The sequence below is a fragment of the Ochrobactrum sp. PL_is501 genome, from assembly GCF_055816895.1.
Genome location: NZ_JBVPGR010000035.1, coordinates 280476 through 338146 on the forward strand (window position 1 = coordinate 280476; position 57671 = coordinate 338146).

The window sequence follows — 57671 nt, forward strand, 5'->3', positions numbered from 1 at the left end:
GGCTTGCAGAAACCGACCAGCGGACAGATTTATTTCGAAGGACGTCCGATTACTGGCAAGAGCGAACCCTCGCGGCTGGAACGGGCAAAGATGGCGCAGATGGTCTTTCAAGATCCGTTTGCATCACTCAATCCACGCCAGACGGTCTATACATCACTTGCTGCACCATTGCGGTTGCATGGTGTGAACTCGCGCAGTGAAGTTGATGGCCGCGTCGAGGAAATTCTGCGTCTCGTCGGTTTGAAGCCTGAGCAGGCGAAACGTTTTCCGCATGAATTCTCCGGTGGACAGCGTCAACGTATCGGGATTGCCCGTGCCTTGCTGCTGAACCCGAAGGTCATTGTGCTCGATGAGCCTGTTTCCGCGCTTGATGTCTCGATCCGGGCGCAGATCATCAACCTGCTTCTGGAGCTGAAAGAACGACTTGGGCTTTCCTACATCATGATCAGCCATGATCTGAGTGTCGTGGAGCATATGAGCGATCGGGTCGCTGTCATGTATTTTGGCCAGATTGTTGAGAGTGGACCGTGGGATCGCATATTTTCAAATCCGACCCATCCTTATACGCGGCGACTGATTTCTGCCATTCCCGATCCGATGACGGAATTGACTGGCGGCCGTCTGATTGACGATACAAGCCCGCCTCAAGCACCGGAAGGTTTTGCGTTTTATCCAGAAAGTTTCGGTACGCATAACGTACACGAGGTGCCGCCGCCAACGCAGTTTGTTGATATCGGCGGCGACCAGCGTATTCGCGTTATTGAGAAAGCCTGACCTGAAGTGGAAGATTCATCAAAGCGCCGTCAGGCAGCGCTTTGATGAATGAATGTGGATCAGCCGCTAATGAGCTTCACTTCCATAAAGTCTTCGAGGCCCCATTTTCCACCTTCGCGACCATTACCCGATTGCTTGTAGCCTCCGAACGGGCTGCCAGGCGCGCGGGACGTTCCATTGATCTGAATCATGCCAGCGCGCAGTTTACGAGCCACACGCTTTGCGCGTTCCGGGCTGCCGGTCTGAATATAGGCGGCAAGTCCGTAAGGCGTATCGTTCGCAATGGTGATCGCCTCTTCTTCCGTATCGAACGGGATCATGGCAAGCACTGGACCGAAGATTTCCTCACGAGCAATCGTCATATTATTGTTAACATCGGCAAAGACCGTCGGCTTGACGAAATCGCCCTCGGAGAAACCATCGGGACGGCCGGTTCCGCCCGCCACAAGACGCGCCCCTTCTTCAATGCCTTTCTGAATCAGTTTTTGAACTTTCTCGAACTGGATCGAAGAAGAAAGCGGGCCGATATGATCGCCTTCCTCTGCGGGATCACCGACCTTCGTGCCTTCGGCCACTTTCTTGGCTAGCTCTACCGCCTTGTCATACACCGTGCGTTCTACAAGCATGCGCGTCGGCGCATTACAGGATTGCCCGGTATTTTCGAAACAATGAGCAAGACTGCGCGCAATGGTTTTTTCGAGGTCGGCATCGGCAAAAACGATGTTTGGTGATTTGCCGCCAAGCTCGAGCGACACCCGCTTGACGGTGGCTGCGGCAGCTCTTGAAACGGCCGTTCCAGCTCGTGTCGAACCGGTGAAAGACATCATGTCGACGTCTGGATGCTGCGATAGTGCTTCGCCAACAACAGGGCCTTCACCGTTAACGAGATTAAATACGCCCTTCGGAAAACCCGCCTGATCGACAAACTCGGCAAAGAGCATGGCCGACATAGGCGCAATTTCGGAAGGCTTCAACACGACCGTGCAGCCAACCGCCAATGCGGGAACAACTTTCAGTGCGATCTGGTTCATCGGCCAGTTCCACGGCGTTATAAGGCCGCACACACCGATTGGTTCGTGAACCACGGTCTGGTTCGGATATTTGGGGGAAAGGATTTCCTCAAATTCGAAATTCTCGAAAGCGGCAATGAAAGCCTCGGTATGCGAAAGGCCAGCTGCCGCCTGCGATTCCCGAGCGAGCGTAATTGGCGCACCCATTTCGAGTGAAATGGTCTTGGCCATTTCATCCAGACGGGCTTCGTAGATTTCGACGAGACGCCGTATATACCCGATACGCTCGGCTGCCGGTGTCTCGCTCCAGGAGGGGAAAGCCTTGCGAGCTGCTGCGACCGCCAGGTCTATGTCTTTCGCAGAGCCGGCCGAGATAACGGCGTATGGCTTTTCATTGGCAGGATTGATGACCTCAATGGATTTGGCTTCTATGGGCGCACGCCATGCCCCGTCGATATAGAAATCCGTTTTTTGGGTGAGGTTCTTCTGAAGCATCGTGCCGTCCTCCATCACGCTTGATTTTCCGGGTCAGGGAAGCCAACCCAAGTTGTTCGCAACACTAATGCTCGGACATGGCAGCGTCAAAACAGAACGGTACATGGATGTATCAATTTTTCTTATTCATTATCGTAAGCTTCGATTTCAATGCCCAAAGCCGCCAGTCCTTCCTCCAGGTAATCTCCCAGAAGTGGCGTGCCGATAAGATATTTGGCCTCCCGGCCATTGTCCCGGTCGGCCGCAGTTGAAAGAGCTTCGTCCCACTCGTCGGCGCTGAAATCACCACGCCCCACCCACATGAGCGCCAACAGCTCCTGCCGCTCGTCAATGTTGAGGGATCGAATTGCGGCAAAGAGTTCCTTGCGGGTAGGGTTTGCCAGTGAGGCGTCGAGAATGTCGATTTCATTGTCGTCACTGGCATTGGAGCCGGTTTCTTCATCCACTGCAGGAACCTGGACATCATACTCCCGGGCTTTGGCGATGATGAATTCGAGATTCTCGATATTGTTGACCAGCTCGACCACGATTGTCTCCGTCACCTTTGTTGTTGGATAAACAACGCTTGGAAAAGGCCTTGGTTCCGGCTGTCTCTCAAAGGGCTGGGTCGGCTTCGCGCAGCCTGTATCCGACGCCTGTTTCTGTCAGGATATAATGCGGCTGATCCGGAATTTTTTCAATCTTTTGCCGTAACTGCCGAACATAAATGCGAAGATATTGTACGTCTGCGGCTGGCCCCCAAACCTGGCTGAGAATGAAGTGATGCGTCAGCACTTTTCCTGCATGCTGTACCAGCAGGCGCAATATGTCGTATTCCTTGGGCGACAGCTTGATTTCCTCATTGTCGAGTTTCACAATCCGGCGCACAAGATCAACCGTCAGGCCGTCGCTTTGGAAAAGTGGTTTTTCACCCTGCTGTTGCAGCCGGTGACGCAGAGCAACGCGCAAACGTGCGGCAAGTTCTTTCATGCCAAATGGTTTGGGGACGTAATCGTCGGCCCCTTCCTCAAGCGCACGGACGATCCCGGCCTCGTCCGTACGACTTGAAAGGATGAGGATAGGCAAGGTTATCCCATTTTCTCTCCAGCGTTGCAGCAGCGTGTGCCCATCAGTATCCGGAAGCCCCAGATCGAGTAGCACGATGTCTGCTTTTTCAGCAGCAAGATACCTGTCCGCTTCGTCGCCATTTACCGCTTCGATGACGGTATAACCCTCTGTTGTCAGTCCGACCCGGAGCAGTTTGCGGATAGCTGGTTCATCATCCACGACCAGAATTTTCAATTTGGGATCGTTCATGATTTTCTGTCAGTTTCGTCAGTGAGGATGGGCAATGTGATCGTGAATATGGCACCGGCGTCGTCATGCCGATTGCCCGCCCTGATCGATCCCCCTACGGCCTCTATAAACCCTCGTGCAATTGAAAGACCAAGGCCGGTGCCTGCTTGCACGTGATCGCCCTTACGCACACGATAGAACGTATCGAATACGCGTTCCAGATCGTCAGGCGGAATACCCGGACCCCGATCGCTGATTTCCAGCGTGATACGGGACGGGCTCGCATGAGCGGCTATCACAATAGGTGTGTTCGCAGGCGCATATTTGGCTGCATTGTCGAGCAGATTGAACAAGGCCTGTTCGAACAGGACGGCATCAAGTTGAACCATGGGCAGGTTGGCGGGAACAGCAACATGCACCTGATGATGGGCCAGTATTTTGGCGGCACGGTTCAGCGCGGTTCCGACAAGATCGCCGACATAGTGAAATGATAGATTGGGCTTCATCGCTCCCGCTTCGATCCGCGTCATATCGAGGAGGTTGGCAATGAAACGGTTCAGGCGCTCGGACTGGTCAACGACTGTTGCCACCAGCTCGGAACGATCCGCATCGGGCAAAGACGCGGAATAATCGCGCAGCGTCGTTGCCGCACCCAGAATGGCTGCAAGGGGCGTTTTCAAATCGTGCGAGATCGATGTGAGCAGGGCCGAACGCAGCTTGTCAGCTTCGGCAGCGAGTTTTGCGCGCTCCACATCGCCGACGAGTTGGACGCGTTCAATGGCAATTGCCGCCTGATCGGCCAAGGCTTCAAAGAGACGTTGCTGTTCAGGTGTGAGAATAGGCCCCATGCGATCATTGTCGAGACCGATGACACCCACCGATGTTCTCGCGGTCTTGAGAGGCAGATAAAGCCGCTTGGCACCCGGCAGCGTATTGGCGCCCCGCCCAGCGGGAAGGTCGTGTTCCCAGGTCCAGTGCGCGGCAGCGATGTCGGCGTCATCCAAAGTGTCATCCGGTGGATAACCGCCCCGGACCGCGATGCTGTTTCCTTCAGGCAGGAGGATCACGACCCGCACTTTGAGCATGGACGCGATCTGGAATGCGGTTGCCCAAAGCACATCGTCAAGCGAGCCAGTTCCAGCCAGCTTTTTGCTGAACAGATACAGATCTTCCGTCATACGTGCGCGCTGGCGCGCGGCTGCGGCCTGCCGTTGGACCCGGCTCGCAAGATTGCTGGCAATGAAACTCACAAACAGGAAGAACGCCAGCGCTACGACACTTTCCGGATCGGCAATGGAAAGAGTGTAAAGTGGAGAGAGAAAAAAGAAATTATAGGCAAATGCGCTGATTACTGATGCAAAAAGCGCAGGCCAGAGACCAAGTGTAACGGCAACACCAAGCACACCGACAACAAACACCAACGCTATGCTGCGCACATCCAGAAACTGGTCGAGCAGCAGCCCGCAGACAAGTGCTGTGGCTGTTATCGCGATGCCGATTACATATGGTGCGATGTCAGGGGAGGCCTTCTGTCTGGCGGTATTGACCTTACGAGGAGTACTCGCGTTTTCATGCTCGACACCCGCTGTTATGTGGATATCAATGGCACCGGAAAGCCGCACAAGTTCCCGGGCAATGGAGCCGTCGATCATTTCACGCCAGCGTGACTTTATAGACTTTCCAGCGACGATCTGCGTGAAATTGTGGGCCGAAGCGTAGCGAACAATGTCTTCAGCAACGGACTGACCCGGAATGACGATTGTTTCTCCTCCAAGCTGTTCGGCAAGCCTTAGAGCTGTTGCAAGCCTGTCTTTTGCTTCCTCGGCAAGCCCGGCAGACCGCGCCGTTTCGATGTGGATTGCGGCCCATGGCGCACGAAGACGATCTGCAAGCCGACGCGCATAGCGAACCAGCGATATGCTGCGCGGTCGCTCATCGACTGCAACCAGTATGCGGTCGCCGGCGGCCCACGGTCCTTCAATGGCATGAGCGCGCATATGGCTGAGGAGTTGCTCATCCACGCGCTGTGCAGTGCGGCGCAGCGCCAGTTCACGCAATGCCGTGAGATTTCCCGGAGAAAAATAGTTGCGGATCGCCCGTTTGGCAGTCTTAGGGAGATAGATCTTGCCTTCATTGAGGCGCTTGATGAGATCGTTTGGCGTGAGATCGATGAGTTCGATATCGTCGGCACGGTCGATGATGCTATCGGGCACCGTTTCACGCACACGGATGCGCGTGATCTGCGCCACGACGTCATTGAGGCTTTCGACATGTTGGATATTGAGCGTTGTGTAAACGTCGATGCCGCGCGCCAGAATTTCCTCTACATCCTGATACCGTTTCGGGTGTCTGCTGCCGGGCGCATTTGTATGGGCCAGTTCGTCCACCAGAACCAGTTGCGGCTTGCGGGCGAGTATCGCATCGATATCCATTTCATCGAGAAGATGACCGCGATAAGCCACTTGCGCGCGCGGGACAATCTCAAGCCCTTCCGTCAAGGCTTCGGTTTCAGCCCGTCCGTGCGTTTCGACCATGCCGATGACGACATCTATTCCGTCGGCTTTGCGCGCACGACCCGACATCAACATTTCATAGGTTTTACCGACACCCGGAGCGGCACCGAGAAATATTTTCAGGTGGCCACGCGTTTCGCGTTCCGCCTGTTCCAGCAGGGCGTCGGGTGAGGGTCTGTTATCGCTGGGGCGAAGCGGGTCCGATGTCAAACAAGGCTCCTGGCAGGGAGGGGCGGCAAATCATGCCGCCACCAGTTATTCTACTTGCTACCGGTCCTGTCCAGAACAAGGTTCAGCTTCAAAACGTTGACCACTGGTTCACCGAGGAAACCAAGTTCGCGGGCTTCAACCTGTTGTTCGACTATCCCGCGCAAAGCGGCTTCCTCAATCCCGCGCGCTTTTGCGACGCGAGGTATTTGATAGAATGCGGCTTCTGGCGAAATATGCGGATCAAGGCCGCTTGCGGATGTTGTCACGAGGTCGACCGGCGGCGTGGAACCCTCGCTTTGCGTCAGGGCGGTGGCGTCGGTTTTGACTCGCTCAATCAGCTGTGGGTTGGTCGGCCCGAGATTGGAGCCACCGGAGCTTGCAGCGTCATAGCCGTCTTTTCCAGCGGCGGATGGGCGACCATGAAAATAGCGATCACTGGTAAAACCCTGTCCGATCAATTCGGAACCGACGATTTTGCCATTCTTTTCGATCAGGCTGCCATTGGCGCGAGCCGGAAAGATTGTCTGGGCGATACCTGTCATGCCGAGCGGATAAAGCAATCCTGTTATCATGGTGAGCGAAACAATCATGACGAGCGCTGGACGAAGCTGTTTCAGCATTTTGCAAATCCTTATGCGAGGCCAAGGGCAGTGATGGCCAGATCGATGGCCTTGATGCCGATGAAGGGAACGATGATGCCGCCCAGACCGTAGATCAGAAGATTGCGCGAAAGGAGAGCGCCTGCACCGACTGGCTTATAAGTGACGCCTTTCAAAGAAAGCGGGATCAGGGCCACAATGATCAAGGCGTTGAAGATGATGGCTGACAGGATGGCGCTCTGCGGTGTCGCAAGCCCCATGATATTGAGCGCGCCAAGCTGGGGATAGAAGGCTAGAAACATTGCCGGGATAATCGCGAAATATTTCGCAATATCATTGGCAATGGAGAAGGTCGTCAGTGCTCCCCGGGTCATCAGCAATTGCTTGCCGATTTCAACGATTTCGATGAGTTTGGTAGGATCACTGTCCAGATCGACCATATTACCCGCTTCACGCGCTGCAACCGTGCCGGTGTTCATGGCGACGCCGACGTCGGCCTGGGCAAGGGCAGGGGCGTCGTTGGTGCCGTCGCCGCACATTGCAACAAGCTTGCCCTTGGCCTGTTCCTCGCGGATCAGCGACAGCTTGTTTTCAGGCGTTGCCTGCGCAAGAAAATCGTCTACACCTGCTTCAGCAGCGATGGCCGCCGCAGTCATCGGGTTGTCGCCAGTAATCATGACCGTGCGGATGCCCATACGGCGAAGTTCCGCGAAGCGTTCACGGATACCGCCTTTGACGATGTCCTTCAGATGCACGACACCGAGAAGGCTCCCATCTTTGGCGACAGCAAGCGGTGTGCCACCCGCTTTTGCGATTGCATCAGCAGTAGATTGCAGTTCCGATACAGTTTTTTCATCGGTGTGGCTGCTCTGGCCTACATAAGTAAGCACGGCATCGACGGCCCCTTTGCGAATGACGGAACCTTCAATATCGACGCCACTCATGCGGCTTTGCGCTGTGAACGGCACAAAATGCGCGTGAAGCCCCTGCATGTCGCGGCCGCGCAAGCCATATTTTTCCTTGGCCAGAACAACGATAGAGCGGCCTTCCGGTGTTTCATCGGCAAGCGAGGCCAATTGGGCCGCATCGGCTAATGCCTGTTCCGTGACGCCGCCGACAGGGACAAAAGCAGTTGCCTGACGGTTTCCGAGCGTAATCGTGCCGGTCTTGTCGAGAAGAAGCGTGTCGACGTCACCTGCAGCCTCAACCGCACGGCCGGACATGGCAAGCACGTTGAAACGCACGAGACGGTCCATGCCTGCGATACCAATCGCAGAAAGCAGGGCGCCGATGGTGGTCGGGATCAAGGTGACGAAGAGTGCAACCAGAACCGTTACAGGAATATAGCCGCCTGCGTAGGTAGCAAAGCTCGGGATCGTCACGACGGCCAGAACGAATATCAGCGTCATACCTGCGAGCAGAATATTGAGCGCTATCTCATTTGGCGTTTTCTGACGCTCGGCACCTTCGACAAGGCTGATCATCTTGTCGATGAAGGTTGAGCCTTGCGCAGCTGTGATGCGAACCTTGATCCAGTCGGACAGAACCTGGGTTCCACCCGTAACGGCGGAGCGGTCGCCACCAGATTCGCGGATAACGGGTGCGGACTCGCCGGTAATTGCGGCTTCGTTGACGGATGCAACACCTTCGATGACCTCGCCATCCGAAGGGATGATGTCGTTGGCTTCTACCAGAACCACATCGCCGACTTTAAGGCTCATTCCCGGCACGTTTTTCCAGTTTTGTTCTTCTGGATTGTCCAAAAGTTTCGCCTGCGTTTCTGTCCGTGTTCGGCGCAATGAATCCGCTTGTGCCTTGCCCCGGCCTTCGGCGACCGCTTCGGCAAAATTTGCGAACAGAACTGTGAACCACAACCAGAGAACAATCTGGAACGAAAACCCGACATTCGGATTGCCGGCAGCAACGTCTTTCAGAAGCAGGAGAGTTGTCAGCATCGAAACAACTGCAACCACGAACATGACCGGATTGCGTGCAAGACTCTTTGGATTGAGCTTGCGAAATGCGTCGCCAATAGCGGGTAAAAGGATGCGGGCATCGAGAATGCTCGCGGATTTGGACTGGCTCATAACAGAGGCTCCAGTAAAATTACATTTCCGTTCGGAAAGCTCAGATCAACCCGGCAAGCTGAACCGCGAGAAGAAGCACGGTCGCAGCCAGAAGGATCGAGAGAATGCAGCTTGAAGGTTTGAGCATCAGAATATCTGCCCCTCAATCAGCGCGAAATGTTCGGCAACCGGTCCAAGCGCCAGCGCCGGGAAAAAGATCAGGCCCCCAACTACAAGAATGACACCGATCAGCAGGCCGACGAAAAGCGGGCCGGTTGTGGGGAACGTGCCTGCCGATTGCGGAGCTGCTTTCTTGGCCACAAGCGAACCGGCGATTGCCATGGCAGGAACGATCACGAGAAATCGGCCCATCAGCATGGCGAGACCAATGGTGATGTTGTACCAGGGCGTATTGCCTGAGAGACCGCCGAAGGCTGAACCATTGTTCGCTGTGCCCGACGTATATGCATAGAGGATTTCCGAGAAACCATGTGGCCCGGGGTTGGCGATGGAGGCCAGACCTGTCGGAAGAACCGAAGCGATGGCCGTAAAACCCAGGATTGACAGCGGAAGACACAGAACGGCGAGCATCGCCATTTTCACTTCCTTGGCTTCGATCTTCTTGCCCAGATATTCAGGCGTGCGTCCAACCATCAGTCCGGCAACGAAAATGGCAACGACGACGAACAGGACGATACCGTAGAAGCCCGCGCCGACACCGCCGATGATGATCTCACCCAGCATCATATTGATCATGGGGATCATTCCGCCGAGCGCCATCATGCTGTCATGCATAGCGATCACTGCCCCGCATGATGCCGCAGTCGTAACGACCGCAAAAAGCGCAGACATCCCAATGCCGAAGCGCGTTTCCTTGCCTTCCATGTTGCCGCCATCGATCCCAAGCGCATGGATGAGGGGATTACCCGCCGCTTCCGCCCAGTAGCAGATTGCAACACCAGCGACGAACAATATGCCCATGGCGGTAAAGATCGCCCAGCCTTGGCGCTCGTTGCCAACCATTCGTCCGAAGACGTTGGTGAGCGACGCGCCGATGGCGAAAATCGCGACCATCTGGATCATGTTGGAGATGGCATCGGGGTTTTCGAAGGGATGCGCCGAATTGGCATTGAAGAACCCGCCGCCATTGGTGCCAAGCATCTTGATCGCTAATTGCGAAGCCACCGGCCCGAGTGCGATCACCTGTCTTGCACCCTCCAGCGTCGTTGCTTCGGCATAAGAGCCAATGGTTTGCGGCACACCGAGGCTGACAAAAACGAGGGTAATGATAATACACAACGGCAAGAGAACGTAGAGCGTGCAGCGTGTAAGATCGACCCAGAAATTCCCGAGTGTCTTCATGGATTTGCGCGAGAACGCTCTAATGAGCGCGATAGCAATCGCAACGCCCGTCGCGGCTGAGACGAAATTCTGTACTGTCAGCCCCGCCATTTGGGTCAGGTAGGACATGGTGCTTTCGCCGCCATAGTTCTGCCAGTTGGTATTGGTGACGAAACTGGAAGCAGTGTTGAAGGCAAGGTCTGCCGGAACGTTGCTCATACCCATTGGATTGAACGGCAGGGAACCTTGAAACCGTTGCAGCATGTAAAGCAGCAGAAAGCCGGCCAGATTGAATAGCAGCATGGAGACGGTATAAGTCGTCCAATGCTGTTCTTCTCGTTCACTTGTGCCAGCGAGGCGATAAAGCCCTCGCTCAACCGGAACAAGGATCGGTGAAAGGAACGTCCGTTCACCGCTGAAAAGGCGCGTCATATAGCCACCGAGCGGCCTGACGAGCAAAATGATGATCCCGCAAAAAACGAGGATCTGAATCCATCCATTGAGTGTCATGATTTTTTCCGAGGCCAGAAAGGCTGCCGATTACGCGGATTGAGCCGGGTCTAAAACCGCTCCGGTCTTACAAGCGCGTAAAGGAGATAGACGGCTATGAAGGCCGCGACCAAAGCGCCAGCGATATATTCGATCATCATGGCGATGCCTCAAAGCCTTTCGCAGATGCGCAGATAGCCGAACAACATCGCGAAAAAGCCGACACCGATCGCAAGGACGGCGAAATCCATAATCATGCTTGAATTGCCCGAAAGGGCTCCCTGTTTCTTACAGGGACATTATGGCGCCGCATGGCATAGGGTTTCGAGAGCGGGCTAGGTGCCAAAAAATAAAAATCTCATATATGGAATACGGACGAGGGGAGAACAGCCTGTATGTTGCACCTCTGGCTGTTTAGGAATTAGTGCTATGTTGCCGCAACAGCCGTACGACCGGCTATGCGCCCCGAAAAAATGCAGCCGCCAAGAAATGTGCCCTCGAGCGCATTATATCCGTGATAACCGCCGCCGCCAAAGCCGGCGGCCTCGCCTGCCGCGTATAGGCCAGGCACCTTTTCGCCAGCCTCATTCAGCACTTGTGCGTCCAAATCGGTATGCAGTCCACCAAGTGTCTTGCGTGTCAGAATATGAAGTTTGACGGCAATCAGTGGGCCGTTCGAGGGTTCCAGCAGAGGATGCAGCGGCACTGCGCGCGTGAGACGATCGCCGATATAGGCCCGGGCATTATGGATCGCCATCACCTGGGCATCCTTGGAATAGCGGTTCGCCGTCTCGCGATCTCGAGCTTCGATTTGGTTGCGGATATGGTCAGTTCTGAGAAGCTTGTCTCCTGTCAATCCATTCATTTTTGCAACGAGCTCATCCAGATTCCCGGCTGTAATGAAATCTGCTCCATTGTCCAGAAATGCCTTGACGGGCGGTGGCGGCGCTTTGCCGAGACGGCTTTTCAGCAATAGCTTCCAGTTTTTGCCAGTGAGATCGGGGTTTTGCTCCGATCCTGATAGGGAGAATTCCTTGCGGATGATTTTCTCAGTCAGGATGAACCAGGAATAGTCGTAGCCGGTGGAAAGAATGTGCTTGAGCGTGCCAAGCGTGTCGAAGCCCGGGAGATAAGGAGCGGTGAGGCGGTTACCCTTGGCGTCAAACCACATCGAGGATGGTCCCGGCAAAATACGAATGCCGTGGTTGGGCCAGATGGGATTCCAGTTGCGAACTCCCTCAGTATAGTGCCACATGCGATCGGCATTGATGACATGTCCTCCAGCAGCAACGGCGATATCGATACCGCGTCCGTCGACATGCGCCGGAACTCCCAACACCATTTCTTTTGGGGGATTGCCGAGTCTCTCGCGCGGCCATGCCCTTCGAACCTTGTCGGGATTACCACCTATGCCGCCGGATGTGACGATGACGCAGCCAGCGGAATAGGCAAACTCACCGACGACGTCGCGTGATGAAGATTGTCCGCGTTCGACCGTCGAGGGGGCGAGTACTTCTCCGTACACGCCGCTGACCCGGCCACCGGTCGTTGCGATGCTGTTGACCCGATGGCGGCACTTCAGGCTTATGAGGTTCTTGCCGATGGCTTCGCGAAGCGATCGTTCGAAAGGAGCCACAACCGCCGGCCCCGTGCCCCAGGTCACGTGAAAGCGGGGCACCGAGTTGCCATGCCCGTCAGCTGCTGCCCCGCCACGTTCTGCCCAGCCAACAACAGGAAACCAGCGCATGCCGAGACCATGGAGCCAAGGCCGCATTTCGCCCGCAGCGAATTCCAGATAGGACTCCGCCCAGCGTTTCGGCCAATGATCCTCGGGGCGGTCAAATTGCGCTGACCCGAACCAATCTTGCCGCGCTAGATCAATATTGTCCTTGATTCCAACGCGGCGCTGCTCGGGACTGTCGACCATGAACAATCCACCGAGAGACCAGAACGCCTGGCCGCCAATGGAATTCTCGCCTTCCTGTTCCAGAAGAATAACTTTGCGTCCAGCAGCAGCCAGTTCATGAGCCGCGGCAAGTCCGGCCAGGCCTGCTCCAACGATGATTGCATCCGCATCCGCCATCCCCGCTTCCTCTCTCCCCAAAAAGCGCTTGATAGGTGGCATGGTGACTGAACGAATGATGCGTTGCAAGCTACCGCTGAATCTCGTCAACCGAAGAAATAAGGTACAATCCAATCTGCAATGAGCTTGATGGAAAGCCCGAACAGGGTCAGCTGCACAAGCAAGAAAAATGGGCCATCCGGCATGATCCGGGTCAGCTTTGCGCCGACAAAGGTGCCGATGATTGCAGCGGGAACAAGCCAAAGGCCGAGTGATGTATCGAGATTGGAAAATTGCTGTAACTGCCAGTAGGGGACGAGCTTGACGGCGTTGACGATGGCAAAAAGTATAGTCGAAGTGCCGGCGAAGACCAGTTTCGGCAGATGCTGCGGCAGCACATACATCTGGAAGGGTGGCGCGCCGGAATGAGAGACAAAACTGGTCAAGCCCGTGAGTATGCCCCAGAAGACACCGCCCGGAACATCTGCCTTTCGTGCCTTTTTGCGATAACGTGCGCCGAACCATGCATTGAAGCAGAAAAGGATGCCCACCAATCCGACCAGCATCCCTATGAAAGTGGGCGACAGGTGGGCGCTGAACATCCAGCCGATGCCGACGCCGAAAATTGCCGCTGGCGTCAGGATTGCCAGATTGCGTGCGGAAAAGTGATGGCGATAAAGATACAGGCCGAACATATCGCTGATGACATAGATCGGAAGCAGAAGCGCTGCTGCGGTGACTGGAGAAATGACGAGCGCCATCAAGGGAACGGCAAGCGTTCCGACCGACGGCAATCCGCCTTTCGAAAGCCCGACGAGAAATGCCGCAATCACTGCGATCGCGAGAAACAAGGGCGCGTGCTCAATCATGTGGTTGTCGGGTCGGCTCTTGGGGAGGGGAAACACATCTCCGATCCAGACCGGAGATGTGTTGCTTGGATATCAGGCGTGAGCCCATTCCCAGTATAGCGCGCGGGCGCGTTTCGTCAGAGGGCCGTACTCAATTTTACGGTCATCAAAACCGATAATCGGAACGACCTTGCTCATATTGCCAGTAGAGAAGATTTCGTCCGCTTCGCGGAAATCCTGGACCTTCAAAGTGGTCTCATGAACGCTGACGCCTGCCGTTCTCAACAGGTTGATGACGCGCTGGCGCGTAATCCCGTTGAGGAATGTGCCATTGGGAACAGGCGTGAAAACCTCGCCGCCTCGCACCATGAAAACATTGGAGGTCGCAGTCTCCGCGACGTTGCCAACCACATCGGTCACCAGCGCATTGTGGAAACCCTTTGCCTTTGCCTCACGCAGCATCCGTGCGTTGTTCGGATAAAGACAGGCTGCCTTTGCATTGACCGGCATGACTTCCAGATATGGCCGACGGAACGATGTCGTGGTGATGGTGAAACCCTTCGGCTCGACCATGGGGATCGCTTCAAGGCAGAGTGCAAAATCCGTAGAGGATGCAAGCGGTGCAACAGTGCTGGCGTCACCTTCTTCCGCCCAATACATGGGGCGGATATAAACATCTGTTCCTGGCGCGAATTTTTTCAGGCCCTCGCGCGCAAGCGCCTCTATATCATTGGCAGTAAGCGTGGGTTCCAATCCCAAGGCACGGGCTGAATCATTGGCGCGGGCTGAATGCCGGTCAAGATCTGGCGTCACGCCTTCGAACAGGCGAGCGCCATCAAATACCAGCGAACCAAGCCAGGTCGCCTGAGAGGCCGCGCCGAGGATGCGTACGTCACCTTCACGCCATTCGCCCTTGTAATAGGTCCACATCGCCCGCTTGTCGGTCATTTCCTAGTCCTTTGACAAAATATTTCTCGTGCTTCTGCCTGCGTTGGAGCGCTTTCGAACACAGATCGCTATTGGAAAATGCTCGGAGCGCGACCGGGTGCGTTGAACCAGATTGACGACCCAAGCGCTTCTGTTTGAAGTATTATTTCATCGATCCTCTACAGGCTGGCGGCATGGTAGGGGGAGGCAACGTTGGATACAAGTGCGAACTTCTCCCCGCTCGCCTTCACGATTGTTCCATTTCATCTTTCACAAGCGCCGGAGTTGGTTCCGACGTGGCAACGGCCGGGGGGCCTTCGACGCCTCTTTGCCTTTCACGAATGAAGGTAAAGAGCCCTGAAATGGTGATCAGGACGATACCAATCGTCATTGGCATGTCTATGTGATCGTGGAAGACGAAATATCCAAAAAGGATCGCCCAGATCATCTGGCTGTATTGTGGGGAAGCGATCGCACTCGCGGGCGCGCGGTGAGCTGCAAGCATGAGCAGGATATTGGCGAGCGCGGCAAGAAGCCCATAACCCGCCAGATATACCCATTGTTCCGTATTGGGCACTTCGTAGGACGGGGCCATCAGAGCGCCGCAGATGATGATAGGGCCGACGAGGCCGCTCGTATAAAGCGATATTCGTTTTTCTTGTTTGCCCATGACGCGGAAGATGATGATGCTCATCGCCCCGCCCATGCCAGCGGCAAGTGCTCCGAGGTGGCCGATCGAGAGTTCCCTGAAGCCTGGGCGGAGCACAATCAGCACACCGGCAAAGCCGATCAAAACTGCCGACCATCGTCGCCAGCCGACCTGTTCTTTCAAGAAAACGACTGAAAGTATTGTCACATAGGCCGGGAGAAGGAAAATAAGGGCGAAGGCTTCCGCCATGGAAAGATGCGTGAATGCGGTGACGCTGCCTATGGTTCCCATGGCGGCTGTCACCGTCCGCAGCAGCCACATCTTTATATTGGTGGTGCGAAACATATCGAGCCAGACATCGCCAGCCTTTTTTGTAAAGGGAACAGCAAACAGGCCAAGCACCGCGCCGAAAAACGCTACTTCGTATGGCGACAATGTGCCATCAAGAAACTTGACGCAGGCGTCGCTGACAGCGAACGCCGCATAGGACGCAAACGCGAGAAAAATACCATAAAGCATGACGATGTCCGAAAGAAACGCGGAGGAGTTCGTTCCTATCGCTCCCTTAATCGATTAGAAGGCTATTGGCAAAAGACATTTCTGAAATTCTTCATTTGGGGTCAGGGGCCCATTTCTTGATGGGAATGGAAGTCCTCACTCCAAGTTTATATGCGGGCCATTGCTTGAAGAAGAAGTAAAGTTGTCCTTTTCAAGGTTGCGAGCTCAAGCAAAAACGCATGCCTCATTTGCAATCATATCCGTGGTGGAAATTTGGGCAAACGCCTATTTAACGATCATCCAAACGAGGAGAAAGCAAATGAACATTCGTCAGAAAGTACAGCAGTTCGTATCCCGCCGTCGCGCTATTCGTGAACTCGGCGCCATGGACGACCATCTTCTTGCCGATATCGGTGTTTCGCGTTCGCAGATCCAGAGCGCTGTTTTCGGTAAGTAAAAACTTATGGCGTGTCTCCCGAAAGATCGCCCTGTAAGTGAAAATCAAATAAAATGACAAAGCGTCGGTCTCCAGTCCCGGCGCTTTTGTTTTATGTATTACTCAATTAAATCTGTGGTCCGAAGCTTGCGTTTCGTTTCGTGTAACGCGGCTTGGCAGCTGGGCATGGGCTTGAACAGGTTCACCCGTTTTCCCGTCAATAACGGCAAATGAGACATAATCCGCACCATTTTGGGACAGATTGCAATTGCGACCCTCCCAATTTTCAGCCAACTTGTGTTTGCGGGGGCAGGCGATGAAGGTGCGGTCTTTCCGTGGTAGCCGCGGATGATTTGCCGATCTTCATCGCTTTTATTTCATAGCAACGTTTATTGCCGATGCATGTTGTAAATCAAGTTATTGCAAGCAAGCATTTGGAATGCAGGAGTGCACGGGAATATCCTCTTGCGTCATCGGGCGGTCTCGGGCTTATCTGGCCGCCCGGTGATGCAAAGGAAGACTTGTGATGGACATTATCTTGCGCGGAGTCCTGATAGGAGTCGGCGCGACGGTTGCGATGGACTTATGGGCGCTTGTGCTGGCGGCGATACCGGGGCAAAGGCGTCCAGACTGGGGATTGGTGGGGCGTTGGTTTTGGCACCTGCACCGCGGACGCATCTTCCACAATGATATTTCCGATGCTGAACCTTACAGGTATGAAGTTGCACTTGGCTGGATTGGACATTACGCCGTCGGTGTTCTTTACGGCGTTATCTTCGCCATGTATGCCGGCGCGGAATGGTTTTCTGATCCGGCATTTCTGCCGGTGTGGATTTTCGGAATGCTGACCGTTGCGGCGGGGTGGTTCTTGTTGCAGCCAGGCTTGGGAATCGGTTGGGCTGCATCAAAACTGCCGAATGCACGCAATATCCGTTTACTGAATCTTGTTGCGCATACGTTTTTTGCTTTGGGCATGTATGGTACGGCGCTTCTTTTGGAAACCCCATTTCAATCAGCCGGTTAGAAAAAGTCGGCTCACGTACTCGAAGCTATCTTTTTTGAATCTGTTTCAAATATTTCCAGGCAAATGAGTGACTGGCGTCCGGTGAAAAGTCAGTCCACACTAAATCATGTCAATAAACTGGCATTCAAGCGGCGGAACTGTGCTTTTGTCCGCGATGGGTGTATGGGGAACATGTCCGTATGCAAATCTGCAGCGGCAACTAACATTATGGCAATCGCATAGATTGCTTCAATTCGAAATTTCACGAAGCGCAATAGGTTGCGCGTCGGGATTTGGCGTGAATTGAGGCACAAATTGACGGGCGCTTTGCCTTGGAGGGACGATGCTCGAAAAGCTGTTCAAATTGCAGGAACACGGCACTACGGCGAGAACGGAAATCATTGCCGGCGTGACGACCTTCCTGACCATGTCTTACATCATCTTTGTAAATCCGGATATTCTGTCCACTACGGGTATGGATCGAAACGCCGTTTTCGTCGCCACTTGCCTTGCGGCAGCTCTCGGCTCGATCATTATGGGGCTCGTCGCAAACTGGCCTATCGGCATGGCGCCGGGCATGGGCCTTAATGCCTTCTTCGCCTTCACCGTTGTTGGGGCGATGGGTTTTTCGTGGCAGCAGGCACTTGGTGCCGTCTTCATTTCGGGTATCATCTTCCTGATCTTGACCGTGACCGGGGTACGCCGCTGGTTGGTTGAGGGCATCCCACATTCGCTGCGAAGCGCGATTGCAGCCGGTATTGGCATGTTCTTGGCCCTGATCGGTCTGAAGAGCGCCGGCGTCGTCGTTGGCAACGAAGCAACGCTGGTTGGCCTCGGCGATTTGACGAAGGCAGGACCGCTTCTGGCGATTGCGGGCTTCTTCATCATCGCTGTGTTGGACGCTCTTAAGGTGCGCGGTGCGATCCTCATTGGCATTCTCATTGTCACCGTGGCGTCTATCGCTCTTGGTATCAGCCAGTTCGGCGGCGTTTTCTCCGCACCGCCAAGCCTTGCTCCGACCTTCCTTCAACTCGACGTGATGGGTGCTCTGCATACGGGTATTCTGCATGTCATTCTGGTTTTCGTTCTGGTTGAGGTTTTCGATGCTACCGGCACGTTGATCGGCGTGGCAAAGCGCGGCGGTCTGATTGAACCGGGAAAACCAAACCGTCTCGGACGCGCCCTGTTTGCCGACAGTACCGCAATTCTCGGCGGCTCGCTCCTTGGCACCTCGTCCACGACGGCTTATGTCGAAAGCGCATCAGGCGTTCAGGCTGGCGGTCGTACGGGCCTGACGGCGCTGGTTGTGGCGCTGCTGTTCCTTGCAGCCTTGTTTATTTCGCCGCTCGCAGGTTCGGTTCCGGCTTATGCTACTGCGCCGGCTCTGATCTACGTTGCCTGCTTGATGATGCGCGAACTGACCGAGATCGAATGGCACGATGTGACGGAAGCGGCACCTGCTGCACTAACGGCCTTGGCTATCCCGTTTACCTACTCGATTGCCAATGGTCTGGCCTTCGGCTTCATTAGCTATGTCATTCTCAAAGCCTTCACCGGAAAGGCCCGTGACGTGCATCTGGCTACCTGGCTCGTTGCCGCACTCTTCGTCATCCGCTTCGCATTCTTTGCGGAGTAGCAATAGCGCGCGCCGGGCCGAAACGGTCCGGCGCTGCTGCACCAAATCGGGAGGAGTGAACCCGTGCAGACAGATGAACTGAAGCTGCTTGAGAAGCTGATAGATGTTATTGGGCAGGATATTATTCCACTGACTGAGCGAGGCGTCGCGGAAGGAAACAAGGTTTTCGGTGCGGCCTTGTTACGCAAATCGGATTTGTCCCTTGTTCTGGCTGAAACCAATAACGAGACCGAAAATCCGCTCTGGCACGGTGAAGTTCACACGTTGAAGCGCTTCTACGAGATGCCTGAGAACGAGCGCCCCAATACAAGGGATATGGTCTTTCTTTCCACCCACGAGCCTTGCTCCATGTGCCTTTCGGCCATTACCTGGAGTGGTTTTGACAATTTTTACTACTTGTTCAGCCACGAGGATTCACGAGATGCTTTCTCGATTCCGCACGATTTGAAAATTCTGAAGGAAGTCTTCACGCTGGAGCCGGGTGGATATAATCGCGACAATGCGTTCTGGCACAGCCATTCAATTCCGAAGATGGTTGCATCCCTGCCCGAAACGGATCGCTTGCGTCTTGGCAAAAAGCTCGACGCCATTTTCGCCAAATATGACGAATTGTCTGGTACGTATCAGGCGAGCAAGGATGGAAACGCTATCCCGCTCAACTGAGAATTACTTAAATCCGTGAAGAGCGCTCCAGCGCGGGTCAGGCCGACAGTCCTGCGCACGTTTCCAATCTGCTGAACGGGTCGATATTCCTCAGGAGGCTACCTGAATTGGCAGCACAGGCCGCGCATTTAGCGCGGCCTGTGTTTTTTGAGGATCTATTGCTTGCGGATTTCGCCAAGCTGTTTCTGTACGGCGTCGACGACGTCCGCACCGATCTGTGACTTATATTTGTCATAGATAGGCTGGGACTTCTCAAGCATACGTGCATGCTCTTCAGGGGAAAGCGTATTGACTTCCAGACCTGCCTCCTTGATTTTTTCAAGTGACTTCTGGTTCAGTTCGCGAATGACCTTTCGTTCTACGTCGCGCCCAATGACGGCACATTCACGCAAAGCGGCCTGTTCTTCGGGTGAGTATGTGTCAAAGATCGGCTTGGAATACAGGAATAGAAACGGCGTATAAGCATGTTTCGTTTCGGTGACGTATTTCTGCACTTCATAGAACTTTGACGTATCGATTGTGACGTAGGGGTTTTCTTGGGCATCGATAGCTTTGGTTTCCAGCGCCGAGAATATTTCACCGAAAGCCATCGGCGTGGCGTTGGCGCCGAAATTCTGGAATGTGTCGAGGAAGATGTTGTTCTGCATCACGCGGACTTTCATGCCGCTGAAATCTTCCCATTTGTTGACCGGATGTTTGGAATTCGAGAGATTCCGAAAGCCATTTTCCCAATAGGCCAGATTGACGAGGCCGACGGCGGCAAGTTTTTCGTCCATCATCTTGCCGAAGGGGCCGTCGACGACAGCATCTGCCTCTTCATCGTTTGCGAAGAGAAATGGCAGGTCGAAAACGCCAAGCGCGGGAACAATCCCGACGAGTGGTGATGACGATGTGACAACGCCTTCCTGCACACCGGAACGGAGTGCCTGCGTCGCCTGCAAATCGCCTCCCAGAGCTCCACCCCAGAACGCGGTTATCTTCATCTTGCCGCCGGACTTCTCAGCCAGACATTCATTCATGGCCTTCATGCCATTGCCGACTGGATGATCCTCGTTAATGCCGTTGGAAACGCGGATGTTGCGCTCCTGAAATTCGGCGAAGGCAGGTGCAGTTAGCGCTCCCGCCATGAGGGCGGTCGTTGCCAGCATAATCAGTTTCTTCATTGAACTCTCCTCCCAGAGTTGGTGTTAAACCTAATGAAGCCAGTTCATGGGTACCAGTACGAGACTTGGAAACAGAACCAGCAGAAGCAATACGATCACCTGCGAAATCAGGAACGGATTGACGCCAGCGACCACTTTTCCGAGCGGCACCTTAGAAACGCCGCTCACAACATTCAGCACGACTCCGACCGGCGGGGTGATAAGCCCGATGCTGTTATTCATGATGAAGAGAACGCCGAAATAGGCCGGGTCTATACCCGCCTGTTTGACAATCGGCATCAGGACCGGCGTCAGGATCAGGATCGTCGGCGTAAGGTCCAGTGCGGTCCCAACGACGAGCACAAGAATCATGATCGCAAACATCAGTAGCTTCGGACTATCGATCAGGGGCGCGATATAACTGCTGATCTCGGCCGGAATATTCGCTGCCGTTATCAACCACGACGACACCAGAGCCGATGCAACGAGAAACATGATGACGGACGTTGTTTTTGCAGCCCGCAAGAAGACGCCGTAGAGATCGAAAAATCTCAGTTCGCGATAGATGAACATGCCAACAAAAAGCGCATAGGCTGCGGCCACCACGGCTGCTTCTGTCGGTGTCATGACGCCCATTCGGATGCCGCCAAGAATGATCACCGGCATGCCGAGTGCCCAGAGTGCACGCCCGGTGGCCTGCAGCCGATCTTTGCGCGACTGCTTGGGAAGCACTTTGAGATTGTCTTTTCTGACGACAATCTGCCAGGTCACGAGCAGGGCAATACCCATTAACAAGCCCGGTACAATGCCGGCCATGAAAAGCTGTGTTATGGATACATTAGCCGCAACACCGAACACGATCATGGCCATGGATGGCGGGATAACCGGTGCAATGATGCCGCCGGCTGCCATCAATCCGGCAGAGCGCGGGATGTTGTAGCCAGCTTTGGCCATCATGGGTACGAGGATTGTTGCGAGCGCCGCCGTGTCGGCAGCAGCCGACCCTGATACGCTGGCCATGATGATGGCCGCGAGAATGGCCACGACACCGAGGCCGCCGCGAATATGGCCAACGCAGGCGATGGCGAAATCAATGATACGGCGGGACAGTCCCCCGGAATTCATTAATTCACCAGCCAGAATGAAGAAAGGGATCGCCAGAAGTGTGAACGAGTCGACACCCGCGATCATGTTCTGCGCGATGATCTGCGTATTGAACATCCCCATGTACCACATGAGAACGACACCACAGAACATAAGGGAGAACGCGATCGGAACACCGATAGCCATAGCACTGAGGAGCGATCCGACAAATACTACAAGCGTCATGTCGTCTACTCCATCAGATGGTCGAGCGAGTGTTCGCCCGCAAAGGTGGCTATTTCCTCATCGGTCAGACGACCTGTAACAGCCCGCAGGAAGCGCTCGGCAGCAATGATGAACATTGCACCACCGGTAAATAGTCCGACTCCATAAACCCAGATCATGGAGAGGCCGGTGACAGGTGCGACCATGCTGGCATTGATGTCGAATTGCTTCCATGTGCCCCAGAAGAAAATTCCCGAGCATAAAAGGACGACCAGATAACTGATCGCCATGCAGGCAATGCGGCCCCGTCGCCCGAAGCGCGCAACCAGCGTTTCGATACCCAAATGGCTGTTCTCGCGAAAAGTGAGGACTGCCCCGAGAAACGCTACCCACACAAAAAAGTAACGCGCAAGTTCCTCCGACACGGTCAGCCCGGAATTTGCCGCATAGCGCAAAACCACGTTGACGAAGACCATGATAGCCATGCCTGCGAGGAGGAAGACGAGAATTGCGCCAAGTAGCTTGTAGAAGAAGTCTATGGCTTTCGTCATATGCTCGCCCTCAGACTTTATGGAGCAGATCGCGGGCTTGCAGGTTCTGGATCAGCGCCCTGATACCGAATGTCCATTCAGGACATTTGTCAGTCCTGTCGACCCAGTTGACAAGACGTCCCAGCTTCGGTGTGGATATTTCCACGCGGTCGCCGACTTCGTGGGTGAAACCCTGTCCCGCGCCACGACGGTCCTTCACGGGCGCGAACATCGTGCCGAGAAACAATACCGCTCCATCCGGATACTGATGATTGCGGTTCATCATTTGCGAGGCGAGATTTTCAGGGTCGCGGCTGATTGCTTCCATTGGGCTTTCGCCGGTCATCTCGAAGCCGTCTGCTCCGTGAACAGTCAGCGCAAGCTTGAGTTTGCGCAACACGTCCATAGTGAAATCGCCATCAAACAAGCGAATGAAAGGGCCGATAGCACAGGATGCGTTATTATCCTTCGCCTTGCCGAGCAAGAGCGCTGAACGCCCTTCGACGTCCCTGAGATTGACGTCATTGCCGAGTGTCGCCCCAACAATGCGTCCGTCAGATGCGACAACCAGTACGACTTCCGGTTCGGGATTGTTCCATTGCGAAATGGGTAGAATGCCGACTGTTGCGCCGCATCCAACGGCAGACATCGGCTGGGATTTGGTGAAGATTTCTGCGTCTGGCCCGATGCCCACTTCCAAATACTGGGACCAGAGCCCCATTTCCTGAAGGAGCGCCTTGACCTCTGCGGCTTTCTCGGAGCCAGCAACAACACCGCGCAAATTATCGCCGATGACGGGAGCAAGGCGCTCACGAATTTCACGGGCGCGGGAAGGATCGCCTTTTGCCTGCTCTTCGATCACGCGCTCGAGCATGCTGTCAGCAAAGGTAACACCTGCTGCCTTGATGGATTGCAAATCGATAGGAGCGAGCAGCTCTCCGCAATCATCGGACAGAAAATCGTCCAGAGACCCGAGGACCGGGAAGCTCTCTGCAGCCTGCAACTCGCTTAGTAGCGAATTGCGTTCCAGAAGTCCTGAAACGGTAGCAGATAAGCTGGATATGTCGTGCAGATAACCGTTTTTTACCAATACTGGACAGGGGCCATTTTCTGCCTTCGACCAAACTCGGCCTATCAAAATCGCAGAATGGCTATCTTCAGGCAGAATCGCCGATGCTGTCAGTTCACGCTTGTCTTGCACGGATATCCTCCCAATATATGGCCGTTTCCCGTTGGCCATGCGTTGTCAGGATGTCTGACAACAATAGTACTATTATTAGCAGTCTGATATTTAGTCCAGCCGTCAGGCGGCATTAACCTCAAAAATTAGATCGATCTGTTTTTCTTCGGCTGACGGTGTAGGCCTTGCTCATTTCGGGATTGAGTTCCATGCCGAGACCTGCGCCGGGGGGAACGGTAATCATGCCATTCGCCACTTCGGGCAGGGCCGTGACAAGGTCGCGATACCAGGTTTTGTAAAATGCGCGCACGCTTTCCTGAATGAGAGCATTCGGTGCGTTAAGCGACAAGTGCGTTGAAGCGCACAGAACGACAGGGCCAGTACAGTCATGCGGTGCTACCGGAAGATGCCACGCTTCTGCCATGGCTGCGATCTTGCGAGCTTCTGACAGGCCACCGCACCAACTTAAATCGAGCATCACCACACCAGCAGCGCCAGTTTCGAGAAGATCGCGAAACGCCCAACGGCTTCCCAAGGTCTCGGAGGCGCAGATCGGTGCAATACTTGCTTCCGCATAACGTTTCAGGCTACCGAGACTGTCCATCTTGATTGGGTCTTCGTGCCAGAAAGTCTTGAATGGCGCTAGTTCACGGGCGATTTGCATGGCGGGCAAGAGTTGCCACATGGAATGGAACTCAACCATGATATCCATGCGATCACCGACGGCCGCGCGAATTTTCTCGAAAGGCTGCAATGCCGCTTTGAGATCGGGTTGAGAAATATACTGTCCGCGCGTCTTCTCTGCCGCCATGTCAAACGGCCAGATTTTCATCGCCGTGATGCCCTCGTCCAGCAACGAAAGTGCAAGTTCGTCTGCCCGGTGCAGGAAGCCGTTCAGATCGTCATAACTTGCATCGGCATTCGCAAGGCCATAATTGGCAGACTGCTGGCCGGTAGCCTTCTTTATGTATTCGGTTCCGGCGCAGGTATTGTAGGTGCGGATGGATTGGCGGCTGAAACCGCCAAGAAGCTGAGCGATAGGGAGATTGGCGGCTTTGCCGTAGAGATCCCACAGGGCGATGTCGAAAGCGGAGTTACCACGCACTTCGGCGCCGGTTGAACGGAATCCGAGATAGCCCACAAGGTCGGAGGCCAGCAGATCAATCTGTAGCGGGTCGCGACCTACGACGCGTGGTGCCACATATTCGTGCAGATAGGCCTCGACCGTCTCGGCCATGAAAAAAGTTTCACCGAGCCCGGTAATCCCTTCGTCTGTATGAACTTCAACCCATAACAGATTTGGCCGTTCGGCTATGCGGATCGTTTCGACGGCTGTGATCTTCATTGCACCTCCCAATGCAATCGGAACCGGTGCGAGCTAGCTCGTCCCGCCTTGATTGAGCTTTTCGAGATGAAGGAGCAGGGCGCTATGATCTTGCTCGCCGCCACCTTCTTCTACGAAAGCGGCAAAGGCTTCGCGCACAGTCTCGGTAAGCGGCAGGCTTAAGGACAAATTGCCCGCCGTATCAAGGATCGAATTGAGATCCTTCAGCTGAATGCGCGATGTGCCGCCTGGCGCAAAATTGCGATCAATCATCCGTTTGCCGTGCAGTTCGAGAATACGGCTTTCGCAGAAACCGCCTCGAATGGCATCGCGGAATGCTGCACGTGATCCACCGCCTTTTTCGATTAGAACCATTGCCTCTGCAATGGCTCCAATGGTTACGGCTACAATCTGCTGATTGGCGAGTTTTGCAAGTTGGCCAGCACCGGATGGACCGACGCGGGTGAGGCGTCCCATTGGTTTGAATACATCGGCGAGACTAGCGATGTTTGTTTCATCACCTCCTGCCATGATGGCAAGTGTGCCTTCCTGTGCACCGATTACGCCCCCTGAAACCGGCGCGTCGATATGATTGACGCCTATCGCTTGCAAGCGCTGGGTATGCAGGCGGGCGAAATCCGGTGAATTGGAGCTCATGTCGATGACGGTGCTGCCATTTTTCAAGACGGCAGCGACGCCTTGCTCAAAGAGGACCTCCCGTACCGCCGGCCCATCGGTCAGCATGGTGATGACTATATCGGCCTGCTCCCCCGCCTTGGCAGCGGTTTGAGCGACTTTGGCACCTTTTTCAACAAGGGGGGCAGACTTGGTGCTGTTTCGGTTCCAGACAGTCACGTCGAAGCCCGCATCCAGAAGGCGTCCGGCCATGGGTGCGCCCATCAGCCCGGTTCCCAGAAAAGCGATCCTGCGTGTCAAAGTTTGCCTCCCATTTCATCCTCGATGTGAACGCGAATAATCTCATCAAAGGATGTTTCGGCGGTGAAGCCAAGAGCCTGCGCGCGTTTTGCTTCAAAACCAGGAGCCCAGCCAGCGACCATGCGCATAATCATTTCGTCCGGTTCGCGTCGGATGAGGCCGACGGCTTTTTCCCCCGCTACGCGGCGCAAGGCTTCGATCTGTTCGCCCACGGTGGCACTGAGACCCGGCATGGAAAGATTGCGACGCGCTCCCACAGCTTCCGTATCGATGGTTGCGCCATGGATCAGAAAACCGACGGCTGAGCGCGGCGAAGCATGCCAATGCCGAACATCCTCGGGAACGGGCAAAACGGCTTCCTGCCCGGATAGCGGTTCGCGAAGGATGTTGGAGAAAAAGCCGGAAGCTGCTTTGTTCGGTTTGCCGGGGCGTATGCAGATCGTCGGCAAGCGAATGCCGATACCTTCGAAGAAGCCGCGCCGGGTGTAATCCGATAACAAAAGCTCGCTTATGGCCTTTTGCGTACCGTAACTGGTCAACGGGGTCGTGTGAAATTCATCGGGGATCGGGTGGGGGAGTGGGGCGCCAAAAACGGCAATGGAAGACGTGAAAACCACGCGCGGCTTATAGCCATCAGCAATGTGCGCAAGCCTGATTGCGTCAAACAGATGCCGGGTGCCATCCAGATTGATTCGATATCCTTTATCAAAATCTATCTCCGCTTCACCGGACACGATGGCCGCAAGGTGGAAGATGACATCAGGTCGTCCTGACACGATCTTCTGAGCTGTTTCCATAGTGGATATATCTGCTGCCAGAGTATCGACTGGTCCCGCAAAACTGGTCGGAGGTTCTGCCGCCACGATATCGATAAGTGTAAGCTTTTCGACGGATTTTCCGCCAAGATGCCCGTCTTTCGAGAGGCGCTGCGTTAGTTTGCGCCCGACCATGCCGGCAGCGCCGATGATTGCGATATGCATCCAGAATCTCCTCCCTGCCTTGCAGCCAACATCGCTCAAAAGTGCAGGTGTGGCTATCGTAACAACACTTATCCAGTCTCCCACAGATTCATGTTGTAGGGTTGTCTGATAACCTTATATGTAAGCCTTGGAAACAGTTTTCTCTGTTCTGCCACAGGAGCAAATGGAAAAGCCCGCTGCATCTTAAAAACTGTCGTACTCCTGCGGCAGCGCATTGCACATCGATATAGCCAAGAGGGTATCATGCACAGTTCGGGGGACAAGACCGGAAACAAGCAGACAGATCTCGTCGCTCTTTTGGGCGATGATCTGGTTATGACCGGGCAAAACGACATGCTTGGTTATTGCCGTGACTGGCCCGGAGATGTGGAGAAAGCGGCGGTGGCGGTGATCCGTCCGCGTTCGACAGCTGATGTCTCCGCCGCGGTTAAAGCCTGCGCTTTGCTAGGATTGTCTGTCATTCCCCAAGGCGGAAATACCGGTCTCGTGCAAGGCGGTGTACCTGATGGCCAGGACAACCTCGTCATTTTGAGTCTCGAGCGGATGAACTGCATTCGGAAAATTGATCCGGACGATTTTTCAGCGGTTGTCGACGCCGGTTGCATTCTGTCCGAACTGAAAGACAAACTGGCTGCAGAAGGAATGTTTTTCCCGCTGGCGCTTGGTGCACAGGGAAGCTGCCGTATTGGTGGAAATGTCAGCACCAATGCTGGCGGTGTCAACGTGTTGCGCTATGGCATGACTCGCGAGTTGATCCTTGGGCTGGAGGTGGTTCTGCCTGACGGTACAGTCTTCAACGGTCTTTCGACGCTGAGAAAAGACAATCGCGGCATTGATCTGAAGCAGCTTTTTATCGGCGCGGAAGGCATCCTTGGAATAGTAACTGGTGTGGCGATCAAATTGATGCCTTTGCCGGACAAGATCGAAACTGCGCTGCTCGGGCTTAACTCCCTTGAGGATGCGATCGCGCTTTATCGACGGGCACGGGTGCAGTGCTGTGATCTGATGTCCGCATTCGAGTTCATGCCGCCGGTGGCCTTTACACTCGCGCAAGAGGCTATGCCGGAACTCACCGTGCCGCTTGGGCAATATCCGGCCTATGTATTGATGGAGATTTCAGGCTCGGGTCTAGTCGATATAGCATCCTTGATGGAACGGTTTCTTACACAGGCACTGGAAGATGGCCTCGTTCTTGACGGGGCCATCGCGTCATCGCGGGCACAGGGTCAAAATCTCTGGATGTTTCGGGAGGCGATGAACGAGGGGCAGGCCCTGCGCGGCAAGCACCTGCGCACAGACATATCGGTTCCCCTTTCAAAACTGGCATCATTCGTCGATGAAGCTGAAAGGGAACTGGCGAAGGTTCTTCCCGATTGTCTCGCGGTTTCCTATGGGCATGTCGGCGATGGCAATGTGCACCTCAATGTCATTCCCGAAAGTAATCTCGGTGTCGCAGCGAAAGACGTGAAGATCAAGCTTGCGAAGGAAACGATCAATGCTGTTCTGGATCGTTATGCGGGCAGCATTAGCGCCGAGCACGGCATCGGTCGTTTAAAAAGGGACGATTTCGAGAAGCGGATTGACCCTGCGCGGCGAAAGTTGCTTGAAGCTCTCAAGCAGGTCATTGATCCGGGCAACATCATGAATCCGGGCTGCCAGCTTTCGCTTGACTCTTCAAGAGGCTGACGACACATCAGTTGCACGGGCAATCAGGGAGACTTTATCATTTTGTTTGGTGAAATCAGGCGCAATGAGCAGCTCCCCGGACGCATCGCTTCCGAAATTACGCGGCAGATTGGTGAAGGTACTCTGCTGCCGGGGCAAAAGCTGCCGACAGAACATAATCTTGCTCAAAGCTTCGGCGTTAGCCGTTCGGTTGTACGCGAAGCGATTGCCCAGCTTCGCAACGAGGGCTTGATTGAAACACGTCAGGGTGTCGGTGCTTTCGTAACGGAACCCGACAGGCGGCATGCCCTCCGCATCGAACCCGAAACACTTGCCAATCGTGAAAATTTCCGCAGCCTGTTCCAGTTGCGAATGGCGCTCGAGATTGAAGCGGCAGGATTAGCGGCGGTGCATCGCAATGAACATGACATGATGCAACTGAACGAAGCGCTCGCAGAAATGAGCGGCTCAAAAAAATGGACAAATACGGGCATAGCTGCCGATCTGGCTTTTCATCGTGCACTCGCTTCTGCAACCCACAACGAGTATTTTCCGCTGGTCCTCGGTTTCATTGCCGAGCGCATCAATCAGGCAATCAACGCAGCGCGTGCAAGGGCCGTGCTTGAGCAGATCGTCGAGATCACCATTAATGAGCACACCGCGATCAGGGATGCCATTCACTCACGTGATCCATTGCGTGCGCGCGAAGTGATGCGAAATCATATCGTGCAGGCAGCAAGCCGCGTCGGTCTCAAATTGGAAACTTTCTAATGGCTTCTTCTTTCGAACTTTTCAGTCTGGAAGGGCGCATTGCCTTGGTCACCGGATCCAGTCAAGGCATTGGTTTTGCTTTGGCTCGAGGGCTTGCGGAACATGGGGCAACGGTGATCATCAATGGTCGTGACCGAAACAAAGTTGATGCTGCCGTTATCTCATTGGAAGAAGAGGGCCATACGGTCTTTGCATCTGGATTCGATGTGACGGATGCTGAAGAAGTTCGCGCAGCTATTGATGCGATAGAGGATGAAATCGGCGCGCTCGATATTCTGGTCAATAATGCGGGAATGCAGTATCGAGCGCCGCTCGAAGATTTCCCGGTCGAGAAATGGCACCAGCTCCTTGAAACCAATATTTCCAGCGCTTTTTATGCCGGACAGGCGGCTGCGCGCCATATGATTGCACGAGGACGTGGCAAGATCATAAATATTGCCTCGGTTCAAAGCGAATTGGCTCGACCTTCCATCGCGCCTTATACAGCAACGAAGGGAGCTATTCGCAACTTGACGCGTGGTATGGCCACCGATTGGGCCAGACACGGCTTGCAGATCAATGCGATTGCGCCCGGCTATTTCAAGACGCCACTGAATCAGGCATTGGTTGATGACCCTGAATTTACGGCTTGGCTGGAAAAAAGAACACCGGCGGGCCGTTGGGGAGATGTGGAGGAACTGGTTGGGGCCGCAGTGTTCCTGAGCAGCGACGCTTCCACTTTTGTAAACGGACAGGTTTTGCATGTCGATGGCGGCATGACCGCGAGCGTATGAGGAATTGATGTTGCGTATTATCGTTATGGGTGTATCGGGTTCCGGAAAATCGACGATCGGTGAGAAGATTGCCGATGCATTGGCTCTCCCGTTTCTGGAAGGCGACTCCCTTCATCCGAAGTCCAACGTCGATAAAATGTCAGCAGGCATACCTTTGCAGGATGAGGATCGCTGGCCATGGCTTGATAAAATCGGAGAACGTCTTGCTGCCTCGACTGACGGGATTGTCGTTTCCTGTTCTGCGCTGAAAAAGATATACCGTGATCGCCTCCGCTCTGCTGCGGGTGCGCCTGTCCTTTTTGTTTTTCTGGATGGCAGTTTTGAAGTCTTGCATGAGCACATGGGGCATCGCACTGGCCATTTCATGCCGGTAACGATGCTGAAAAGCCAGATTGCGACACTCGAAAGTCCGGTTGGAGAACCATTGGTCTTCCGCGCTGATATCGCCGAGAGCGTGGAAAAGATCGTATCTGATAGCCTCGAATGGATACGTTCAGTCGAGCTTTAGCACGCTATTGCAGCGGCCAGAAAAACATCAGGGTGGGAACCGTTACAATCGCGATGATGATGGATAACGGCAATCCAAGACGCGGATAATCGCTGAATTTATAGCCGCCAGGCCCCATCACCAGCGTATTGCATTGATGGCCGATCGGGGTGAGGAAATCACACCCCGCGCCGATCGCTACCGCCATCAGAAAGGCTTCTGGCTTGAAACCAAGTCCGGAAGCAAAACTTGTCGCGATGGGAGCCATCACAAGCACTGTTGCGGCATTGTTGAGAAACGGCGTAACCATCATCGCGGCCACAAGAATGAGTGCCAAGGCCCCAGCTGGTGGCAATTGATGGCCAATGGTGGCAAGTCCTTCTGCTATGAGATCCGTGCCGCCGGTTGTTCTCAACGCATCCGAAACCGGAATAAGCGCAGCTAACATGACCAGAATCGGGCCATCGATTTCATCATAAACCTCGTTGAGAGGGATCACTTTGCACAACAGCATAGCGACGGCAGCGGCAAAGAAAGCGACCGCCACCGGCACTAGGCTCAAAGCGGTTGCCCCGATGGCGGCAATCAGAATGGCGAGCGGGATCAATCCACGCCTGACGCTGCCAAGCATCAGCTTGCGGCGAGCAAGCGGCAGCAATTCGAATTCCGGCAGGAAGTTGGAAAGATTGGCCTGTCTGCCTTGCAGCACGATCACGTCCCCGAAGCGTAGAATGACCTCACTGAGACGTTCGGTGATACGCTCGCCCGGTCGGCTGACTGCCAGCAGGTTCAGGTCATAGCGTGCGAAAAGAGCAAGCCTCTGGGCGGTCAGTCCGATGAGGCGCGAATTCTTTCCGATAACGGCTTCAACGGCTTCAATGTCGGTCGAGCCGCTGGTCTCGGAGGGCTTGCGATTCTCGGACAGGGTGAGTTTTGCTGCACTTATGACAGTATCAAGCGCTTTGGGATCGCCCTCCAGAAGAACAACGTCACCTTCATTCAGAATCGTGTCGGGAAGCGGCGTCAACCGCTGATCGTTGCGTATGATGGACGTCACCATCGCTTCGCCTTCGGCCACCCTGATGAGATCAGTCACGCGCTTGCCGATCATTGTCGAGGTTTTGCTGAGGCGGGCTTCAGAAGCATAATTCTTGATCTTGATCGCTTCATTGAGCGAAACATTTTCGCGAGTGCGCTGGGGAACAAGCCAGTAAAAAAACACCAGATAGATGAGACCTACGGCTGAGAGCACAGCGCCCACTGGCGTAAAGTCGAACATGGTGAAAGGCTCTCCGACCATTTCGCCACGGATGCGGGAAACGACGATATTGGGCGAAGTGCCGACCTGGGTCATCAAGCCGCCGAGCAGCGCGCCGAATGCCATGGGCATGAGGAAAGTTGAGGGAGAAACATTGGAACGGCGCGCAAACTGAAACGCAACAGGAATCATGATTGCCAGTGCGCCGACATTTTTAACGAAGGCAGAAAGCACGGTGACGACCGCCACCAGAACGGCGAGCTGTAGCCGCACGCTGTTCATTTCCGGCAGAAAGCGCTGCACTGCCGCCTGCATAAGGCCGGAGCGCGCGACGCCCGCGCTAACCACCAGTGCACTGCCAACAATGATAACAATGTCGTCGCTGAAGCCGGAAAAAGCTTGATCGAAGGGTACAACCCCGACCGCTATGCCCAAGAGAAGCGCACAAAGCGCAACTACGTCATAACGGAATTTGCCCCAGATAAACGCCCCCATCATGAGTATGATTACCGCGAAGGAGAGTATCTGCTGATGCGTCATCTATCGGAGTTTCCTCACAGGCGGAAAAATATTCCATCTCTGTGTAGCCGATAAATTCTAAAACAGAAATCGATTATTATAGCGGGTTGCGACCGTCCGAGGACGCAACCCGCTATAATGTCAATCATTTATGCGCTGGCCATCACTGCCAAAAATATGGACATTTTTTGCGGATGCGCCAACCTTGACGGTCTGATCGATATTATGTGCCGAGCGCCCGGCGACGCGGAAGATAAGCGGCTTGCCGTCTGGCAAAGCAGCATGGATATAACTTTCTGCCCCGACGAGTTCGACGGCTTCAATGCGGACGGTCGTATTGAAGCCATCAGCATCCGGCGCGCTATCGTCGAGAATGTGGATATCTTCCGGGCGAACACCGATGGTGAAATTTCCTGCCGGTGTTTTCACCGCGCGACCGGTTGTCCAAGCTGTGCTTTCCGCGCTCTCCAGCAAGTTCATTGACGGGGAGCCGATAAACGTTGCGACGAATGTGGAGGCTGGCTGTTCATAAAGCTCGATCGGCGTGCCGACCTGCTCGATATGGCCGGCATTGAGTACCACAAGACGATCGGCCATGGTCATGGCCTCCATCTGGTCATGGGTGACATAAACACTGGTCGTGCCAAGCGAACGTTGCAGCCGCTTGATCTCGACACGCATCTGCACACGCAGTTTCGCATCGAGATTGGAAAGCGGTTCATCGAAGAGGAAGGCGGCTGGTTCGCGCACAATGGCGCGGCCCATCGCTACACGTTGGCGCTGACCGCCGGAAAGCTGACGCGGCTTGCGCTCCAGAAACTGCTCAATCTCAAGCGCCTTTGCAGCTTTCGCTATACGCCGTTCGATTTCTTCTTTCGGCGTTTTACGATTCTTCAGTCCGTAAGCAAGATTGTCGCGAACAGTCATGTGCGGATAGAGAGCATAATTCTGGAACACCATGGCGATGTCGCGCTCGGCAGGTTCCACATCGTTGACCACGCGGTCACCGATGGAAATGGTGCCGGACGTGATGCTTTCCAGACCCGCAATCATGCGAAGCAGCGTAGACTTGCCGCAACCGGACGGGCCAACAAGCACTACGAACTCGCCATCCTCAATCTCCAGCGAAACGCCTTTGATGACTTCAACATTGCCGCCATAGCTCTTGCGGACGTTATCAAGAACGATTTTGCTCATTACTTTTCCGTTTCAACGAGACCTTTGACGAACCAGCGTTGCATCAGCACCACAACGAGGATCGGCGGGATGATGGCCAGAATGGCTGTTACCATGACGTAGTTCCAGGGAGTGGAAGCGTCTGCCCAGTCGACCATGCGGCGCAGGCCGATGATGATGGTGTTCATTTTTGCATCATTGGTAACGAGCAGCGGCCAGAGATACTGGGTCCATCCGTAAATGAAGAGAATGACGAAAAGCGCTGCGATATTCGTCTTTGAAAGGGGAAGCAGGATGTCCCGCATGAAACGGAACGGCCCTGCATTATCGATACGCGCCGCCTCCACCAGTTCACCCGGAATTGTGAGGAAGAACTGACGGAACAGGAATGTTGCTGTCGCAGATGCCATCAGGGGTAGGGTCAAGCCTGCATAGGTGTCGATCATGCCAAGATCGACGATTACCTTGTATGTCGGCAGGATACGCACTTCCACGGGCAGCATCAGCGTGACGAAGATCATCCAGAAGAAGAACATGCGCAACGGAAAGCGGAAAAATACAATCGCGAACGCTGACATGAACGAGATGATGATCTTGCCGACAGCAATTGCCATGGCGACCACGAACGAGTTCCAGAGTAGTCGCTCGAGACTGACGCCAACAACGCGTTCAACGCCACCGAAGATGGCCTCCCCGTAATTTTCGACAAAATGGTCGCCGGGCAGCAGCGAGATAGGCGGACGAATAATCTGCGTCGATGTCATCGTTGAAGCGACGAACGTATAATAGATCGGAAACGCGACAATAATGATGCCCAAGATCAGGATCAGATGGCCGATAAGGTTTGAGACAGGGCGTTTTTCTATCATTATCGCCTCACTCACGAATAATGCACGCGCTTCTCAACGAAGCGGAACTGGAAAGCGGTCAAGGCAATCACGATCGCCATCAGAATAACTGACTGCGCAGAAGACGAGCCCAGGTTGAGATTGACGAAGCCGTCATTATAAACTTTGTAGACCAATGTTTCGGTGGCTTTGGCAGGTCCACCGCCAGTAACAGCGTGGATGATGCCGAACGTATCGAAAAATGCATAAACCGTGTTCACGACCAGCAGAAAGAACGACGTCGGTGCAAGCAGGGGAAATACGATAGACCAGAATCTCCGCGATCCGCGAGCGCCGTCGATAGCAGCTGCTTCGATCAACGATTTAGGAATTGCCTGTAACCCTGCAACAAAGAACAGGAAATTATAGGAAATCTGTTTCCACGCAGCCGCAACGACGACCAGACCCATGGCCTGATTGCCATCCAGCAACGGGTCCCATGCGATGCCATTGCGGCGCAATATATAAGCAAAAGTGCCCATCGCAGGGTTGAACATGAAGAGCCACAACATGCCGGCGACCGCCGGGGCCACGGCATAAGGCCAGATCAGAAGCGTACGATAAAATGTTTTTCCGCGGATAACGCGATCCGCTGCCGTTGCGAGCAGCAATGCTACGCCCATGGCAAGCAACGCGGTCAGAATGTTGAAGACGATCGTTACTTTGAATGAATGTAGATAATTGGGGTCAGCCAGAACGGTTGTAAAGTTCGCCAGTCCCACAAAGGTGGATTTTAGCCCGAATGCATCTTCTCGCATGAAGGACTGATAAATTGCCTGACTGGCTGGCCAGAAGAAAAAGACCACAGTCAAAACGATCTGTGGAGCCAGCAAAAAATAAGGCAGGATCTTATTCGGAAAGGTAACTTTCTGCACGGGGAGCTTCCTCGTGGGTTACAAGGCCGCCCACCATGAAGGCAGGCGGCTTTGTGTCAATGTGAACGATTATTGGGCCGCGGCAATCGCGTCATTGGCGCGCTTGACGCCGTTCTCAAGTGCTGTTTTCGCATCCTGCTTACCACCGAGCATGGCTTCGAACTCTTCGTTCAGAATATCGCGGACCTGCGGCAGGTTGACGAGGCGCACACCCTTTGAGTTTTCAGTGGGAGCCTTGCCCATCATTTGGAGGATAGGCGTTTCACGGCCCGGATTCTTTTCATAGAAATCCGATTTCTTGGTTTCCTCATAGGCAGCCAGTGTCACAGGCAGATAGCCGGATTTTTCATGCAGCTTGACCTGAATTTTGGTCTGCGAGAGGAAGTTGAAGAATTGTGCAACGCCCTTGTACTGCTCGTCGCTAAGACCCGCGAAAACCCACAAGGCTGCGCCGCCAGGAATCGTATTCTGCGGGCCGTGACCTTCATAATAAGGCAGCTGGCCGATGCCGTAGTTGAGGCCGGACTTCACGACGTCTCCAAGGCCGCCCGAGGATTCAGTCAGCATCGCACATTCACCTGAAGTGAAAAGCTGCTTGGCTTCCGATGTGCGACCGCCATAGCGGAACGTGCCGTCTTTCGCGAGGTCGGCAATCGACTGGAAGTGCTGAATGTAAAGCGGCGAATTGATTTCGAGCTTTACGTCGGTGCCGCCAAGGCCGTTTTCATTGGTGCCGTAAGGAACGTTGTTCCAGGCCGCGAAGTTTTCCGTCTGAATCCAGGTTAGCCATGTCGAAGTGAAGCCGCACGCTGCTGCGCCGCTGGATTTGATCTTCTTGGCCGCTTCAAAAACTTCCGGCCAGGTCTTTGGCGGATTGTTTTCATCAAGGCCGGCCTTCTTGAAGGCGTCCTTGTTGTAATAGAGGATCGGCGAGGATGAATTGTATGGGAAGGACAGCATGGTGCCGTCCGGCTTTGAATAATAAGCGACGATGCCGGGCAGATACTGCGACTTGTCGAACTTGAATCCACCCTTTTCCAGTACTTCGGCGGCTGGCACCACGGCGCCTTCAGCGGCCATCATGACGCCGCTGCCGGCGTCGAACACCTGGAGAATTGCAGGGGGCTGCTTGGAACGGAACGCGGCAATGCCAGCATTCAGCGTTTCAGGATAGGTTCCCTTATAGACGGGAACGATCTTGTATTCGCTCTGGCTTTCGTTGAATTCTTTCGAAAGCTCATTGACCATTTCGTTGTTGGCACCGGTCATGCCGTGCCACCATGCCAGTTCCGTCTGGGCATATGCCTGCGAACCGATGGTGAGGGCGAGGGCGCTTGTGAGCGCCGAGGTCGTGATCAGACGGATAAGCATGTTTCCTCCTCTAGCGTGAGATTGCGTGAACATTCGAGTCCCTCCATGAAGTCTCAAAGTCCCGACATCTGCGGTATATTCATTGCACTTATATGAATGCAATTTTTTGCAAAGGATCAACCTTCGATTCTTCCAATGGCAGAATAAATTCGAAAACGATAGCATTCAAAATGAAAAAAAACGAAAGGGAAGCGATTATCGTGGGGAGAACATGTGAATAATCAAGGGTTCGAAAATGCCTTGCAATGGCATTTTCTGCGTCGGCCGATGGCTCTGTATCCAGCGGATTGACCAATGCACAGGTCTGAACAGATTATAAGCTCTTCGAATCCGATCGGTGGTTGACTGATTTTCCACCGCAGCCCCACTGCACATTGCCCGCTTGCTGACAGGTGAATTTATGCCCAGTGACGATCGCCGGAAAAGTCGCGTTACGCTTTTGGATGTGGCCCGGCACGCAAATGTATCGCGCGCGACAGCCTCCCTGGTCATTCGCAAAAGTCCATTGGTTGGGGCGGCAACGCGCGAGAAGGTCGAAAAAGCCCTCCAGGAGCTGGGGTATGTCTACAATATGGGTGCCGCCAGTCTTCGCGCGGAAAGGTCGAATACTGTTGGCGTTATCGTACCCACCCTCGCCAATCCGTTTTACGGCGAATTGCTTTCAGGAATAGACAGTGTCGTGGGGGAAGCGGGGCTGGTTGTTCTTCTTGCAAACAGTCATGAGAGTTTTGCTAATCAGACCATTCTCATGCAGCGTATGCGCGAGCATGGCGTCGATGGCGTAATTGTGTCGCTGACGGCAGAAACAGCACCGGAATTTATTGAGCAGATCGCTGAATGGGGCTTGCCGGTGGTCCAGGTGTTGCGTCATGTGACAGAAAGAATTGACTATGCCGGCGTGGACTATGCGGGCGGCATGCGGCAGGCGGTCAATCATCTTGCCGAGTTGGGACACAGGACAATCGCCTTTGCTGTGCATGGTCCGGTCCATTCGGCATATCGTGAACGTGTCGAAGGTTTCCGCGATGCGATGCAACAACAAGGCCTCGATCCCGAGATGATTGTCCGGTTGCCCTATACCATGCCCGAAATTGCCAAAGCGGCCCCGCTACTTTTTCAGGAAGGTCGAATGCCAACAGCAGCAATCTGCTTCAATGATGTGGTAGCGCTCGGTCTTTCGGCGGGTCTTTATGATTGCGGAAGAAAAGTGGGGGAGGATTTTTCGCTGATCGGTTTCGACGATGTGAGCGATGCCGAAGCAACACGTCCGCGCCTTAGCTCAGTCTCGACTCGTCCTGTCACTGTGGGTCAAAATGCCGCCAACTTGCTTTTGTCCCGTTTGGAAAGCCCCAAAAAAGAAGCCCAGCGTATCATTAGCGAAACATATTTGCAGGTGAGGCAATCCTGCGCCCCGGCAAAAGCTTCTGCCGTCTAATCCTAATTAATGATTGACGAGTGCTACTAAACACATTTAGATCGATCTAAATTATTGCTGACGGGACGAAAAGTCGGCATAATCGGTGTACCGGGAGGTTCAGCATTGTATAATTTCAACTTCGCGCCTGTCTTCGCGTCGATGGATAAGCTGCTTGTCGGTGCGTGGCAGACAATTGAGCTTTCATGCGCTGCGATGGTCCTCGGCCTGATTGTTTCGATTATCTGCGCTGTCGGCAAGACGTCCGGACCAAAGCCGATCCGGTTCGTCATTGATGCCTATATCGAAATCATCCGCAATACGCCGTTTCTGGTGCAGATTTTCTTTATCTTCTTCGGGTTGCCGTCTGCGGGCCTGCGCATGTCGCCGAACAGTGCGGCGCTGCTTGCACTGGTGGTGAATTTTGGCGCCTACGGCACGGAAATTATTCGTGCCGGGATTGAATCCATTCACAAGGGTCAGGTGGAAGCGGGGACTGCTCTTGGTCTCTCCAGGCTGCAAGTCTTTCGCTATGTCATCATGAAACCGGCTTTGCGGACGGTTTATCCGTCGCTTACCAGCCAGTTCATCTATCTGATGCTGACCTCAAGCGTGGTCTCGGTGATTTCTGCGAATGAGCTTGCAGCTGCGGGCAACGACCTTCAGTCAGCGACCTTTGCAAGCTTTGAGGTCTATATCGTTATCACCCTGATGTATCTCGTCATGTCTATCGGTTTCTCGGCCATTTTTGCGCTGATCGAGAAGGTGGCATTCAAATATCCGTTGAGCCGATAGGAGCAGGCCATGATCAGACCTTTCGGCTGGAATGAATTTCTTATCATCGTTTATGCAGCGCAGTGGACGATAGCGCTTTCAGCTATTGCTTTTGTCGGCGGCGGCATTGGTGGATTAATTGTGGCGTTGATGCGGGTCTCGGATGCTCGCGTCCCGCGTTACATCGCGCTTGGCTTCATACGATTGTTTCAGGGTACGCCACTTCTGATGCAGCTTTTCCTGGTGTTCTTCGGCCTCAATATTATGGGCTTGGGCATCAATCCGTGGATTGCGGCGACGATTGCACTGACATTGCATGCGAGTGCTTTTCTCGGTGAGATTTGGCGCGGTTGTATCGATGCTGTGCCGCCCGGGCAGCGTGAAGCGGCGACGGCGTTAGGTCTCCGCTACTATAATCGCATGCGCTATGTGATCCTGCCGCAAGCCGCGCGCATTTCCGTGGCGCCGACTGTGGGCTTTCTCGTGCAGCTCATCAAGGGCACTTCGCTTGCTGCGATCATCGGTTTTACGGAGCTGACCCGACAGGGTCAGATTATCAACAATGCGACGTTTAGCCCGTTCATGGTGTTTGGTACGGTGGCGGCCATTTATTTTGTCCTTTGCTGGCCGCTATCCATTTTGGCGCGCCGCATGGAAACGAGGTTTTCTCGCGCTACCGCTCGGTAATTGGGGGCTTTGGGAAACGGTTGGCACTTCCAGCCGAAACAATACGGCGTCAGCATATGTGCCGAGAGATAACGAAACGAAGCCAGTGAGGAGACTGGCTCTTAATAGGGAAGGAATAAGCATGACTATCACCAGACGTTTGGCAATGGCTTTGATTGGAGCGGGAGCGCTCGCAACGGCAATGGCGCCGACGGCGTTTGCGCAGGCTGTTGACAGCATTAAGTCTGCCGGAAAAATCAAGATCGGCATGCTGGTGGATTTTCCGCCGTTCGGCATCATGAACACCAGCAATGAGCCGGATGGCTACGATGCCGACGTGGCGAAGTTGTTGGCCAAGGAACTGGGTGTTGAAGCCCAGATCGTACCCGTCACCGGTCCAAACCGTATTCCATACCTCCAGAGCGGACAGATTGATGTTCTGGTTGCTTCGCTCGGCATCACTGAGGAACGCGCCAAAAGCGTTGATTTCTCGCAGCCCTATGCGGGCATTTCGATTGGCGTGTTCGGACCGAAGGATATTGCTGTTGCAAAGCCGGAAGATCTTTCCGGCAAGACCATTGGCGTCGCACGCGCTTCGACACAGGACACGGCCGTTACCAAAGTTGCACCGCAGGACGCAAATATCCGTCGTTTCGATGACGATGCCAGCGCAGTGCAGGCGCTGCTTTCGGGGCAGGTCGAGCTGATCGGCCTTTCCAACGTTGTCGCTGCCGAGATCGAAAAGGCTGCGCCAGGCCGCTACGAGCAGAAAATCCAGCTCAGCCAGCAGGTGCAGGGCATTGCCGTTCGCAAGGGTTCGACGGAAATGCTCGAATTCATCAACAAGTTCATCGAAAAGACGAAGAGCGACGGCGAACTAAACAAGATTCATGAAAAGTGGCTTGGCACGCCGCTACCGGATTTTGTTTCCCAGGCCAAGTAAGAAGTTCTCGAACTCCGCCATGCCCGCTTATTCGGCGGGCGTGGCGATCTATTCCACGAAAGTGAGTTTCTCGAAATGAACCAGATGGCTCAGGGAACGACGAACCAGATGCAGCACGATGCTTCTGGTTCTGCAGTGCTTATGCACGGAGTGAACAAGTGGTATGGCACGTACCATGCGCTCCGGAATATCAATCTGACTGTATCCCGCGGCGAACGCATTGTTATTTGCGGCCCGTCTGGTTCGGGGAAGTCCACCCTCATTCGCTGCATCAACCAGCTGGAGACCATTCAGGAGGGTCGCATCATTGTTGATGGCCACGACCTGACTGCAGGCGGTAAGAACGTGGATATTGTGCGGCAGGAAACCGGCATGGTTTTCCAGCAGTTCAATCTCTTTCCGCATATGACGGTTCTTGAAAACTGCACTTTGGCACCGATGAAGGTGCGGGGCGTTTCGAAAGCTGAAGCTGAAAAGACCGCACGCAAGTACCTTGAACGCGTCCGCATTCCCGAGCAGGCGGATAAATATCCAGCCCAGCTTTCCGGGGGGCAGCAACAGCGTGTGGCCATTGCCCGTGCGCTTTGCATGAACCCCAAGATCATGCTTTTCGATGAGCCCACCTCTGCGCTCGATCCTGAAATGGTCAAGGAAGTTCTGGACACTATGATCGATCTCGCCAAGGAAGGCATGACCATGCTTTGCGTTACCCACGAAATGGGCTTTGCGCGGCAGGTAGCTGATCGCGTGATCTTCATGGATCAAGGGCAAATTCTGGAAATGGCAGAACCGGAAGAATTCTTCGGCAATCCGAAACATGAGCGCACGAGGGCGTTTATTGGCCAGATTTCCTGATAGTTTCCAATAGATTGATAATGGAGCCTGAAGTGAAGAATGAAGTTCTGCTCATTGAGCCGATGATGCCGTTGATCGAAGATCGATTGGATGCGGCCTACAGGGTTCTCCGGCTGTACAAGCCCGAAGACAAAGCGGCGATCAATTCAGCCCTTGGCACGATCCGCGCCGTTGTTACTGGCGGTGGAACTGGCCTTTCCAACGAATGGATGGAGCGTCTGCCGTCGCTTGGTTTGATCGCCATCAACGGTGTCGGAACAGATAAGGTCGATCTTGCCTTTGCGCGGAACCGCAACGTGCATGTCAGCACGACACCCGGTGTCTTGACCGATGATGTCGCTGACATCGGGATCGCGCTGATGCTGGCAGTAATGCGCCATGTTGCAGCAGGTGATCATTTTGTACGGGAAGGAAAATGGGCTCGCCGGGAAGGGTTCCCTCTTGGGGCTAGCCCAAAGGGCAAGCGGGTTGGTGTTCTTGGGCTTGGCCAGATCGGAAAGTCATTTGCGCGGCGAGCGGAAGCATTTGGCATGGAAGTGCATTACTGGAATCGCTCCCCCGTTGCGGGCACGAACTGGATTGCACATGCAACACCGACAGAACTCGCCCGGGAAAGTGACGTGCTCGCGGTTTGTGTCGCGGCTACTTCGTCGACCGCCAACATTGTGAACGCTGAGGTGCTCGCCGCTCTGGGGAGCAAGGGGTATCTGGTCAATGTCGCCCGAGGCAGTGTCGTTGACGAAGATGCACTTCTCGCTGCTTTGGATAACCGGACTATTGCAGGTGCCGGTCTTGACGTCTTCGTCAATGAACCAACCATACGAGAAGATTTTTTTACTGCGCCAAATACAGTGCTGATGCCGCATCAGGGCAGCGCAACAATAGAAACGCGGATCGGAATGGGCGAACTGGTACTCGCCAATCTTGCAGCGCATTTTTCCGGCGAAGTTCCGCCAACCAAAGTAAACTGAGTTCTTCCCATGATTGTCAGACAGGCCTTTTTTGAAGGCACAATTCATGCTGGGCGCGAGGATGCGTTCAAAGCTTATGTGGCTGAAACCCTCATGCCGATGTGGCTTGATTTTCCGGGGATCAGGGAAGTGCGCGTCCTTTATGCGGTCGAGCGCGACGAAGGCGCGCCTGCGTACCCGATGGTTCTTTGGACCAAGTATGACAGCAGGGAGGCTTTGGCGGAAGCGCTTGCTTCAGCTGTCCGCTATGCAAGTCGGGAGGCCACGAAGGGCCTCCTGGAAATGTTCGATGGTCATATACATCATCACGTTTTTGATCTCACCCTTGAAGGGTGAGATCATTTCTGTTTGCCGTTAAGCGCCCCATGTCCGCTCAAGGACATTGATCCAGTTTCCGTGGGCCAGCTTGACGATGGATGCATCGTCATAACCGTGCTTGCGGAAGGCTTCTATAACGAGCTGGAGATCGCCAACGTCGCGAAGTGTCGAAGAAATCGTGGTGCCGTCAAAATCGGACCCCAGAGCCAGATGATCGATCCCGATGCGATTGACGATATAGTCCGCATGGCGCACAAGCTCGGTCAAGTCGGTGTTTGGATCGCGTTTCGCGTCTTCACGCAGGAATGAAACGCCGAAATTCAATCCCACCAGCCCACCGGTGTCACGAATGGCATCCAGCTGTTTGTCGGTCAGGTTGCGGCTCTGCTGGCAAAGAGCGTGAGCATTGGAATGCGAGGCGACAAGCGGTGCATCGGAAATGGCCGCAATGTCCCAGAAACCTTTCTCGTTCATGTGGGAGAGGTCGATCATGACCTTGAGTTCGTTGCAGGCGCGAATGAGTGCCTTGCCATGATCGGTCAGGCCGGGGCCGATATCAGGCGATGCGGGAAACCGGAACGGAATTCCGTGCGCAAAAATATTCGGACGGCTCCAGACCGGCCCAAGGGTTCGCAATCCGGCTTCATGCAATACATAAAGGGCATCCAGGTCCTCGGCAAAAGCCTCGACACCTTCAATGTGATAGACCGCAGCAAAAATTCCGTTGGCGAATGCGTCGCGAATATCTGCTGCCGTGCGGCAAACGCGAACCTTGCCTTCCGATGCCCGCTCGATCTTGAGAAGGATCGCCGACATGGCAAGCGTTGCCTTCATCGCCTCTGCCTGGCTCGGCGTTGCAAGATTGCCGTTAGCGTCGAGTTCCCGTGAAGGCGACGGTACATATACCGCGCAAAGTCCGCCGCCCAGCCCACCTTTTTGAGCGCGCGGAAGGTCTATATGTCCGACATTCTCACCTTCAAGAAATCGCTTTTCCGGCGCGGGTGCATCCGATGACCACAGACGCAACAGCACATCGTTGTGACCATCGAAAACGGATATCTTTTGCTCTGTCGCCATGGGGAAGCCTTTTCAAATCAAGCCTGATATTTGAGTGGGGGTGATGGACCCAAGCGGGAAGAATTGCAAATGCGATTTTGGTCACTCGATATGACTGCACTGCATGAAGAGCGATTCTTATATGCAAAAGTTCTCTTTTAGTTGTGAGTCATGCAAACTCTGCATAGGGGATGCGCAATTCTGCATTGGCCCCTGCGCTGGGTGACGTGATAGCGGGAAGCTAGAAAATTATATTCAGAGATAAAACGCTGTCGATATGGCTCCCAATTTCAGGGAGGCAGCCCGAAAGCGTTGCAAGAGGAGCTCTCAATGATTTCAAGACGCGGTTTTCTGGCAGGCGCTGCTGCCGTTCCTTTCCTTTCCTATGCAAGCATTTTGCCTGCCATTGGAGCCGGACGTCAGGACATTCTCGTTGTGGCCCAGCAGCTGGACAATATGACCAGCCTTGATCCCCATGAGAGCTTCGAAGCTGTTGGCAGCGAAATCTGCAACAACATGTATCAGCGTCTGGTGCATCCAAGCCTTTCCAATCCCGATCAGGTGGAAGGCGGCGTTGCCGTTTCCTGGGAAGCGGATGCCGACGGCAAGGTCTTCACCTTCAAGATCAATCCAGACGCCAAGTTTGCCAGCGGTGCGCAGATCACTGCGGAAGACGTCGCTTTCTCGCTGCAACGCGCGATCAAGATGAACAAGGGCCCGGCTTTCATTATCGGCCAGTTCGGTTTCACGCCTGAGAATGCTGAAACGAGCATCGTCGCCACTGATGCGTCGACGCTTACCTTGAAGCTGGAACAGTCTACATCGCTGCCGTTCCTGCTATATTGCCTGTCCGCAAGCGTTGCCAGCATCGTTGAGAAGAAGACCGTTCTTGAAAATGCAGCCGGTGATGATCTCGGCAACGGCTGGCTTCAGAAGAACAGCGCCGGTTCGGGCGAGTGGGTTCTGGCTTCGTGGAAGCCGAGCGAAAGCATCATTCTGAACGTTAATCCGCATGGCGCTTACAAGGGTAATGTGAAGCGCATTCTTTTGCGTCATGTGGCTGATCCGTCTTCGCAGCTTTTGATGCTCCAGAAAGGCGATGTCGATATTGCCCGTAATCTCACCACAGAGCAGCTTCGCGTGCTGGACGGCGATGAGAACTACAATCTGGTGCGTAAGGGCGTTGGCGGCCTGATGCTGATGTCGCTCAACCAGAGCGTGGAAGTTCTTGCCAAGCCGAAAGTCTGGGAAGCGATCAAATGGGCCGTGGACTATGACGGTATCCAGAAAAACATCGTTCCGCTGAACTACAAGGTTCATCAGGCGCTGGTTCCGGAGGGTTTCCCTGCCGCGCTGAATGAGAATCCTTTCAAGAAGGATATTGCAAAGGCGAAGGCTTTGCTCGCGGAAGCTGGTGTCCCTGACGGTTTTACGGTCAAGATGGACCATTATTCGGCGCAGCCGAGCCCCGATATCGCGCAGGCAATTCAGGCAAGCCTTGCCGAAATCGGTATCAAAGTGGAGTTGCTGGCTGCTGAAAATCGTCAGGTTCTGACGAAGATGCGCGCTCGTGAACACCAGATGGCGTTGACCGTATGGGGATCCGACTATTTCGATCCGAATACCAATGTTGACGTCTTCTGCAACAATCCAGACAATTCCGATGATGCGAAGACCAAGCTTTTTGCCTGGCGCTCGCATTTCCAGAATGAGGATTTTGCCAAAAAGTCTCTCGCCGCGCGCGACGAACAGGATCCTGCAAAGCGGGTAAAGATGTACGAAGATCTGCAGCGTGAGTTCATGAACAACAGCCCGTTCATCATCATGATGCAGAAATTCGAGACGGCTGCCTGCCGCAAGGATGTTACCGGAATGCGTCTCGGCGTTCTCTCCGATTCTCACTCCTATGCAGGGATCGCCAAGGCGTGAAGAAAAGCCTCAAGAATCTGACCGGTATCCTGAGCAGCGTGTTGATCACGCTGTTCGGGCTTATGGTCATTACCTTCATGATCGGCCGCGTCATGCCGGTCGATCCTGTTATTGCTGCTGTGGGCGACAACGCGCCAGAGGCCGTTATCCAGCGTGTCCGGGCAGAAATGGGGCTCGATCAGCCGCTTGTAGTGCAGTTCGTCCATTATATCGGGCAGGTGCTGCACGGTGATTTCGGCAATTCCATTTTGACCCGCAATCCGGTGACGCAAGATATCGCCCGTTATTTTCCGGCGACACTGGAGCTGGCGACGGCTGCGCTCCTTGTGGCTGCGCTTATCGGTATTCCGTTGGGTGTTTGGGCCGCCGTCCGGCAGGGTTCCGTCGTCGACCAGACGATCCGTGTGATCTGTCTTGCTGGTCACTCGGTTCCGGTTTTCATGCTGGCGCTGATATCGCTTCTGGTCTTTTATGCGACGCTCGATATCGCGCCGGGACCGGGGCGTCAGGACATCATTTATGAGGGCATGATACCGCATGTAACGGGCCTGCTCACGATCGACAGTCTCATTGAAGGTGATTGGGACGCGTTCTGGGATGCCGTCTATCACATGATTCAGCCAGTTCTGATCCTCGCCTATTTCAGCATGGCCTATATCACTCGAATGACCCGGGCCTTCATGCTGGATGCGCTGAAGGGCGAATTCGTGATTACGGCGCGCGCGAAAGGCCTGTCGCTGACCTCCGTCATCTGGAAGCATGCTTTCCCCACCGTGGCTGTGCAGCTCGTGACGGTTCTTGCGCTGACCTATGCAGGCCTGCTCGAAGGCGCCGTTGTGACGGAAACCGTCTTCAGCTGGCCGGGATTGGGCCAATATCTGACCGTGTCGCTGATGAATGCCGATATGAACCCGGTCGTGGGTGCCACGTTGCTCATCGGCGTTATCTATGTCGGGCTCAATCTGCTCGCCGATATCCTCTATAAAGTTCTGGATCCGCGTGTCCGATGATGTTTGGAAATTTTCATAACTGGGCGCTGGATGAATCGCCTTCGTCCCGTTCACAGGCCAATTGGGGCAGGCGCTATCGCATCTGGGTGAACCTCAAGGCCAATCCGCTCGCGATGATTGGTCTTTTTATCATCGTTGCGTTCGTCGTCCTGTCATTGGCCGCACCCTTGCTGGCGCCCTATGATCCAAGTGTGCAGGATCTCGGCAATCGGCTTTCTGCTCCCACCGCATCGCACTGGTTTGGGACTGATGAACTGGGCCGCGATATTCTTTCGCGCATTCTTTATGGTGGGCGCGTCACCCTCGGAATGGTTATCGCCGTCGTCATTCTCGTTGCGCCAATCGGTCTCTTTATCGGTTGTATCGCCGGTTATTTCGGCGGGATCGTCGATACCGCGCTGATGCGCGTCACGGATGTCTTTCTTGCGTTCCCGCGTTTGATTCTTGCGCTTGCCTTCGTGGCCGCGTTGAAGCCGGGCGTGGAAAGTGCGGTGCTCGCAATTGCATTGACTGCATGGCCACCCTATGCGCGTCTGGCACGTGCGGAAACCATGACCTTGCGCAAAAGCGATTTCATTGCAGCCGCCAAGCTGACCGGCGCAATGCCTTTCCGCATCATTCTTCGCCACATCATGCCGCTTTGCGTGCCAAGTGTCATTGTGCGCATCACACTCGATATGAGTTCGATCATCATTACGGCTGCAAGTCTCGGCTTCCTTGGAATGGGCGCGCAGCCGCCGTCACCGGAATGGGGCGCGATGATCGCCACCGCCAAGCGCTTCATCTTCGAACAATGGTGGGTTGCCACCATCCCCGGCGTTGCAATCTTCCTCGTCTCGCTTGCGTTCAATTTCCTTGGCGACGGTCTTCGTGACGTGCTCGATCCGAAGCAGAATTGAGAGAACAGATGCTGGTTGATATCAAAAATCTGCAAATCAGCTTTGAAACGCGCACCAGCCGTTTTGATGCCGTGCGCGGAATCTCGCTTCAGCTCGGTCGCGAAAAACTGGGCATTGTCGGCGAAAGCGGTTCGGGCAAGTCCTTGACCGCGCGCGCACTCATGAAACTGCTGCCGCCAATCGCCGAAGTGAAGGCGGACAAGCTTTCGTTCGACGGTATCGATATTCTGTCAGCGACAGAACGCGGCATGCGTCAGATACGCGGCAAGCGGGCAGGCTTCATTCTTCAGGACCCCAAATATTCGCTGAATCCGGTCAAGACCATAGGCGTGCAAGTGGCTGAAGCATGGCGTACCCATAAGGGCGGCAGCAAACGTCAGGCGATGGATGCTGCGGTCGATCTTCTCGATCAGGTGATGATCCGCAATCCCCGCGACGTTGCGAAGCTTTATCCGCATGAGGTTTCGGGCGGCATGGGCCAGCGCGTCATGATCGCCATGATGCTGGCACCCGATCCGGAACTGCTCATTGCAGACGAACCGACATCGGCACTGGACGCTACGGTGCAGGCGGAAATTCTGCGGCTGATCGACGATCTGGTTTCCAAGCGCGGAATGGGGCTTCTCCTGATCAGCCATGACCTCCCGCTCGTATCCCATTTCTGCGACCGGGTCATGGTCATGTATATGGGCCGTGTCATGGAAGAGTTGAAGGCTTCCGAACTGGTGCATGCCGAGCATCCATACACCAAGGGGCTTCTCAATTGCATTCCGTCGCTCACGCATCCTCGCGATCGTTTGCCGGTTCTCAATCGGGAAGAAAGCTGGCTGAACTCATGATAGATATTGATCAACTCCGCATCAGCTTCAACGAGCGTGAAGTCGTCAAGGGTGTTTCCTTCAATGTGGCGAAGGGCGGCAGCTTTGGTATCGTTGGTGAAAGCGGTTCTGGTAAATCCACCATTCTGCGCGCTATGGCTGGCCTCAACGAACAATGGAGCGGCCGTATTGCTTTCGACGGCAAAAATGCGGCCCCGAAGCGTGCGCCTGCCTTCTTCCGTCAGGTGCAGATGGTGTTTCAGGACCCGTTTGGATCGCTGCATCCGCGCCAGACTATTGACCGCATCTTGAGCGAGCTTCTGCTGGTTCACGGTATCGGCGATATCGATAAGCGGATTGAAAAGGTGCTTGAGGAAGTCGCGCTGCCTAAAGCTGCACGGTTTCGTTTTCCGCACCAGCTTTCCGGTGGTCAGCGCCAACGCGTGGCAATTGCTCGCGCCCTGATTGCAGAACCGGAAGTGCTGCTGCTCGATGAACCGACATCGGCACTCGACGTTTCGGTGCAGGCTGAAATTCTTAATCTTCTTGCGGATTTGCGCGCGGAAAAGAACCTAACCTATGTGTTGGTGAGCCACAACCTCGCGGTGATTGCGCATCTATGCCCACAAGTTGGGGTGATGCAGCATGGGGAGATGGTGGAGCAGCTTAGCGCCGAGGATTTGCGTGCCGGGCGAACCTCACATCCGCATACCACAGAATTGCGCGCCCTGAGCGTCAATCTGGAAGAACCTGCCTGACGGAGTTTTCATGTCCACCCATGCTGACTGGAACGCGGCATCGCTCGCCGCCAAGGTCTTCTCGAGAACCTGGGATAAAAACGAACCGGGCGGCGTTATTATCGGTTTTGATCCTGATGGTGTGAAGTTCGCATATGCGGGTGGGCTTGAAAGCCTGTCTACCGGAGTGCCGTTCACAGCGAATACGGTTGTCCGCTATGCGTCGGTCACGAAACATGCATTCTGTGCGATGGTTCTCAAGCATGGTGATATTATCGGCCTGGATGACCGGCTAGGCGATCATCTGCCGGAATTGCAAAGCCCGCTTGCCGACGTCACCGTCGGTCGCGCACTCGACATGACTGGTGGTTTGCCGGATACGCGGGAATGCCTCACGCTTCTTGGCCTGTCCGTTTATACGGACACGCAAGCCGAGCAGCTTCTGGAGTATCTTGCCTCTCTCAATCGTCTCAATTTCGATGCGGGTTCAGAAATTTCCTATTCCAACACCGGTTATCGGCTGGTGGAGGCCGCACTTGAGAGGAAGGGGTTTCGCTTCAATGATTTTGTGAAGTCGGATATTGCGCAACCGCTCGATATCTTCATGGAAGCGCCCGACGTCTGGAATGATCCGGTTGCGGGGCTTGCTCCCGGTTACTGGAAGTCTGGCGAGAAATGGCAGCTCAGTTCCGCCGGCTTGCATATTTCGGCATCCGGCAGTCTCGCTGGCAGCGGCATGGCACTGACCAAATGGGCGCAGGCGCTCGTCAATGGTGAAGGCGCATTCAAGGGCCTGCTCGATAAGCTGTCAGCGGATCGCCATCTTGTTGACGGACGCGTGACCGGTTACGGGCTCGGGCTGCGGTGGAACGAAGTGGGCGGCAAGAACTTTGTCGGACATGGCGGCTCGCATCCCGGTTACAAGAGTTATTTCCTGCTCGATCCGTCCGCGAAGACCGGTATGATCGTTGTCTCAAACCGTGAAGACACCAATACCTATAAAATGGCGCGAGATTGCATGGCCGCTCTCAACGGTCTGCCGTTGCCAGAGACCAACTGCACAATCCCGGACGGGCTCTATGTGACGGACAGCGGGCCGTTTTGGCTGGAAATGCGCAATGGCATAGCCAACTGGCTCGATTCCGAGGATACTCTTTACGATATCGGTGATGGCTGGTTCTCGTCCCTGTCGCCTACGTCTCCGGTGAAACTGCGCTGGACAGGCATGGAGCTGGAAGGCGAAATCGGCTATGTGCCGCGTCGATTGAAGCCAGTGGCACCCAAACCGTTGGGCAAGGCACTCGACGGCCATTGGCGGGCACTGTCTTATGGGGCCAGTTTCGATATCGAGGACGATCATCTCATCATGGGCATAGGCCCCACGCGCCACGTCATGCCACTGGACGATCTCGGTCACGGACGAGCGCTCTTCACGCTGCATGACGGTCCGTGGACCAAGCGTGTCTGCCTGCATCAGCTTGATGATAATCGTGTTGAACTGGTTCTAAGCCGCAGCAGGATGATTGAATACATCCGTTAGAGCGCACTACGATCTGGGGTTATATACGCGGCGGAAGGGTGACCTTACCGCCGCGTCTTGCATTGTGATAGCTTTCGACAATTGATTCCGAATGTGAGGTGACACGATGCTGGAACAGATGATCGATCAGGGCGCGGGCCGCGAGCCTGCCGACCTTGTGCTCAAGGGCGGTCGCTTCTTCGATCTCGTGACCGGCGAACTGGTGGAGAGTGATATTGCGATCTGCGGGGACCGGATCGTCGGCACTTTCGGCAACTATCGTGGAAAACGCGAAATCGATATTACGGGCCGCATCGTCGTGCCGGGCTTCATTGACACGCATCTTCATATCGAATCCTCGCATGTCACGCCGCATGAATTCGACCGCTGCGTATTGCCGCAGGGCGTCACCACGGTCATTTGTGATCCGCATGAGATTGCAAATGTGCTCGGTGTGGAAGGCATCAAGTTCTTTCTCGATAGCGCTTTGGAAACCATCATGGACATCCGTGTGCAGCTTTCGAGCTGTGTCCCGGCCACGCATATGGAGACGTCCGGCGCTGAGCTCCTGATCGATGATCTTCTTCCCTTTGCAGATCATCCCAAGGTGATCGGTCTCGCTGAATTCATGAATTTTCCCGGTGTCCTGGCGAAAGATGCCGAATGCATGGCGAAGCTGAAAGCTTTTCAGGGACGGCATATTGATGGTCACGCGCCGCTTTTGCGCGGCTTTGATCTGAACGGCTATATTTCCGCAGGCATACGCACCGAGCATGAGGCTACAAGTGCGGAAGAAGCGCTCGAAAAGATGCGCAAGGGCATGCATGTGCTGGTGCGCGAAGGGTCCGTTTCCAAGGACCTGAAGGCCTTGATGCCGATCATTACCGAGCGCCACGCGCAGTTTCTGTCACTCTGCACCGATGACCGCAATCCGCTTGATATCGCGGATCAGGGGCATCTCGATTATCTGATCCGAACGGCGATTGCGGGCGGTGTCGAACCTCTCGCCATTTATCGCGCGGCGAGCGTTTCCGCTGCGCGCGCTTTCGGCCTCTTTGACCGCGGGCTGGTGGCACCTGGCCAGCGTGCCGATCTCGTCGTGGTGGACAGCCTTGAAGGCTGCCATGCCGAAACCGTGCTTTCTGCGGGGCAGATAGTGTCGGACGATCTGTTCGCGAAGCGAAAGCCAGTCGCCGAAGTGGGGCGCAATAGCGTCAAGGCCCCGCGCGTCACCGCCTCCAATTTCCGCTCGCAGTCCAATAGCGGCAGGACGCGTGCCATCGGCATCGTTCCCGGCAAGATCATTACGCAAAACCTCGAATTCGATCTGAAAGTGGGGCCAAACGGCGTAGAGCCTGATCTTGAGCGTGACGTGGTGAAGGTTGCTGTCATCGAGCGCCACGGCAAGAACGGTAATATCGCCACCGGCTTCGTGCACGGTTTTGGCCTGAAAGCGGGCGCGATTGCTTCTACGGTCAGCCATGATAGCCACAATATCTGCGTCGTTGGCACTTCGGACGAAGATATCGCGGCTGCTGCCAACCGGCTTGGCGAAATCGAAGGCGGTTTTGTCGTGGTGCGTGACGGCAAGGTTCTGGCCGAGCTGTCGCTTCCCATTGCCGGGTTGATGAGTATGGAGCCTTACGAAACCGTGCGCGACGAATTACGCAAGCTGCGCCATGCCGCCGAAGAACTGGGCTCTGTTCTGGAAGAACCCTTCCTTCAGCTTGCGTTTATTGCCTTGCCGGTGATCCCGCATCTCAAGATCACCGACAGAGGTCTCGTCGATGTCGACAAATTCGAGTTTGTTGGCAACTGATCGATGCGGGCCACTGATCTATCTGTCCTTGCAATGTGCCTGCGTTCCTGAATGACGGACTGGCTACTCCGGCGCGCAAGATCGGAAATGCTTTCGCAGGAATCTATCATGGTCTGCCAGGACTGATACTACTTTTGCATTGTTGGGCGACTACAATATTGCCCGCGACTACCGGACAAGTTAGCATGCCCTCATTACAACAACGGCGGGACCAACCTGTCGAACCACAATGGGGAATATGTCGATGAAAATTGCTCGCCTTGCCCTGATGGGCGGACTGCTCGCCACTGCGCTTTATACCGGCTCTGCCACGGCCCGCGATCTGACGGTCGTTTCCTGGGGTGGTAACTACCAGGACGCCCAGCGTGAAATTTATTTCAAGCCTTTTTCAGAAAAGACTGGCAAGCCTCTGCTGGATGAATCCTGGGACGGTGGTTATGGCGTCGTTCAAGCGAAGGTGAAAGCAGGTAAGCCCAATTGGGACGTCGTTCAGGTGGAGGCGGAAGAACTAGCCCTTGGCTGTGCGGACGGCCTTTACGAAAAAATCGACTGGGACAAGTTGGGAGGCAAGGACAAATTCCTCGACAGCGCGGTCAATGATTGCGGCGTGGGAGCGATCGTGTGGTCGACCGCAATCGCCTTTAATGCGGACAAGCTGAAAGATGGTCCGCAGTCCTGGGCCGATTTCTGGGATGTAAAGAAATTTCCTGGCAAGCGTTCCTTGCGCAAAGGTGCAAAATATACACTTGAATTCGCGCTTCTGGCTGATGGAGTCAGCAAGGATGAAGTTTATGATGTGCTCTCTACCCCGGAAGGTGTGGATCGGGCATTCAAGAAGCTCGATGAATTGAAGCCCAACATTGTCTGGTGGGAAGCAGGGGCACAGCCGCTGCAATTGCTGGCCTCGGACGAAGTTGTCATGGCATCGGCCTATAATGGGCGCATCACCGGTATAAACAGAAGCGAAGGCAAGAACTTCAAGGTGGTCTGGCCTGGTAGCATCTATGCCGTCGACAGCTGGGTGATCCTGAAGGATGCTGAAAACAAGGATGCGGGGCTGGATTTCATCGCATTCGCCAGCCAGCCCGATAATCAGGTGAAACTCCCCAAATACGTCGCTTATGGTCTGCCAAACAAGGAGGCCGCAAGCAAGGTTCCCGCAGAATTTGCTTCCGATCTTCCGACGGCGGAAGCCAATCTGAAAGACGCTCTCCCGCTGAATGTCGATTTCTGGATCGATAATTCAGAAGAGCTGACGAAGCGCTTTAACGCCTGGCTCGCACAATAATTCGCAATTATGGCCCCGTCGGCGCAACACCGGCGGGAGTTCCCTGTTTTCCGGAAAATGGAGTAATTCATTGACGGACTGCCGCATCCGCTTCGAGAATATCAGTAAATCCTACGGTGATTTCAAAGTTATAGATGGTTTGAACCTCGATATTGATCGAGGTGAATTCGTGAGCCTGCTCGGCCCTTCAGGGTCGGGCAAGACGACGCTTCTGATGATGCTGGCGGGATTTGAAAGTCCGAGCAGCGGGACAATCTATGTCGACGGCAAGGCAATCAATACCGTTCCGTCTTACAAGCGTAATATGGGGGTAGTTTTTCAGAACTATGCGCTTTTCCCTCATATGACTGTCGGTGAGAACATTGCCTTTCCGCTCCAAATGCGTGGTCGAGGGAAAAGCGAGATCGGTGAGAGGGTGGAAAAGGTGCTCGATATGGTGCAGCTTTCCACTATGCGCGAACGCAAGCCCTCGCAACTTTCTGGTGGCCAGCAGCAGCGCGTGGCGCTTGCCCGTGCTCTGGTTTTTGAGCCGAGTGTGGTTTTGATGGATGAACCGCTTGGCGCACTCGACAAGCAGTTGCGCGAACAAATGCAACTCGACATTCGTGCGCTGCATGGCCGGCTGGGATTGACGATTGTTTTTGTTACCCACGATCAAAGCGAAGCCTTGACCATGTCGGACAGGATCGCTGTTTTCAATAAAGGAAAAATCGAACAGATCGGTACACCGCGTGCGATCTATGATGAGCCGCAAACGCGGTTCGTCGCGGAATTCATAGGTGAAACCAATCTCGCAGAGGGAACCATTGAACGGGTGGAAGGCACCAGTGCCTTTATTCGTCTGAACAATGGCGGCATGCTAAGAGCCTCATCAAAGAGGGGGCTGCCAACGGGACAGAGAGTTCTTTTGTCTGTTCGTCCCGAGCGGATCGAACTGGGCAATGAAGACGGGTCGGATAATAATCTCAGAACCCGGGTGACAGACAGCGTTTATCAGGGAGATCATCTGCGCATCCAGCTTGATGGTGACGCTTATGATTTTATTGTGCGCCTTGACCGGAAAGCACGTGAATGGGCCCCCGGAACGGACGTAGTAGCGGGATTTAAGGCGACTGATTGCTGGACTATAGCCACATGAGGGCGCTATCCGGCAAAACTGTCCGAGCGGTGCTGCTGATTGCGCCTTTGCTTGTTTTTATAACATTGTTTTTCCTATGGCCTCTCGGGGTCATGATGAAACAGGCTGTGTCCGATACCGCGGTTTTGCGTGTTCTGCCTCAGACAGCTGAGACCGTAAGCCGGTGGGATGGGCAATCCGGGCCATCGCCGGATATGAAACAGGCTTTGGTGGCAGACCTGAAGGCCTCAACAGACCAACAGGCGATAGGCGATATGGTTCGCCGCTTGAACAGTGCCCAATCCGGCTTTCGCACCTTGATGAGCAAAACGCTTTCAGCCATCGAGAAGGGCGATCCTGTTCCTGATCTTGAAGCGATTGACAAGCGATGGAGCAGGCCGGAATTCTGGCAGGCGATTGCAAATGCGCTTTCTCCGACAACTGATCGCAACCTGCTAGCGGCCGTGGATATGGAGCGCGACGCATCCGGCGAGATCGTCTCTATGGCACCCGGCGCATCGGCGAACCGTGCGATCATGCTGCGCACATTTTGGATTGCAGCCCTGGTGACACTGGCCTGCGCGGCAATCGGTTATCCCTATGCTGTCTTGCTTGCGGCGTCTTCGGGCTGGATCAGAAGCGCGCTGTTTGCTGCCGTTCTGCTGCCCTTATGGACCTCCTTGCTGGTGCGAACCGCTGCCTGGTTCATTCTTCTCCAGGATAAGGGACTGATAAACGATGCGTTGATCTGGCTCGGCATTACAGATGGGCCATTCCCGTTGATCTTCAACAGGGCGGGTGTGGTGATAGCCATGACCCATGTGCTTTTGCCGTTTATGGTTCTTCCGATTTACAGCGTGCTCGTATCGATCCCGGGCAATCTGATGCCAGCGGCCGCATCCCTTGGCGCGCCGCCGTGGAGGGCTTTTCTGCGCGTCCTGCTGCCATTGAGCCTGCGCGGAATCCTGTCCGGGATGCTGCTCGTGTTCATGAGCGCGATGGGCTACTACATCACACCAGCACTGATTGGCGGGCCGAGCGACCAGATGATAAGCTCGATCATCGCCTATTATGCAACCGGTTCGGCCAACTGGGGCATGGCTGGTGCACTCGGGCTGGTTCTACTCGTGGCCTGCCTGATACTCTATGCTGTTTACGGACGGCTCACCGCCGATGAGCTGGGGAGAGCGTGACCATGGGGCGCTTCGTTAAAATCCTGTTCGGTGTGGCGGCAGTGGTCTTTTTGATTGCACCGCTGTTTGCAATTCTTCCGCTTGCTTTTACCTCCAGCGTATTCCTGACCTATCCTGTACCAGGCTGGTCCGCGCGCTGGTTTGAGGAACTCGCTACGGCAGATGTCTGGCGGCGGGCAATAGCCAACAGCCTGATTATCGGATCGGGCACGATGATTCTCGCAACCGGGCTCGGAACCATGGCTGCACTGGGGTTGCGTAGCAGGATATTGTTTCTTTCCGGCCCGATAAAAACGCTGTTCCTCTTGCCCATGGTCGTTCCTGCCGTGGTTATGGGTGTTGGTATGCAGCTATTGTTCGTCCGGCTCGGGATAGCTAATTCCTATTTCGGTGTGATCTTTGCCCATACAGTTATTTCGATTCCCTTTGTTTTGGTGAGCGTTACCGGCGCCCTGGCAGGCATCGACCGGCGTGTCGAACTGGCAGCCGAAAGTCTTGGCGCAGCGCCTCTGACAGTTTTTCGTAAAATCACGCTTCCGCTCGCCATGCCGGGCATCGCATCTGGTGCGGTGCTGGCATTTGCTACTTCGTTGGACGAAGTTGTGCTGACCCTGTTCGTGGCTGGTCCAAATCAGCGCACTCTGGCGCGCCAGATGTTTTCAACTATTCGGGAAAATATCAGTCCGGCTATCGCTGCCGCCGCATTTTTGTTCATCGCTGGCACCGTACTTTTGGGCCTTGCGGCGATGCTCTTCCGCCGAAGGCGTGCAAGTAATGCGGTCGCCATATGACGGGTGCGCAGGAGGTCATTTGCCGCAGTACTAATTTTGCGGTTTAGCGATCGATCCGTGTTGAAAGAATGATGGATGACATCGTGCGCTCGACACCTTCCAGCGCACCTATGCGATCAAGAATGGCGTCGAGTTCCTGTATGGAGGGGGCTTCCACAACAACGATCATGTCGAAATGTCCGCTGACGGAATGAAGCGAACGGACGGCCATCATGCCGCGCAGTGCAGTTTCCACTTTTGGGGCGAGCTTGGGCAGTGCTGTCACCAGCACATGGGCGCGAACCAGATCCCGTTCGAACTCCGGCGCGATTCGCACGGTGTATCCCTCGATAACTCCCCGCTTCTCAAGCTTCTCAATACGACTTTGAACGGTAGTTCGGGATACTCCGAGACGCCTTGCAAGGTCGGCTGTGGAGGCCCGTGCATTTTCACGGAGGAGGGCGATGAGGGTTAGATCGGCTTCTGTCGTCATAATGCATGTTAAATACGGCAATATGCGCAAACAAACAACGTCATATCGTCAGTTTGCATGCTTCTTTTTGCATGGAACTATGCGATTCTCGCATATCCGAATTGCATTCCAAGGGGAAATTTTATGAAAGAGATCGTTGTTGTCGGTGCAGGCAAAATTGGCGCCACCATTGCCGATCTTCTCGCTTCTACGGGCGAGTATGCCGTTACCGTTGTCGACCGCTCTCAGGCGCAGCTCGACGCACTGGAATCCGGTGTGGAAGTCAAGACGCAGGCTCTTGATATCGAAGATGCCAAGGCTCTCGAAGCGGCTCTTACCGGCAAGTTCGCCGTGCTTAGCGCAGCGCCCTTCCATCTGACGACCCGTATCGCAGAAGCTGCGGCCAAGGCAGGCGTCCATTATCTCG

General features: G+C 54.6%; 53 protein-coding genes and 1 pseudogene (2 of these 54 cut by a window edge). 28 read left to right on the plus strand and 26 right to left on the minus strand.

Going from position 1 to position 57671, the window contains the following annotated elements; translation table 11 throughout:
* Positions 1-774 carry the 3' portion of an ABC transporter ATP-binding protein gene (locus AC0TOF_RS12635; protein ID WP_473768497.1) on the plus strand. 213 nt of this gene lie to the left of the window's left edge, so only the last 774 of its 987 coding nucleotides appear in the window; its start codon lies beyond the left edge, outside the window; its stop codon occupies positions 772-774.
* Between the two features lie 59 nt (positions 775-833).
* Here AC0TOF_RS12635 and AC0TOF_RS12640 read toward each other — a convergent pair whose 3' ends face one another.
* The 12 genes from AC0TOF_RS12640 to AC0TOF_RS12695 all read right to left on the minus strand — a co-directional run bounded on the left by AC0TOF_RS12640 (position 834) and on the right by AC0TOF_RS12695 (position 15777).
* Positions 834-2279: an aldehyde dehydrogenase family protein gene (locus AC0TOF_RS12640; protein ID WP_473768498.1), complete on the minus strand. Its 1446-nt coding sequence runs from the start codon at positions 2277-2279 to the stop codon at positions 834-836.
* A gap of 122 nt (positions 2280-2401) precedes the next feature.
* A complete protein-coding gene (locus AC0TOF_RS12645; RefSeq protein ID WP_122001867.1) occupies positions 2402-2806 on the minus strand; it encodes a DUF3775 domain-containing protein in 405 nt (134 codons plus the stop codon).
* 67 nt (positions 2807-2873) lie between these two features.
* Complete coding sequence (locus AC0TOF_RS12650; RefSeq protein WP_122001866.1) at positions 2874-3575, minus strand: response regulator transcription factor; 702 nt, start codon at positions 3573-3575, stop codon at positions 2874-2876.
* Positions 3572-6277 carry a DUF4118 domain-containing protein gene (locus tag AC0TOF_RS12655; RefSeq protein WP_473768499.1) on the minus strand — a complete coding sequence of 902 codons (2706 nt, stop codon included), beginning with the start codon at positions 6275-6277 and terminating at the stop codon, positions 3572-3574. The genes AC0TOF_RS12650 and AC0TOF_RS12655 overlap by 4 nt, the downstream gene beginning before the upstream one ends.
* Before the next feature lie 50 nt (positions 6278-6327).
* Positions 6328-6897 carry a potassium-transporting ATPase subunit KdpC gene (kdpC, locus tag AC0TOF_RS12660; RefSeq protein WP_473768500.1) on the minus strand — a complete coding sequence of 190 codons (570 nt, stop codon included), beginning with the start codon at positions 6895-6897 and terminating at the stop codon, positions 6328-6330.
* Positions 6898-6908: 11 nt separating this feature from the next.
* The gene (kdpB, locus tag AC0TOF_RS12665; RefSeq protein WP_473768501.1) at positions 6909-8963 is read right to left on the minus strand and encodes a potassium-transporting ATPase subunit KdpB; all 2055 of its coding nucleotides are present in this window, start codon (positions 8961-8963) and stop codon (positions 6909-6911) included.
* Between the two features lie 126 nt (positions 8964-9089).
* Complete coding sequence (gene kdpA / locus AC0TOF_RS12670) at positions 9090-10793, minus strand: potassium-transporting ATPase subunit KdpA (protein ID WP_473768502.1); 1704 nt, start codon at positions 10791-10793, stop codon at positions 9090-9092.
* A gap of 50 nt (positions 10794-10843) precedes the next feature.
* Positions 10844-10933 carry a K(+)-transporting ATPase subunit F gene (gene kdpF, locus AC0TOF_RS12675; RefSeq protein ID WP_473768503.1) on the minus strand — a complete coding sequence of 30 codons (90 nt, stop codon included), beginning with the start codon at positions 10931-10933 and terminating at the stop codon, positions 10844-10846.
* A 266-nt stretch (positions 10934-11199) separates the two neighbouring features.
* A complete protein-coding gene (locus AC0TOF_RS12680) occupies positions 11200-12855 on the minus strand; it encodes an FAD-binding dehydrogenase (protein ID WP_473768504.1) in 1656 nt (551 codons plus the stop codon).
* An 86-nt stretch (positions 12856-12941) separates the two neighbouring features.
* Complete coding sequence (locus AC0TOF_RS12685; protein WP_473768505.1) at positions 12942-13703, minus strand: sulfite exporter TauE/SafE family protein; 762 nt, start codon at positions 13701-13703, stop codon at positions 12942-12944.
* A 72-nt stretch (positions 13704-13775) separates the two neighbouring features.
* Positions 13776-14630: a branched-chain amino acid aminotransferase gene (locus AC0TOF_RS12690; RefSeq protein WP_473768506.1), complete on the minus strand. Its 855-nt coding sequence runs from the start codon at positions 14628-14630 to the stop codon at positions 13776-13778.
* 226 nt (positions 14631-14856) lie between these two features.
* The gene (locus AC0TOF_RS12695) at positions 14857-15777 is read right to left on the minus strand and encodes a DMT family transporter (protein WP_473768507.1); all 921 of its coding nucleotides are present in this window, start codon (positions 15775-15777) and stop codon (positions 14857-14859) included.
* Between the two features lie 298 nt (positions 15778-16075).
* Between AC0TOF_RS12695 and AC0TOF_RS12700 the strand changes: the two genes are divergently transcribed.
* From AC0TOF_RS12700 to AC0TOF_RS12715, 4 genes are all read left to right on the plus strand, one after another.
* Positions 16076-16213, plus strand: coding sequence for a DUF1127 domain-containing protein (locus AC0TOF_RS12700; RefSeq protein ID WP_006471330.1), 138 nt, complete (start codon positions 16076-16078; stop codon positions 16211-16213).
* 502 nt (positions 16214-16715) lie between these two features.
* Entirely contained in the window at positions 16716-17216 is a 501-nt protein-coding gene (locus AC0TOF_RS12705; protein WP_473768508.1) for a DUF2938 domain-containing protein, read from the plus strand.
* Positions 17217-17538: 322 nt separating this feature from the next.
* A complete protein-coding gene (locus AC0TOF_RS12710) occupies positions 17539-18831 on the plus strand; it encodes an NCS2 family permease (protein ID WP_473768509.1) in 1293 nt (430 codons plus the stop codon).
* Positions 18832-18894: 63 nt separating this feature from the next.
* Positions 18895-19494: a nucleoside deaminase gene (locus AC0TOF_RS12715; protein ID WP_473768510.1), complete on the plus strand. Its 600-nt coding sequence runs from the start codon at positions 18895-18897 to the stop codon at positions 19492-19494.
* 155 nt (positions 19495-19649) lie between these two features.
* On the opposite strand, the gene AC0TOF_RS12720 is transcribed toward AC0TOF_RS12715, so the two are convergent.
* The 7 genes from AC0TOF_RS12720 to denD all read right to left on the minus strand — a co-directional run bounded on the left by AC0TOF_RS12720 (position 19650) and on the right by denD (position 26894).
* Entirely contained in the window at positions 19650-20657 is a 1008-nt protein-coding gene (locus tag AC0TOF_RS12720; protein ID WP_122001853.1) for a TRAP transporter substrate-binding protein, read from the minus strand.
* 30 nt (positions 20658-20687) lie between these two features.
* Entirely contained in the window at positions 20688-21965 is a 1278-nt protein-coding gene (locus tag AC0TOF_RS12725) for a TRAP transporter large permease (protein ID WP_473768511.1), read from the minus strand.
* A 5-nt stretch (positions 21966-21970) separates the two neighbouring features.
* Positions 21971-22495, minus strand: coding sequence for a TRAP transporter small permease (locus AC0TOF_RS12730; RefSeq protein WP_473768512.1), 525 nt, complete (start codon positions 22493-22495; stop codon positions 21971-21973).
* Positions 22496-22505: 10 nt separating this feature from the next.
* Positions 22506-23675: a fumarylacetoacetate hydrolase family protein gene (locus AC0TOF_RS12735; protein ID WP_473768513.1), complete on the minus strand. Its 1170-nt coding sequence runs from the start codon at positions 23673-23675 to the stop codon at positions 22506-22508.
* Positions 23676-23793: 118 nt separating this feature from the next.
* Entirely contained in the window at positions 23794-24999 is a 1206-nt protein-coding gene (locus tag AC0TOF_RS12740; protein ID WP_473768514.1) for a mandelate racemase/muconate lactonizing enzyme family protein, read from the minus strand.
* Positions 25000-25032: 33 nt separating this feature from the next.
* A complete protein-coding gene (locus AC0TOF_RS12745) occupies positions 25033-25914 on the minus strand; it encodes an NAD(P)-dependent oxidoreductase (RefSeq protein ID WP_473768515.1) in 882 nt (293 codons plus the stop codon).
* Entirely contained in the window at positions 25911-26894 is a 984-nt protein-coding gene (gene denD, locus AC0TOF_RS12750; protein ID WP_473768516.1) for a D-erythronate dehydrogenase, read from the minus strand. The genes AC0TOF_RS12745 and denD overlap by 4 nt, the downstream gene beginning before the upstream one ends.
* A gap of 243 nt (positions 26895-27137) precedes the next feature.
* Here denD and AC0TOF_RS12755 point away from each other — a divergent pair, with 243 nt between their 5' ends.
* From AC0TOF_RS12755 to AC0TOF_RS12770, 4 genes are read left to right on the plus strand one after another with little or no spacing between them, the layout of a single operon-like run.
* The gene (locus AC0TOF_RS12755) at positions 27138-28580 is read left to right on the plus strand and encodes an FAD-binding oxidoreductase (protein WP_473768517.1); all 1443 of its coding nucleotides are present in this window, start codon (positions 27138-27140) and stop codon (positions 28578-28580) included.
* A gap of 42 nt (positions 28581-28622) precedes the next feature.
* Positions 28623-29330: a FadR/GntR family transcriptional regulator gene (locus tag AC0TOF_RS12760; RefSeq protein ID WP_473768518.1), complete on the plus strand. Its 708-nt coding sequence runs from the start codon at positions 28623-28625 to the stop codon at positions 29328-29330.
* Complete coding sequence (locus AC0TOF_RS12765) at positions 29330-30103, plus strand: SDR family oxidoreductase (protein WP_473768519.1); 774 nt, start codon at positions 29330-29332, stop codon at positions 30101-30103. The genes AC0TOF_RS12760 and AC0TOF_RS12765 overlap by 1 nt, the downstream gene beginning before the upstream one ends.
* Positions 30104-30110: 7 nt before the next feature.
* On the plus strand, positions 30111-30611 hold the full coding sequence (locus AC0TOF_RS12770) for a gluconokinase (RefSeq protein WP_473768520.1): 501 nt from the start codon (positions 30111-30113) through the stop codon (positions 30609-30611).
* 4 nt (positions 30612-30615) lie between these two features.
* Here the strand turns inward: AC0TOF_RS12770 and AC0TOF_RS12775 are convergent, their stop codons facing one another.
* The 5 genes from AC0TOF_RS12775 to ugpB form a co-directional block, all read right to left on the minus strand.
* Positions 30616-32388, minus strand: coding sequence for an SLC13 family permease (locus tag AC0TOF_RS12775; protein WP_473768521.1), 1773 nt, complete (start codon positions 32386-32388; stop codon positions 30616-30618).
* Positions 32389-32508: 120 nt separating this feature from the next.
* Complete coding sequence (locus tag AC0TOF_RS12780) at positions 32509-33564, minus strand: sn-glycerol-3-phosphate import ATP-binding protein UgpC (protein WP_473768522.1); 1056 nt, start codon at positions 33562-33564, stop codon at positions 32509-32511.
* Complete coding sequence (ugpE, locus tag AC0TOF_RS12785; RefSeq protein ID WP_122001840.1) at positions 33564-34412, minus strand: sn-glycerol-3-phosphate ABC transporter permease UgpE; 849 nt, start codon at positions 34410-34412, stop codon at positions 33564-33566. Before ugpE ends, AC0TOF_RS12780 begins: the two co-directional genes overlap by 1 nt.
* An 11-nt stretch (positions 34413-34423) precedes the next feature.
* A complete protein-coding gene (gene ugpA / locus AC0TOF_RS12790; protein ID WP_122001839.1) occupies positions 34424-35305 on the minus strand; it encodes a sn-glycerol-3-phosphate ABC transporter permease UgpA in 882 nt (293 codons plus the stop codon).
* A 69-nt stretch (positions 35306-35374) separates the two neighbouring features.
* Positions 35375-36676: a sn-glycerol-3-phosphate ABC transporter substrate-binding protein UgpB gene (gene ugpB, locus AC0TOF_RS12795; RefSeq protein WP_473768523.1), complete on the minus strand. Its 1302-nt coding sequence runs from the start codon at positions 36674-36676 to the stop codon at positions 35375-35377.
* Positions 36677-37076: 400 nt separating this feature from the next.
* On the opposite strand from ugpB, the gene AC0TOF_RS12800 reads away from it, so the two are divergent.
* The 7 genes from AC0TOF_RS12800 (at position 37077) to AC0TOF_RS12830 (ending at position 42635) form a co-directional block, all read left to right on the plus strand.
* Entirely contained in the window at positions 37077-38111 is a 1035-nt protein-coding gene (locus AC0TOF_RS12800; RefSeq protein WP_473768524.1) for a LacI family DNA-binding transcriptional regulator, read from the plus strand.
* Positions 38112-38216: 105 nt separating this feature from the next.
* Positions 38217-38885, plus strand: a complete 669-nt coding sequence (locus AC0TOF_RS12805) for an amino acid ABC transporter permease (protein ID WP_473768525.1) — start codon at positions 38217-38219, stop codon at positions 38883-38885.
* A gap of 9 nt (positions 38886-38894) precedes the next feature.
* Positions 38895-39551 (plus strand): amino acid ABC transporter permease, encoded by a 657-nt coding sequence (locus AC0TOF_RS12810; protein WP_473768526.1) that lies wholly within the window; start codon positions 38895-38897, stop codon positions 39549-39551.
* Between the two features lie 121 nt (positions 39552-39672).
* Positions 39673-40473, plus strand: coding sequence for a transporter substrate-binding domain-containing protein (locus tag AC0TOF_RS12815; RefSeq protein WP_473768527.1), 801 nt, complete (start codon positions 39673-39675; stop codon positions 40471-40473).
* A gap of 108 nt (positions 40474-40581) precedes the next feature.
* Complete coding sequence (locus AC0TOF_RS12820) at positions 40582-41328, plus strand: amino acid ABC transporter ATP-binding protein (RefSeq protein WP_473768617.1); 747 nt, start codon at positions 40582-40584, stop codon at positions 41326-41328.
* A 20-nt stretch (positions 41329-41348) separates the two neighbouring features.
* Positions 41349-42299, plus strand: coding sequence for a 2-hydroxyacid dehydrogenase (locus AC0TOF_RS12825; protein ID WP_473768528.1), 951 nt, complete (start codon positions 41349-41351; stop codon positions 42297-42299).
* A gap of 9 nt (positions 42300-42308) precedes the next feature.
* Complete coding sequence (locus tag AC0TOF_RS12830; RefSeq protein WP_473768529.1) at positions 42309-42635, plus strand: hypothetical protein; 327 nt, start codon at positions 42309-42311, stop codon at positions 42633-42635.
* Positions 42636-42653: 18 nt separating this feature from the next.
* On the opposite strand, the gene AC0TOF_RS12835 is transcribed toward AC0TOF_RS12830, so the two are convergent.
* Positions 42654-43694 (minus strand): dipeptidase, encoded by a 1041-nt coding sequence (locus AC0TOF_RS12835; RefSeq protein ID WP_473768530.1) that lies wholly within the window; start codon positions 43692-43694, stop codon positions 42654-42656.
* 309 nt (positions 43695-44003) lie between these two features.
* Between AC0TOF_RS12835 and AC0TOF_RS12840 the strand changes: the two genes are divergently transcribed.
* The 11 genes and pseudogenes from AC0TOF_RS12840 to AC0TOF_RS12890 all read left to right on the plus strand — a co-directional run bounded on the left by AC0TOF_RS12840 (position 44004) and on the right by AC0TOF_RS12890 (position 56793).
* Positions 44004-45602: an ABC transporter substrate-binding protein gene (locus AC0TOF_RS12840; protein WP_473768531.1), complete on the plus strand. Its 1599-nt coding sequence runs from the start codon at positions 44004-44006 to the stop codon at positions 45600-45602.
* A complete protein-coding gene (locus AC0TOF_RS12845; RefSeq protein WP_122001829.1) occupies positions 45599-46612 on the plus strand; it encodes an ABC transporter permease in 1014 nt (337 codons plus the stop codon). Before AC0TOF_RS12840 ends, AC0TOF_RS12845 begins: the two co-directional genes overlap by 4 nt.
* On the plus strand, positions 46609-47511 hold the full coding sequence (gene nikC, locus AC0TOF_RS12850; RefSeq protein ID WP_122001828.1) for a nickel transporter permease: 903 nt from the start codon (positions 46609-46611) through the stop codon (positions 47509-47511). The genes AC0TOF_RS12845 and nikC overlap by 4 nt, the downstream gene beginning before the upstream one ends.
* Before the next feature lie 8 nt (positions 47512-47519).
* On the plus strand, positions 47520-48350 hold the full coding sequence (locus AC0TOF_RS12855) for an ABC transporter ATP-binding protein (protein ID WP_122001827.1): 831 nt from the start codon (positions 47520-47522) through the stop codon (positions 48348-48350).
* Complete coding sequence (locus tag AC0TOF_RS12860) at positions 48347-49087, plus strand: ABC transporter ATP-binding protein (RefSeq protein WP_122001826.1); 741 nt, start codon at positions 48347-48349, stop codon at positions 49085-49087. The genes AC0TOF_RS12855 and AC0TOF_RS12860 overlap by 4 nt, the downstream gene beginning before the upstream one ends.
* Positions 49088-49097: 10 nt before the next feature.
* Complete coding sequence (locus AC0TOF_RS12865) at positions 49098-50606, plus strand: serine hydrolase domain-containing protein (protein WP_473768532.1); 1509 nt, start codon at positions 49098-49100, stop codon at positions 50604-50606.
* 57 nt (positions 50607-50663) lie between these two features.
* A pseudogene (ade, locus tag AC0TOF_RS12870) lies at positions 50664-52404 on the plus strand (adenine deaminase).
* A 244-nt stretch (positions 52405-52648) separates the two neighbouring features.
* Positions 52649-53692, plus strand: coding sequence for an ABC transporter substrate-binding protein (locus AC0TOF_RS12875; protein ID WP_473768533.1), 1044 nt, complete (start codon positions 52649-52651; stop codon positions 53690-53692).
* 70 nt (positions 53693-53762) lie between these two features.
* Entirely contained in the window at positions 53763-54830 is a 1068-nt protein-coding gene (locus AC0TOF_RS12880; protein ID WP_473768534.1) for an ABC transporter ATP-binding protein, read from the plus strand.
* Positions 54827-56002 (plus strand): ABC transporter permease, encoded by a 1176-nt coding sequence (locus AC0TOF_RS12885; RefSeq protein ID WP_473768535.1) that lies wholly within the window; start codon positions 54827-54829, stop codon positions 56000-56002. Before AC0TOF_RS12880 ends, AC0TOF_RS12885 begins: the two co-directional genes overlap by 4 nt.
* Before the next feature lie 2 nt (positions 56003-56004).
* Complete coding sequence (locus tag AC0TOF_RS12890) at positions 56005-56793, plus strand: ABC transporter permease (protein WP_473768536.1); 789 nt, start codon at positions 56005-56007, stop codon at positions 56791-56793.
* Between the two features lie 43 nt (positions 56794-56836).
* On the opposite strand, the gene AC0TOF_RS12895 is transcribed toward AC0TOF_RS12890, so the two are convergent.
* On the minus strand, positions 56837-57265 hold the full coding sequence (locus AC0TOF_RS12895) for an Lrp/AsnC family transcriptional regulator (protein WP_162997329.1): 429 nt from the start codon (positions 57263-57265) through the stop codon (positions 56837-56839).
* Positions 57266-57388: 123 nt separating this feature from the next.
* Between AC0TOF_RS12895 and AC0TOF_RS12900 the strand changes: the two genes are divergently transcribed.
* On the plus strand, positions 57389-57671 hold the 5' portion of the coding sequence (locus tag AC0TOF_RS12900) for a saccharopine dehydrogenase family protein (RefSeq protein WP_473768537.1). 821 nt of this gene lie beyond the right edge of the window; 283 of the gene's 1104 nt are visible here — the first part of the coding sequence; it begins with the start codon at positions 57389-57391; its stop codon lies off the right edge, out of view.

Bases quoted from the DNA above. Each gene is read 5' to 3' on its own strand.
- AC0TOF_RS12720 (WP_122001853.1), bottom strand. From the start codon at position 20,657: ATGAAGAAACTGATTATGCTGGCAACGACCGCCCTCATGGCGGGAGCG.
- AC0TOF_RS12800 (WP_473768524.1), top strand. From the start codon at position 37,077: ATGCCCAGTGACGATCGCCGGAAAAGTCGCGTTACGCTTTTGGATGTG.
- AC0TOF_RS12700 (WP_006471330.1), top strand. From the start codon at position 16,076: ATGAACATTCGTCAGAAAGTACAGCAGTTCGTATCCCGCCGTCGCGCT.
- AC0TOF_RS12640 (WP_473768498.1), bottom strand. From the start codon at position 2,279: ATGCTTCAGAAGAACCTCACCCAAAAAACGGATTTCTATATCGACGGG.
- AC0TOF_RS12680 (WP_473768504.1), bottom strand. From the start codon at position 12,855: ATGGCGGATGCGGATGCAATCATCGTTGGAGCAGGCCTGGCCGGACTT.
- ugpB (WP_473768523.1), bottom strand. From the start codon at position 36,676: ATGCTTATCCGTCTGATCACGACCTCGGCGCTCACAAGCGCCCTCGCC.
- AC0TOF_RS12775 (WP_473768521.1), bottom strand. From the start codon at position 32,388: ATGACGCATCAGCAGATACTCTCCTTCGCGGTAATCATACTCATGATG.
- ugpE (WP_122001840.1), bottom strand. From the start codon at position 34,412: ATGATAGAAAAACGCCCTGTCTCAAACCTTATCGGCCATCTGATCCTG.
- AC0TOF_RS12860 (WP_122001826.1), top strand. From the start codon at position 48,347: ATGATAGATATTGATCAACTCCGCATCAGCTTCAACGAGCGTGAAGTC.
- AC0TOF_RS12770 (WP_473768520.1), top strand. From the start codon at position 30,111: ATGTTGCGTATTATCGTTATGGGTGTATCGGGTTCCGGAAAATCGACG.
- AC0TOF_RS12755 (WP_473768517.1), top strand. From the start codon at position 27,138: ATGCACAGTTCGGGGGACAAGACCGGAAACAAGCAGACAGATCTCGTC.
- kdpB (WP_473768501.1), bottom strand. From the start codon at position 8,963: ATGAGCCAGTCCAAATCCGCGAGCATTCTCGATGCCCGCATCCTTTTA.
- AC0TOF_RS12890 (WP_473768536.1), top strand. From the start codon at position 56,005: ATGGGGCGCTTCGTTAAAATCCTGTTCGGTGTGGCGGCAGTGGTCTTT.
- AC0TOF_RS12855 (WP_122001827.1), top strand. From the start codon at position 47,520: ATGCTGGTTGATATCAAAAATCTGCAAATCAGCTTTGAAACGCGCACC.
- AC0TOF_RS12830 (WP_473768529.1), top strand. From the start codon at position 42,309: ATGATTGTCAGACAGGCCTTTTTTGAAGGCACAATTCATGCTGGGCGC.
- kdpA (WP_473768502.1), bottom strand. From the start codon at position 10,793: ATGACACTCAATGGATGGATTCAGATCCTCGTTTTTTGCGGGATCATC.
- AC0TOF_RS12865 (WP_473768532.1), top strand. From the start codon at position 49,098: ATGTCCACCCATGCTGACTGGAACGCGGCATCGCTCGCCGCCAAGGTC.
- denD (WP_473768516.1), bottom strand. From the start codon at position 26,894: ATGCATATCGCAATCATCGGCGCTGCCGGCATGGTCGGGCGCAAACTA.
- AC0TOF_RS12740 (WP_473768514.1), bottom strand. From the start codon at position 24,999: ATGAAGATCACAGCCGTCGAAACGATCCGCATAGCCGAACGGCCAAAT.
- nikC (WP_122001828.1), top strand. From the start codon at position 46,609: ATGATGTTTGGAAATTTTCATAACTGGGCGCTGGATGAATCGCCTTCG.
- AC0TOF_RS12695 (WP_473768507.1), bottom strand. From the start codon at position 15,777: ATGCTTTATGGTATTTTTCTCGCGTTTGCGTCCTATGCGGCGTTCGCT.
- kdpF (WP_473768503.1), bottom strand. From the start codon at position 10,933: ATGATGATCGAATATATCGCTGGCGCTTTGGTCGCGGCCTTCATAGCC.
- AC0TOF_RS12765 (WP_473768519.1), top strand. From the start codon at position 29,330: ATGGCTTCTTCTTTCGAACTTTTCAGTCTGGAAGGGCGCATTGCCTTG.
- AC0TOF_RS12685 (WP_473768505.1), bottom strand. From the start codon at position 13,703: ATGATTGAGCACGCGCCCTTGTTTCTCGCGATCGCAGTGATTGCGGCA.
- AC0TOF_RS12825 (WP_473768528.1), top strand. From the start codon at position 41,349: ATGGAGCCTGAAGTGAAGAATGAAGTTCTGCTCATTGAGCCGATGATG.
- AC0TOF_RS12875 (WP_473768533.1), top strand. From the start codon at position 52,649: ATGAAAATTGCTCGCCTTGCCCTGATGGGCGGACTGCTCGCCACTGCG.
- AC0TOF_RS12650 (WP_122001866.1), bottom strand. From the start codon at position 3,575: ATGAACGATCCCAAATTGAAAATTCTGGTCGTGGATGATGAACCAGCT.
- AC0TOF_RS12710 (WP_473768509.1), top strand. From the start codon at position 17,539: ATGCTCGAAAAGCTGTTCAAATTGCAGGAACACGGCACTACGGCGAGA.
- kdpC (WP_473768500.1), bottom strand. From the start codon at position 6,897: ATGCTGAAACAGCTTCGTCCAGCGCTCGTCATGATTGTTTCGCTCACC.
- AC0TOF_RS12725 (WP_473768511.1), bottom strand. From the start codon at position 21,965: ATGACGCTTGTAGTATTTGTCGGATCGCTCCTCAGTGCTATGGCTATC.
- AC0TOF_RS12840 (WP_473768531.1), top strand. From the start codon at position 44,004: ATGATTTCAAGACGCGGTTTTCTGGCAGGCGCTGCTGCCGTTCCTTTC.
- AC0TOF_RS12820 (WP_473768617.1), top strand. From the start codon at position 40,582: ATGCAGCACGATGCTTCTGGTTCTGCAGTGCTTATGCACGGAGTGAAC.
- AC0TOF_RS12895 (WP_162997329.1), bottom strand. From the start codon at position 57,265: ATGACGACAGAAGCCGATCTAACCCTCATCGCCCTCCTCCGTGAAAAT.
- AC0TOF_RS12815 (WP_473768527.1), top strand. From the start codon at position 39,673: ATGACTATCACCAGACGTTTGGCAATGGCTTTGATTGGAGCGGGAGCG.
- AC0TOF_RS12780 (WP_473768522.1), bottom strand. From the start codon at position 33,564: ATGAGCAAAATCGTTCTTGATAACGTCCGCAAGAGCTATGGCGGCAAT.
- AC0TOF_RS12690 (WP_473768506.1), bottom strand. From the start codon at position 14,630: ATGACCGACAAGCGGGCGATGTGGACCTATTACAAGGGCGAATGGCGT.
- AC0TOF_RS12810 (WP_473768526.1), top strand. From the start codon at position 38,895: ATGATCAGACCTTTCGGCTGGAATGAATTTCTTATCATCGTTTATGCA.
- AC0TOF_RS12835 (WP_473768530.1), bottom strand. From the start codon at position 43,694: ATGGCGACAGAGCAAAAGATATCCGTTTTCGATGGTCACAACGATGTG.
- AC0TOF_RS12885 (WP_473768535.1), top strand. From the start codon at position 54,827: ATGAGGGCGCTATCCGGCAAAACTGTCCGAGCGGTGCTGCTGATTGCG.
- AC0TOF_RS12730 (WP_473768512.1), bottom strand. From the start codon at position 22,495: ATGACGAAAGCCATAGACTTCTTCTACAAGCTACTTGGCGCAATTCTC.